Genomic DNA, 56,066 nt, shown 5'->3' with positions numbered 1-56,066 from the left:
CCAGGCCATTGCCCCAACTGTCCTTGTGCAACTGCGCGCTGATGCGCTGGTCTTCCAGCACCTGCAACACGCTGCCGTCTTCCGTCGCCAACTTCTGGGCCAGGCGGTAACCGGGCGGCAGTGTGGCCGACTCAGCCAAGGCAATGCCCGGTAACCCGAGCAAGGCCACGAACAGGGCACATACCCCCCAACGATGGGTCTGTTGCATTGCGCTCATCCCTGATTGCTCCACGTTTATTCGAAAAGTGCATCCAACGCCTGCTCCAGGCGCGTGACCGCAATAACCTGCAAGCCCGGCGGCGATTCTTTCGGCGCATTGCCCTTGGGCACAATTGCGCGCTTGAAACCGTGCTTGGCCGCTTCTTTCAAGCGTTCCTGGCCACTCGGCACCGGGCGCACCTCGCCCGACAGGCCGACTTCACCGAACACCAACAAGTCATGGGGCAGCGGCCGATTGCGCAGGCTGGACATCACCGCCGCCATCAAGGCCAGGTCGGAGGCGGTTTCCAGCACCTTGACCCCGCCAACCACGTTGAGGAATACGTCCTGGTCATGGGTGGGAATGCCGCCGTGACGGTGTAGCACAGCGAGCAACATCGCCAGGCGGTTCTGATCCAGACCCAGCGTGACCCGGCGCGGGTTGGCCAAGTGGCTGTCATCCACCAGCGCCTGCACTTCCACCAGCATTGGCCGAGTGCCTTCCCACGTCGCCATCACCACACTTCCCGGAACTTCTTCCTGAGCACGTGTGAGAAAAATGGCCGACGGGTTAGAGACTTCTTTCAAACCTCGGTCGGTCATGGCGAACACGCCCAACTCATTGACTGCGCCAAAGCGGTTCTTCACCGCCCGCAGCAATCGCAAGCGGCCATCGGATTCGCCTTCGAAATACAGCACCGTGTCGACCATATGCTCAAGCACCCGTGGCCCGGCCAGCGCGCCTTCTTTGGTCACATGGCCGACCAGGAAGATCGCCGTGCCGCTTTGCTTGGCATACCGCACCAGCAGCGCCGCGCTTTCACGCACCTGGGATACGCCGCCAGGTGCCGACTGCAACTGCTCGGTGAAAATCGTCTGGATCGAGTCGATCACCATGACCTTGGGCTTTTCGATGCGGGCCGTGGCGATGATGCTTTCGATGCAGGTTTCGGTCATTACCCGCAGTTGATCCTGGGGCAGGCCCAGGCGACGGGCGCGCATGGCCACTTGCTGCTGGGATTCTTCGCCGGTGACATACAGCGCCGGCATGCGACTGGCGATGCTGCACAGGGTTTGCAACAGGATGGTTGATTTACCGATGCCGGGGTCGCCACCGATCAGCACCACCGAACCGTCCACCAGGCCACCGCCGAGCACGCGGTCCAGCTCACCGGAAGCCGTGGAGAAACGCGGGATCTCTTCAACACTGACTTCGGCCAAGGTCTTGATCTGCGCCTGCTGCCCGGTCCAGCCGGCTCGGCCGGTAGGGGCCGCAGCGCCGCCGCTTTCGATCATGGTTTCAGTCAGGGTGTTCCACGCGCCACACTCGGTGCATTGGCCGGCCCACTTGGGAAAGGTCGCGCCGCACTCCGTGCAGCCGTACATGCGCTTGGCCTTTGCCATTTGAGAACCTCCAACCGAAAAACCGCGATGATAGCTCAGCGCGGCGCCGGGGTCCGGATTTCACCACTGGCTAATCGTGAAGCACTGTTGCCGATCGGGTCCTCGGCGTTGAGGTCGGCGCCCTTGGCTTTTAATTCATCCATCAGCTCGATGCGCTTGAACAGCCCGGCGTACATGGCGGCGGTCTGCCCGGCGCCGTTGCGCTGGTCGGGGTTGCAGTCGGTGGCCAGCAGCCGTTGGGCGATTTTCAACTCGCCTTTGAAGATTGCCCCCATCAACGCCGTATTGCCGCGTTTGTCCTGCACGCAGGCGTCGGCGCCGGCGTTGAGCAGGCGCTCCACGAAAGACCCCTGGCCGTGGTAGGCGGCAAGGATCAGCGCGGTGTAACCCTTGTCGTCTTGGGTATTGAGGCTGTAGCCGGATTCGATGAAGGTGTTGAGCATATCGACATCGCCACGGCGGGCGGCGTCGAAGTAGTAGTCCTGTAACTGCGCCTTGAGCGCGACCGGGTCGGGGGCCTCGGCATGGGCGACGAAGGCGAGCATTGCCATCAGTAAACCGAGAGAGATTCGCATGGGTTTTCTCCTAACAGGGGGTCGACACCCTGATCTGGGCGTCGACCGGAACCAACGTCAGTCAGTCAGTTTTTCTGCCAGCGCTTTAACGCGAGCCAGGTCACCTTTGGCGACCTTGGTCACACCCGTGCCGTACTCCGGGTCAGCTTTATAGAGGAACGACAGGATAATGTGCTTGCTCTCATCATCAGTCGTCGCCAGCGAGCCGCCGAAGTTTTCGATCAGGTCCTGACGCTCTTTCTTGCTGTAGGTGCGGTACAAGTCACCGGCCTGCTTGAAGTTCTGCTCACGCTGGATCTTCGCCTGCTGGGTGCTACCCGACAGCGCCGACTGGCTGTAGCGCGCGGTTTGCGGCTCTTCGCGTGGTAACAGCCGGCTTGGCTGGTAGTTCACGCCGGTGGTGGTTTTGCCGAAGTTCATCGCGCCGTCCTGGTTACCGTTGTTGACGGTGACGCGGGGTGCGTTGATCGGCAGTTGCAGGGCGTTCGGCCCCAGGCGGTACATCTGGGTGTCGGCGTAGGAGAACACCCGGCCTTGCAGCAAGCGGTCTTCCGACGGTTCGATGCCCGGGACCAGGTTGGCCGGGGCCATGGCCACTTGCTCGGTTTCCTGGAAGACATTCGCCGGGTTGCGGTTCAACACCATCTGCCCGACTTTACGCTCCGGCACGTTCGGCCAGATCTTGGTGGCGTCCAGCGGGTCGAAATCAAACTTGGCCAAGTCCTCGGGTTTAAGCACTTGCACATACAGGTCCCACTTGGGGAAGTCGCCCTTATTGATGTGGGTAACCAAGTCATTGGTCATGTGGCTGTAGTCACGCCCTTGCACCTCGGTAACTTGCTTGGGATCGAGGTTCTTGATGCCTTGCAGGCTCTTCCAGTGGAACTTGACGTAGTGCACTTCGCCTTTGGCGTTGATCAACTTGTAGGCATGTACGCCGTTGCCGTCCATTTCCCGATAACTGGCCGGGGTGCCGGAGTCTGAGTACAGCTCGGTCAGCGTACGGGTGGACTCGGGAACATGGGAGAAGAAGTCAAAACGACGGGAGTCGTCGTCCAGGTTAGTGCGTGGGTCGGGTTTGAACGCGTGCACCATGTCCGGGAATTTAATGGCGTCACGAATGAAAAACGTCGGGAAGTTGTTTCCTACCAGGTCCCAGTTGCCTTCGGCGGTGTAGAACTTGGTGGCGAAGCCGCGCGGGTCACGCAGGGTTTCTGGAGAGTGGTTGCCGTGGACCACGGCCGAGAAGCGCACGAATACCGGCGTCGCTTCACCTGCGGCGAAGACCTTGGCTTTGGTCAGGTCGCTGAGGTTGTCGGTGACGGTGAAGGTACCGTGGGCGCCGGTGCCACGCGCGTGCACCACACGTTCCGGGATGCGTTCACGGTCGAAGCGCTGCAGTTTTTGAATAAGCTGCACGTCCTGCAGCAGCACCGGGCCATTGGCCCCGGCCGTTTGGGAGTTCTGGTTGTCCCCGACGGCAGCGCCGTTATCGCGGGTCAGGTTGGCGGCTTGTACAGAGAGGGAAAGCAGGCTGGCGGTCACCAGTGCCAACGCGTATCGCGCTGAAACCGGCCCGCGGCTCATTGGAGTATTCATCGAGGTGTCCTCTGGTTTTTTTGTGCACATTCAGTTGTGCTTGCCAGAGGCTAGTGACCTGCGAGTCAGAAGATAAATAGAAAAACACCACCGGTACGATTAAGAAAAAAGTGTGGTAACCCACTGAAACAGCGAGTATTTCGCGCGCGATTGGTGGCACTTTGCAAACTATTTGCGATTTAATGTGTCGATAAAAATTGACAGTGTTAACGGTTGTGTCGCGCAAGCCGCCTACGACTGAATTACACTGACCTCCACCCTTCTCATCTGTAACAAGGAATAACCTATGGGCGTGATCAGTGAGTTCAAGGCCTTCGCGGTCAAAGGTAATGTGGTCGATATGGCCGTCGGTATCATCATCGGCGCCGCCTTCGGCAAGATTGTTTCCTCGTTTGTAGGCGACGTGGTCATGCCGCCCATCGGTCTGCTGATCGGTGGCGTGGACTTCGCTGACCTGGCCGTGCAACTCAAGGCGGCGCAAGGCAGTGCTCCGGCCGTGGTACTGGCTTACGGCAAATTCATCCAAAGCATTATCGACTTCGTGATCATCGCGTTTGCGATCTTCATGGGCGTAAAAGCGATCAACCGCCTCAAGCGTGAAGAGGCCGTGGCGCCGACCCTGCCGGCAACGCCGAGCAAAGAGGAAGAGTTGCTGACGGAGATCCGTGATCTGCTCAAGGCTCAGAACAACAAGCCGCTTTAAATCGGTGGACCCAGAAAGGCGCCTATTGCAGGCGCCTTTTTTTTACCAATAATTTTCCACCGCCACTTGCCCTGGGCGCCGGCTCAGGCTCAGTTGCATGTCGCGTTGTTTGAGCAGTTGCCGTGTGTCATCGACCATCTGCGGGTTGCCGCAAATCAGCACGCGGGAGAATTCGGGGGTCAGCGCGACGCCAGCAGCGCGTTCCAGTTCGCCATTCTCGATCAGCGTGGTAATGCGCCCGTTCAGCGCCCCGGGATGCTGTTCACGCGTAACGATGGGGATGTAGACGAGTTTATGGGCGTATTCGGCCAGGTACTCTCGCTCACCCAACGCTGCAATCAGGTGCTGATACGCAAGCTCTTTGGCCTCGCGGGCGCTGTACACCAGAACGATACGCTCGAATTTCTCCCAGGCCTCGAAGTCCTGCAGGATCGACAGAAACGGCGCCACCCCGGTACCGGTGCCCAACAACCACAGGTCGCGCCCGTCCACAAAGCGGTTCAGGGTCAGGAAGCCTGTGGCCTGGCGCTCCACCATCAAGGTGTCACCCACCTGTAGCCGGCTCAACTCACTGGTGAACTCGCCCTCCGGAACAACAATAGAGAAGAAGTCCAGGTGCTCGTCAAACGGCGACGACACGATGGAGTAAGCACGCCATACGGTACTCCCATCCGCCTTGCTCACCCCCAGGCGCACAAACTGGCCGGCAGTAAACCGAAAGCCCGGATCGCGTGTGGTGCGCAGGGTAAACAGGCTAGGGGTCAGCGATTGCACGTCGAGCAACGTCTGGCGGGTAAATTTCTCAGCACTGGCCGTCATGGGGGTCTCCGTTCAACAGGTACCCCTAGTGTCCCCCAAAGTCGCACAGGGAAACACCGTTGGTTTGTACTGGCATTACCGTTGACCCGGATGCTTACAGACAGCGGGGAACGTAAAATTATTACATTCCAAAGACATTTAAGCGCAGGACGGGCATTAAATTACCAACTAATCATTTAGCTATTTCCAAACTTCCAATACGCCATTAGATGACACAGTCAATCTAACTGATATCAATCCAATATCGTCAGCAACCTGTTAAAACCAATGAGATTTTCTTACTAACAACTAAACTTACACAAAAAACTCACTGCTGTACAAGTTCATGAAGTGTAAAGACGAAGGCCACATGACATTTTTTTCACCTCTCCATGTAGCCTTTATCCTACACTCCTTTCCGTGCCTCATTGGGAGCCAGGAAGTGCCCGGGCAATAACAACAAGTATGGAGAGTTACCGATGGTCAACTGGCGCAACACGAGGATCCCAAAACTTGAAGGCGAGGATAAGATCACCACTATTTATGAGATGGTCGTGAATCACACCTATCAGCTCGGCTTTGAATATTGCTCATTTACGATGAGTTCCCTACAACCCACCCTTCAAACAAAACAGTTTCACTTAAACAACTATCCAAATGAATGGAACAGCGTTTACAAGCAAGCGAACTTCTTTGATATAGACCCAGTAGTAGCCCACTGCAAATGTAGCGTAATGCCTATCGTGTGGGACGAAAAAACGTTCAGCACCACGCCACACTTATGGTCGTTGGCCCAATCGTTTGGCGTGCATTTTGGTTGGACTCAGGCAGTACACGACTTCCAGGGCGTGTTCAGCATGCTGACCCTGGGCCGAAGTACCGGCGAAGTCAGTCCGCAAGAGCTTTACGAGAAAGCCGGCCAGGCACTGTGGCTTTGCCACGTATTGCACGCGGCGGTGGCACAAAAACATGCCGATAAACCGAGTATTACGCCGCCTTGCAAATTGACCCCACGGGAAACGGAAATCCTCAAATGGTCAGCCATGGGCAAGACGGCGTCGGACATTGCCACGATCCTGTGTCTGTCAGAACGTACCGTGGGTTTTCATATCAGCAGCTGCCTCAAAAAATTGGGCGTCAATAACAAGATCGCTGCCGTGCTCTGTGCCTCCAAAGCGGGCCTGTTTTAACCGGCGTACAAACACCGCATGTAATCCCACCGAAAAAAAAGTAACATTTACGGCCTATTCTGAGTGTTGAAGCCGCGCCTAGGTGCCGCCTCGCCGTTCACTCAGTTGCCGTTCACACGGATAGTTGCGCCGGTTGCCCGCACCCGCCGCCGCCCATCGTTGACCCAGAGCCTCCCCCGCCATGCCCCTGCTTGACAGCCCCTTCGCCCAGCTCGATCTGATCCGCCAGCCAGAGCAACACAATGACCCGCTGCAGGCTTTCGATGCCGCCGACGAGTACCTGCTCAACTACCTGGCCGAACAGCCGCATGGCGCCGCAACCCGCGTATTGGTGCTCAATGACAGCTTCGGTGCCGTGGCGGCCAGCCTGGAAGGCAAGGTTCAGGTGACGTCCAGCGGCGACTCGTATCTGGCAGCCCAGGGCCTGGAGAAAAACCTGGTGCGCAATGGCAAGGCGTTTGATGCAGTACCGTTCGTGCCCGCCAGCCAGGTGCCGACCGGGCCGTTCGACCGCGTACTGATCCGCGTGCCGAAGACCCTGGCCTTGCTGGAAGAGCAACTGATTCGCCTGCAAGGGCAGTTGGCGCCGGGCGCCGAGGTGATCGCGGGCGCTATGATCAAGCACCTGCCACGGGCTGCAGGCGAGCTGCTTGAGCGCTACATCGGGCCCATGCACGCCTCACTTGCGGTCAAAAAAGCCCGGCTGCTGATTGCCACCGTCGAAGATCGCCCGGTTGCCGCCTCGCCCTACCCCACTCGCTACGCCTTGGACGCACCGGCCATCGAGTTGCGTAACCACGCCAACGTGTTCTGCCGTGAAGGCCTGGACATCGGCACCCGCGCCTTCCTCCCGCACCTGCCGAAAAACCTGGGCAGCGCTCGCGTCGCCGACCTGGGCTGCGGTAACGGCGTGCTGGCGATTGCCAGTGCACTGCAAAACCCCGACGCGCAGTACACGCTCGTGGATGAATCCTACATGGCCGTGCAGTCGGCGCTCGAGAATTGGCAGGCGGCACTCGGGGCGCGAGAAGTCATCGTCCGCGCCGCTGATGGCCTCGCCGGCCAGGAACCGCAGTCCCTGGACGTGGTGCTGTGCAACCCGCCGTTCCACCAGCAACAGGTGGTCGGCGACTTCCTTGCCTGGCGCATGTTCCAGCAGGCGCGGGAGGCCCTGGTGGTCGGTGGCGCGCTTTACATCGTGGGTAACCGCCACTTGGGCTATCACAGCAAGTTGGCGCGTTTATTCCGTGGCGTTGAGCAAGTGGCCGCCACGCCTAAGTTCGTGATTCTCAAAGCGCGCAAATAAAAAACCCCGCCTTTCTCGCAAAAGGCGGGGTTGAAAGCCGGGCCGCAAGGCCCGGAACGGGATGTCAGTGAGTCGTCAGGCCGGCCGCGCTCATGAACATACGCATCAGGCTGGCCACGACGAACAGGGCCAGCACACTGCCGGTCCAGATCATCGCCAGCCACCCCAGGCGCCGCCACAACGGCTGTTTCTCGGCCTGTTCGATCTCGTGCAACGTAGGTTTGCCGGGCATGTTACAACCCTCCTAGTGATAACCGTCTTCGTGGGTGACCTTGCCGCGGAACACGTAGTAGCTCCAGAAGGTGTAACCCAGGATAAACGGGATGATGAACAGCGTGCCCACCAGCATGAAGCCCTGGCTTTGCGGCGGCGCGGCGGCGTCCCAGATCGAGACAGACGGTGGAATGATGTTCGGCCACAGGCTGATCCCCAGGCCGCTGTAGCCGAGGAAGATCAGTACCAGTGTCAGCAGGAACGGCGTGTAGTGCGCATTACGCGCCACTGCGCGGATCAAACCGTACATGGTCACCAGCACCAGGATGGGCACCGGCAGGAACCAGAACAGGTTCGGCAGGGTGAACCAGCGCGAAGCGATTTCCGGGTGCGCCAGCGGCGTCCACAGGCTGACGATACCGATCACCGCCAACACCACAAAGGCCAACGGCCGCGCCAGGTTGTGCATCTGCTCCTGCAACTTGCCTTCAGTCTTCATGATCAGCCAGGTGCAACCGAGCAAGGCATACGCGACCACCAGGGCCACGCCGCAGAACATCGTGAACGGCGTGGCCCAGTCGAGTGAGCCGCCGGCAAACTGGCGATTCACCACCGGGATGCCGTCGATAAATGCCCCCAGCGCCACGCCCTGGAAGAACGTCGCCGCGATGGAGCCGCCGATGAACGCCTTATCCCACAGGTGACGCTTATGGTCCTTGGCCTTGAAGCGGAACTCGAAGGCCACGCCCCGGAAGATCAGCCCGATCAGCATCAGGATCAGCGGCAGGTACAACGCCGACAACACCACCGAATAGGCCAGCGGGAACGCGCCGAACAACGCCGCGCCCCCCAGGACCAGCCAGGTTTCGTTGCCGTCCCAAACCGGGGCGACGGTGTTCATCATCACGTCACGGTCGACTTTGCCCGGGATAAACGGGAAGAGAATGCCGATACCCAGGTCGAAACCGTCCATGACCACGTACATCATGATGCCGAAGATGATGATCACGGCCCAGATCAGCGGAAGATCAATACCCATCTCAATTCCCCTTGTGCTGGATGTGAGTGTGGTCGTCATCGCTGCCATCATCGGCCGCAGACAACGGACGGGCCGGTGTGCGTTTCTGCCCAGGGCCACCATGGGTTGGCTCGGAGCCTTCGTGCGTCTGAGGCCCTTTGCGCACCAGACGCATCATGTAGCCCAACCCGGCGCCGAACAGCGCGAAGTACACCACCACGAACAACACCAGGGTAATGGTCATCTGCGCCAGGCTATGCCCGGAGGATGCATCCGCCGTGCGCATCAACCCGTAGACCACCCAGGGCTGACGACCGATTTCGGTGGTGAACCAGCCGGCGAGAATCGCGATCAGGCCGAACGGGCCCATCCACAACGCCAGGTACAGGAACGGCCTGGAGGTATACATCTTGTCGCCCCGGCGCAGCCACAGGCTGAACAAACCGGTGAAGATCATCAGGAAACCCAGGCCGACCATGACCCGGAACGACCAGAACACGATGGTCGAGTTGGGACGGTCTTGCGGCGGGAAATCCTTGAGCGCCGGCACTTGCTTGTCCAGGGAGTGGGTCAGGATCAGGCTGCCCAGGTACGGGATTTCGACGGCGTATTTGGTCTTCTCGGCTTTCATGTCGGGCCAGCCGAACAGGATCAGCGGCGTCGGCTCGTTGCCGATATTTTCCCAGTGACCTTCAATCGCGGCGATTTTCGCCGGCTGATGCTTCAGCGTGTTCAGGCCATGGAAGTCGCCAATCACCGCCTGGATAGGCGCGACGATCAAAGCCATCCACATCGCCATCGACAACATGGTGCGGATCGCCGGGTTGTCCTTGCCGCGCAGCAAGTGCCAGGCCGCCGAGGAACCGACGAAGAACGCCGTGGCCACAAACGCTGCCGTGGCCATGTGCGCCAGGCGATACGGGAATGACGGGTTGAAGACGACGGCGAACCAATCGGTCGGTATCACGCGGCCGTCCACGATTTCGAAGCCCTGGGGTGTCTGCATCCAACTGTTGGACGACAGGATCCAGAAGGTAGAGATCAACGTACCGACGGCCACCATCACCGTGGCAAAGAAGTGCAGTTTGCGCCCGACCTTGTTCCAGCCGAACAGCATCACACCGAGGAAACCGGCCTCGAGGAAGAAGGCTGTCAGCACTTCATAGGTCAGCAACGGCCCGGTAACGGCGCCGGCGAAGTCCGAGAAGCGGCTCCAGTTGGTGCCGAACTGGTAGGCCATGACCAGCCCGGAGACCACACCCATGCCGAAGTTGACGGCAAAGATCTTCGACCAGAAATGGTAGAGGTCACGGTAGGTGTCGTTGTGAGTCTTGAGCCACAAGCCCTCGAGCACCGCAAGGTAACTGGCCAGGCCGATGGTGATCGCCGGGAACAGGATGTGGAACGAGATGGTGAACGCGAATTGAATTCGGGCGAGATCTAGCGCCTCCAAACCGAACATAAGTTTTCCTCTGTCAGGTAATACCGGCTGCTGGCTGGGAGCCTGCACCCACTGCCCCCACGGATATGGAGTGTGGCGAATTTCAATTCGTTTCTTTTTTTACCCATCACGCAGGGATTCTGGCCTTTCGGCCGCCAGAACAATCCCGGGGCCGGTTTTGATCTGGATCAAGCATTGCTGAAAGAGTAGTCCCATTTTGGCTGTAGGAAGGCGTGGTCTTTTGCCGCGTGACAGCTTGTCTCAGCCCGGCGCCCAGCAAACCCTTGCAACTATTTGTTACAGCTTGATGCTAACCTCGGTGCTCCCTCCGCTCCGAACCTGTATTCCCGATGCCTAGTGAACCTGCGTTGCTGTTGCGTCACCACCGCCCTTTCATCGCGTTCTGGCTGGCACGGATCTTCACCGCCAGCGGCTTCCAGATGCTCACCGTGGCCATCGGCTGGAACCTCTACCAATTGACCGGTAACGTGCTGGACCTGGGTTTGGTCGGCCTGGTGGAATTCGTACCGCGCGTACTGTTCATGTTGCATACCGGGCACGTGGCCGATCGCTATGAACGGCGCAAGGTCGCCGCCATCTGCCAAACCGTGCAGGCACTGATTGCGTTGTCCCTGGCCATCGGCGGCCTGACCGGCAACGTCACCCGCGAAATGATCTTTATCCTGGCCTTCCTGCTCGGCGCCGCACGCTCGTTTGAAATGCCCACTACCCAGGCGCTGCTGCCGAGCATCGTGCCCAGCGCACTGTTTCCGCGGGCCGTGGCGTCGTCGCAGTCGGCCCAGCAACTGGCAACCATCGTCGCGCCGGCCCTCGGCGGTTTGCTGTACGCATTCGGCAGCGTGTGGGTGTATGGCCCAACGGTGGCGCTGTACCTGATTGCCTGCGTGCTGACCCTCAACCTGCCCGCCCGCCAGACCCCGCTGAACAAAGCCAAGGCCACCCTGGACTCGCTGTTGGCCGGGGTTCGCTTTATCCGCAGTCGCCCGGACATCCTCGGTGCCATCTCCCTCGACTTGTTCGCCGTGCTGCTGGGCGGCGCCACGGCGTTGCTGCCGGTGTTCGCCAAAGACATCCTGCTGACCGGCGCCTGGGGCCTGGGCCTGCTGCGTTCGGCACCGGCGGTGGGCGCGTTGTTGATGTCGCTGTGGTTGGCGCGGTTCTCGGTGGACCGCCAGGTCGGTCGCGTAATGTTTACCGCCGTAGGTGTGTTCGGCGTGGCAACCATCGCGTTCGGCCTGTCGACTTCGTTCTGGTTTTCCCTGGCCGTGCTGGTGGTGCTCGGCGCGGCGGACATGATCAGTATGGTGATCCGCGCCTCCTTTGTGCAGCTGGAAACCCCCGATGAAATGCGCGGGCGCGTCAGTGCGGTCAACGGGCTGTTTATCGGCGCTTCGAATCAGTTGGGCGAGTTCGAGTCCGGCATCACCGCCCATTGGTTCGGCACCGTGCCCGCCGTGGTCATGGGCGGGATCGGTACGCTGCTGGTGACGGGCGTGTGGATCAAGCTGTTCCCGTCCCTGGCCAACCGCGACCGCATGCATGTGCCGGGGGAAGAGGCCAAAGTCTAAGTCCCACCACCTGATTTGATGCTGGAATGCAGTAAAGGTGGGAGCGGGCTTGCCAGCGAATGCGAAGTGTCAGTCACCTAATGTATTGACTGATGCACCGCATTCGCGAGCAAGCCCGCTCCCACATTTTGATCTTCGGTGGTTTGAAGGTTTGCGCTAAAGCACCTTGTCCAGGGTGATGGGAAAGTCCCGTACCCGCTTCCCGGTGGCGTGATAAATCGCATTCGCGACCGCCGCCGCGACCCCGACAATGCCGATCTCACCCACGCCCTTGGAACCGAGCGCGTTGACGATCTCGTCGTGCTCTTCGACAAAAATCACATCAATGTCGCCGATATCGGCATTTACCGGGATGTGATACTCGGCCAGGCTGTGGTTCATATTGCGCCCCAGTTGGTGGTCGGTCTGGGTTTCTTCGTGCAGCGCCATACCAATGCCCCACACCACACCGCCCAGGATCTGGCTGCGCGCCATCTTCGGGTTGACCACGCGCCCGGCGGCAATGGCGCTGACCACGCGACGCACCTTGATCGTGCCAAGGTCTTCGTCTACCTGAACTTCGACAAACACCGCCGAGTGAGTAGCGCTCGCATAGCCTTGACGCTTTTTGTCCGGCTCGCTGTCGACCTGCACTTCCAACGCATCTTCACCACTGTCCTTGACCAATTGTGCCAACGACACACTCACGTCCCCGGTGTGCAACTGGCCGTCTTCAAAGCGCACGGTTTCTGCATCCTTGAAGACCGGGTAAGTCTGCCGGGCAATGGCCAGCAGTTTGCCAGTCAACGCTTCGCACGCTTGTTGCACGGCGGTGCCGACGGACGACACGGTAAACGAGCCGCCCTGCAACGGCGCGGTGGGCAATGACGAATCCCCCAGCAAAAAGCGGATATCCGCCATCGCCACACCGCTGGCCTGGGCGGCAATCTGGGTCATGACCGTATAAGTGCCGGTGCCGATATCGGTGGTGGCGCTGCTCACCGTCAATTGGCCCTTCGCGTCGATCCGCGCCTTGGCGCTGGCCTTCATCTGCAAGGCTTCCCACACACCACCGGCCATGCCCCAGCCGATCAACTGGTTGCCGTCGCGCATGCTGCGCGGTTCCGGGTTGCGCTGGGCCCAGCCGAAGCGCTCGGCGCCTTCGCTGTAGCACTCGCGCAAGGCTTTGCTCGACCAGGGTTTGTCCTCGTTCTGGTTACGTTCGGCATAGTTGATCAGCCGCAGTTGCACCGGGTCGATGCCCAAGGCGCAGGCCAGTTCATCCATGGCGCACTCCAGGCCGATCACGCCCAGCGCAGCCCCCGGCGCCCGCATGTCCAGCGGGGTAAATACGTCCAGAGGCACCAGTTTGTAAGTCAGCTGCACGTTGTCGCAGTGGTAGAGCATGCCGCTCCACTCCACTACGTGTTCACTGAAGTCTTCGAAACGGGAAGTCTGGCCAATCGCGGTATGCCCCAACGCCAGCAGACGGCCATTGGCAGCGGCGCCCATCTGCAAGCGCTGCAAAGTGCGCGGCCGGTAGCCGAACGTGAACATCTGTTGCCGGGTGAGCGTGACACGCACCGAGCGCTTGAGCGCCAATGCCGCCATTACCGCCAGCGGCAACTGGTATTGCGGGCGCAGGCCCGAACCGAAGGAGCCACCGACAAACGCAGCGAAGATGCGCACCTGGCTTTTATCCAGACCAAAGATTTTTTGCACATACGCCTGGCAGTTCTGCGGGCCTTGGGTCTTGTCGTGGATATGCAGGGTGCCGTCCGGCTGATACAGCACGGTGCTGGCGTGGGGCTCCATCGGGTTGTGGTGTTCGATGGGCGTGCTGTAGTGCACATCGAGGTTGACGGCAGCAGCGGCCCATTCCGCCTGGAAGTTACCGCGTGGCGCGGGCGGCGTTTGCGGTGATGGATGCGCCTGTTCCTGCATGGCCAGCAAGTCGGTTTCAAAGGCTTCGCTTGCGTACTCGATCTGCACCAGCGAACCGGCGTGCCGCGCCAGCTCCAGGTTGTCGGCGATCACCAACGCCAATGGCTGGCCGCTGTAGAGCACACGGTCGTTATACAAAGGCCGAAACGGCGAGCCGTCCGCCGCGTCGGCGTCGGCGAACGCGTCATCGTAGCTGGCGAGTTTCGGCCGGTTGAGGTGATCGAGCACCATGACCACGCCCGGCAGCGCCAGGGCTTTGGAGGCATCGATCCTGACGACCCGGCCTTTGGCGATGGTGCTGGAGACCACGCTGGCATGCAGCAAGCCCTGGTCGGGAAACTCACCGGCATACCGCGCTTGACCTGTGACCTTGAGCAGACCGTCAACGCGATCCATGGGTTTACCGATAGCCGTCATGACCGTTCTCCTGCGATGGCAGCGTCGCTGAGGGCGCGAATAATTGCGCGGCGCGCCAGCTTGACCTTGAAGGCGTTGTGCTCCAACGGCTCGGCGTCTTGCAGCAAAGCGTCGGCGGCGTTGCTGAAGGTTTCGCGGCTGACGGTCTGGCCGATCAGCGTGACTTCCACTGCGCGGTCGCGCCACGGTTTGTGAGCCACACCGCCAAGGGCCAGGCGGGCATCGACGATGGTCTCACCGTCCAGTTCCAGGGCAGCGGCGACGGACACCAAGGCGAATGCGTAAGACGCGCGGTCGCGAATTTTCAGGTAGTGGCTGTGGTTGGCCAGATGGTCGGCTGGCAGCTCGATGGCGGTAATCAGCTCATCATCGGCCAGCAAGTTATCGCGCTGCGGCGTATCGCCGGGCAGCCGATGGAAGTCAGCAAATTCAATGACCCGCGCCCCGCCGCGCCCTTCCACGTGAACCCGCGCCGCCAGTGCCGCCAGGGCCACACACATGTCCGAGGGGTGCGTGGCCACACAGTGCTCGCTGGCGCCGAGAATCGCATGGATGCGGTTCAAGCCGGTGCGCGCCGGGCAACCACTGCCCGGTTCGCGCTTGTTGCAGGGCACGCTGGCGTCATAAAAGTAATAGCAACGGGTGCGCTGCAGCAGGTTGCCACCGGTGCTGGCCATATTGCGCAATTGCGGTGAAGCACCGGCGAGGATGGCCTGGGACAGCAACGGGTAACGCTGTTCGATCAGCGGGTGCCAGGCCAGGTCGGCATTGCTCACCAAGGCACCGATCATCAGGCCGCCCTCAGCGGTCTCTTCAACGCCTTGCAGCGGCAGGCCGGTGATGTCGATCAGGTGTTCGGGGCGGCTGATGTTTTCTTTCATCAGGTCGAGCAGGTTGGTGCCACCGGCAATGAAGCGCGACGCCGCACTGCTCAGGTGCACCGCTTCGTGCACATCGGCCGGCTTGCTGTACTGGAAGGGGTTCATTGCTCACCTCCCTTTGTGCGGCAGGCGGGCAAAGCTTCTTCTATGGCATCGCGGATGTTGCTGTAGGCGCCGCAGCGGCACAGGTTGCCGCTCATCAGTTCCTGAATTTGCGCCGTATCGTGGGCACGGCCCTCATTGGCCAGGCCAACAGCCGAGCAAATCTGGCCGGGGGTGCAGTAGCCGCACTGGAAAGCGTCATGCTTGATAAAGGCCTGCTGCATCGGGTGCAACACGTCGCCGTCGGCCAGGCCTTCTACAGTGGTCAGCTCCGCGCCGTCGCACATCACCGCCAGGGTCAGGCAGGCGTTCACGCGTTTACCGTCGCGCAACACCGTGCAGGCGCCGCATTGGCCGTGGTCGCAGCCTTTTTTACTGCCGACCAGGTCAAGTTGCTCGCGCAGCAGATCCAGCAAGGTGGTCCAGGGCAACACGTCCAGCTGGCGGTCCTGGCCATTGAGGCTCAGGCGTATGGAGTGGGTGGCGAACGGTGGGGCCGCCGCACCATTGGGAATTGCGCTCATAAACACCTCACGGGTTGGTGTACATCCGCGGCGTTCAGGGAAATCGCCGTCTCAGGGGTACGACTTCCCGGGGTATCGAGCGTTCAAGGAGATTGATCAGCGGATGTTGAGCAGGGTCTTCAGCGGGGTTTGCGCGCCATTGATCGAGGAATTGCTGTATTCGAACCAGCCGGGCGCTTCGACATTCACGTCGAATACATAGATGTAGCCCATCACCGTGCCCGCACCATTACAGGTCTGGCTGATATTGCCCACCTGGCATACCGGCGTGCGTTGCCCGTTCAATTCTGCACCATCGAAACGGCCCATCGGGCTTTTGCCCAGGCCGACTTCCATCACTGAAACCTTGGTGGGCCCACGGTGCGTGCACATCTGTGTGCTGCTCGCCCGCTCCGGGATCGTTTCAGCGCAACCGGCAGACTCGACCTTGAACACCCGCACCTCGCTCAAGGCCGGTGCAGTCGCGCCCCAAGCCGGTGCCACCAGCCCAAGGCCGATAACGGCGAACAGAGCTAGACTGCTGGCGTTGGCTTTTTTCATGCTGTTGACGACCCTGTATTAAACGTCGGCGCAGTATGCCTCAAGCCCATGGACCATCAAAACCAAGCCCATACGCCATTGGCCTTCGGCTGCTGGTATGATGCGCCGCTTTTTCCGATCCTCTCTGAAACCACACGCGCTTGGCGCAGTTTGTGCTTTGACTTAGAGGTCAACAAATAACGACGCAAAATAGCGTCACAGGGAGCCGGCATGCTGGAAAAGCTGTTTCAACTCAAAGCACACAACACCAACGTGCGCACCGAGATTCTCGCGGGTATCACCACCTTTTTGGCCATGGCCTACATCCTGTTCGTGAACCCGAGCATCCTCGGCGAAACCGGCATGGACAAGGGCGCGGTGTTTGTCGCAACCTGCCTGGCCGCAGCCATCGGTTCGACCGTGATGGGCCTGATCGCCAACTACCCGATCGCACTGGCGCCGGGCATGGGCCTCAATGCCTTCTTTACCTACACCGTGGTCCTGCACATGGGCCACACCTGGCAAGTGGCGCTGGGCGCGGTATTCATTTCGGCGGTGTTGTTCTTCCTGCTGTCGATCTTCCGCATCCGTGAGTGGATCATCAACAGCATCCCGCTGCCCCTGCGCTCGGCGATTGCAGCCGGTATCGGCCTGTTCCTGGCGCTGATCGCCCTGCACAACGCCGGCATCGTCGTCAGCAACCCGGCTACCATGGTGGGCCTGGGCGACCTGAAACAACCGGCACCGATCCTCGCCACCCTCGGTTTCGCGCTGATCGTGGCGCTGGAAGCCCTGGCCGTGCGCGGCGCTGTACTGATCGGCATCCTCGCGGTGACTATTGTGTCCATCGCCATGGGTTTCACCCCGTTCGGCGGCGTGACGTCGATGCCACCGTCCCTGGCCCCCACCTTCCTGCAGCTGGATATCAAAGGCGCACTGGATATCGGCTTGGTCAGCGTGATTTTCGCTTTCCTGTTCGTGGACCTGTTCGACAACTCCGGCACCCTGATCGGCGTTGCCAAGCGCGCCGGCCTGATGGGCAAAGACGGCCACATGCCGAAAATGGGCCGTGCGCTGATCGCCGACAGCACCGCGGCCATGGCCGGTTCGCTGCTGGGCACCTCGACCACCACCAGCTACATCGAATCCGCTGCGGGCGTGAGTGCCGGTGGCCGCACCGGCCTGACCGCCGTCGTGGTCGCGATCCTGTTCCTGCTGGCGCTGTTCTTCTCGCCATTGGCTGCCAGCGTTCCAGCCTTCGCGACCGCGCCGGCGCTGCTGTTCGTGGCCGTGCTGATGACCTCGGGCCTGGCCGAAATCGACTGGGATGACATTACTGTTGCAGCGCCGGTGGTGATCACCGCCCTGGCGATGCCCTTCACTTACTCCATCGCCAACGGCATTGCCTTCGGTTTCATCGCCTGGACCGCCATCAAGCTGCTTTCGGGCCGCTACCGTGAGCTGAACCCGGCACTGGTGATCCTGTCGATTCTGTTTGTGATCAAGCTGGGCTGGTTCAACGCATGACTTTTGACGCCACAAGCTACACCGCTCAACTGCAAGACAAGGTCACGCGCCTGCGTGACCTGCTGGCACCCTTCGATGCGCCCGAGCCGCAGGTCTTCGATTCGCCGTTGCAGAACTTCCGCCTGCGGGCGGAGTTCCGCCTGTGGCGCGAAGGCGGTGAACGCCACTACGCGATGTTTTCCCAGGACGACAAACGCACGCCGATCCTGATCGAAGAATTCCCCATCGCCAGCCAACGCATCAACCTGTTGATGCCGCAACTCAAGGCTGCCTGGCAGGCCAGCGCCGCCCTGAGCCACAAGCTGTTCCAGGTGGAGTTCCTCACCACCTTGGCCGGCGACGCGATGATCACCCTGTGTTATCACCGCCCGCTGGACGAGCATTGGCACACGGCTGCGAACAAGCTCGCTGCCGACTTGAATGTCAGCATCATCGGCCGCTCCAAGGGCAAGCGCGATGTTATCGGCCACGACTACGTGGTTGAAAAGCTCGAAGTCGGCGGCCGCACATTCAGCTATCGCCAACCCGAAGGTGCGTTTACCCAGCCCAACGGCACGGTGAACCAGAAGATGCTCAACTGGGCTTACGACGCCTTGGGTGATCGCCCGGATGATTTGTTGGAGCTGTATTGCGGCAATGGCAACTTCACGCTGCCTTTGGCTACCCGCGTACGAAAAGTGCTGGCCACCGAAATCAGCAAAACCTCGGTAAACGCGGCCCTGAGCAACCTCGATGAAAACGCGGTGGATAACGTCACCCTGGTGCGCCTCTCCGCCGAAGAACTCACCGAAGCACTTAACGAAGTGCGTCCGTTCCGCCGCCTGCACGGCATCGACCTGAAAAGCTACGAATTCGGAAGTGTCTTCGTCGACCCGCCGCGTGCGGGCATGGACCCGGACACCTGCGAACTGACCCGACGCTTCGACAACATCCTGTACATCTCCTGCAACCCGGAGACCCTGGCTGCGAACATCGCGCAATTGCACGACACGCACCGGATTACCCAGTGTGCGATGTTTGACCAGTTCCCGTGGACGCACCATATGGAATCCGGCGTGTTGTTGACCCGACGTTAAACACGCTCACGTGTCCTTTCGTGGCCGGCCGCCCTTCTTGCCATTGGCTCGGGCGGCTGCGGACTTCGCGGCACTGCTTTTACGCCCGTTACGCGACGCCACCATGCTTGCAGCCAGGTCCATCAAGGGCTGGCTCGTAGCAATCAGGCCACTGATGGAGACGTGCAGGTCACGGGCTTCACAGCACAGCGCCTTGCCACCAAACCCGACCTCCAGTTGCTGAAAGTCCTGCGCAGAAAACCCTTCGAACTCCGCGAGCCCGGCCACCGGCAGCACGATACGGCTGCCATCGCCGAAGCCGATGGAGATGCAGTCGTCTTCGTAACGCACATCACTGGCATTGGCGTACAAGCGCTTCAGCTTGCGCCCACGCACGATGGCCTTGTCGATATCAGCCTCAGTGATCGGTACATCAGGCAAGATTTTGGCTTTTACGATTTTTTTCATAAATCAATCTCCACACAACCTGGCGCCCTCACCAGATTCAAAATGGTTCTCTGCCCAACAACATCGTGTCGGGCATTGGCGATCACATAAACACCACGCCGAATGACTAACCCTGGCACTAACTCATCAGCGTCCCAGTCCCAGGAATGGTTCTCCAGGCAGACCGTTTGCAGCTTTTGCCACCAGATCCTTCGTGCCCGCGCCAAATAATGCGGTTGCATGAGGGCCTGGCGAATACCTTCCAGAATCGCGCCCGCTGGCCGGCATCGTTCGGGGTTCACATCCCACAACGCCACGCCTCCATCCAGAAAGCTGAAACGAAAGCGCGCATCCCATGCCTCTCCCCTGACATGTACGTGAGGCGGGCAATGCTCGTCCCTGAGAAAAACCGCAATTACATATCCTTTGTAAGCCCCTACTTTCATCGTAACCCATCCGTTAGGTTATTTTCTGTCAGGAAACACTTTTCCTCCTGCAGCCCGATAGCCGGCTGCGTGATCAGGGAGGTTTTTCACAGGTTAGTCGCGAAGGAGGAAGCGTCGAATACCGTCTTGTAACCGCGCATGGCGAGGTCTTGAAATCCTCTTTTACTGATTAACAGTTCGATAATCGAACACATCCGCTGCCACTAATTGACCAAATTAACCATCCGGTACATTTTATCCCCACAACCAATAATAACTGTGGAGATCCTCCCCTATGCCGCCCATCGTGCTGGTGCTCAACGGCCCCAACCTCAACCTGCTCGGTACCCGCGAGCCCGCTACCTACGGCCATGAAACCCTGGCCGACGTGGCTGCGCTGTGTGGCCGCAGCGCCGAAAAACTCGGGCTGAAAATCGAATTCCGCCAGACCAACCACGAAGGCGAATTACTTGACTGGATCCACGGTGCCCGCGCCCGCTGCGCCGGGATCGTGATCAATCCGGCGGCCTGGACCCACACCTCGGTGGCGATTCGCGACGCACTGGTCGCCAGTGAAGTGCCAGTGATCGAAGTGCATTTATCCAATGTGCATGCGCGCGAGGCGTTTCGGCATCACTCTTTTGTCTCACCCATCGCCAAGGCGGTACTCGCCGGGTTTGGCAGCCACGGCTATCACCTGGCCCTGGAACACTTCAGCCACACCTTGAAGGGATGATCCCGATGAAACCGCGCATCCTCGCCGGCCTGATCGGCTCGGGCATCCAGGCCTCCCGCACCCCCGCCTTGCATGAGCAGGAAGGTGACGCCCAAGGCTTGCGATATTTGTACCGCCTGATCGATCTGGAACCACTGCAACTGAGCATCAGCGCCCTGCCCGACCTGCTGAACGCGGCCGAGGTGATGCAGTTCACCGGGTTGAACATTACCTACCCGTGCAAGCAGGCGATCCTGCCGCTGCTCGATGAATTGTCCGACGAGGCCCGGGGCATTGGGGCGGTTAACACGGTGGTATTCAAGGCAGGTAAACGCATCGGCCACAACACCGATTGCCTGGGGTTCGCCGAAGGTTTTCGCAGGAACTTGAATGACGTTGCCCGCCACCGTGTCGTCCAGATGGGTGCCGGCGGTGCCGGTGCAGCGGTGGCTCATGCGCTGCTGGCCGAAGGCGTGGAGCACTTGAGCATTTTCGACGTGGACGCCAGCCGTGCCCGAGACCTTGTGGATAACCTTGCGCAGCGTTTCGGGGCCAGTCGCGCCCAGGTCGGCAACCACCTGGAAAGCGCCATGGCCGAGGCGGATGGTTTGGTCAACACCACGCCGATGGGCATGGCCAAGCTGCCCGGCACGCCGGTGCCGCCTGCCCTGTTACGGGCTGAGTTGTGGGTCGCGGAAATCGTGTATTTCCCACTGGAAACCGAGCTGCTACGCAGCGCCCGCGCCTTGGGCTGCCGCACGCTGGATGGCGGCAACATGGCGGTGTTTCAGGCGGTGAAGGCATTTGAGTTGTTCAGTGGCGAAGCGCCGGATGCGCAAAGGATGTTGGCGCATTTTCAGAGCATGAACACCTCGCAGTAGAAACCCAATTCAACTGTGGGAGCGGGCTTGCTCGCGAAAGCGGTGTATCAGTCGCCGGAGGTATGGACTGATACTGCGCATTCGCGAGCAAGCCCGCTCCACATCCGGTTCTGCGGTGTCCTCAAGCCTGCAGGTAACGCATCACCGATTCACAAATCATCTCGCGATGCCGCTGTTTGACGAGCTCATCCGACAGCTCGATCTGAAAGATCTCACTGAACGTATGGCGATTGGACACCCGGTAAAAGCTGAATGAGTTGATCAGCAAGTGCACGTCCAACGGATTCAATCCTTGGCGAAATACGCCCATCTCAGCACCCCGCCGCAACGTAGCCCCCAACCCTTCGAGGATGTTGCTGTTCATTGCCTTGATCGAATCCGAGCGCTTTACGTACTCGGCGTTGTTGATATTTTCGATGCTGACAATGCGCACGAAGTCCACGTTCTGGTCGTGGTGGTCAAAGGTGAACTCCACCAGCCTGCGAATCGCTTCGCGCGGTTCCAGGGCCGTGAGGTTCATGCGGGTTTCCGTGTTGCGAATATCGCCGTAGAGCTTTTCCAGCACCTCGACGTACAACTGCTCCTTGCTGCCGAAGTAGTAATAGATCATGCGTTTTGAGGTGTGGATACGCTCAGCAATCGCATCCACGCGAGCGCCGGACAGGCCCTGTTGAACAAACTCGACGATGGCTTCCTGCAGGATATTTTCGCGGGTCTTTTCCGGATTGTTCTTACGACTCTTGCGCGGTGCGTCTGACACCGCAGGGAGATCGGGACTCGAGGTCATGGTGCGCTCACGGCCATTGTTATGCAGGCCATGATTATGGGCCGCGGCGCCCTCTGAAGGAAGCACCTGTCAGCCGTTACAACCGAGCCTGGCGTGCCGCGCCGCTGCGGGACTTGGCCATCGCTGCCAGGCGCACCGCCACGTTGGCCGCGCCATAACCGGCGTAGCCATTTTTGCGTTGGATGATCTCAAAGAAAAACCGCCCTTCGAACGGCTCGGTGTAGACATGAAACAACTCACCGCCCTGGGCGTCACGGTCGTACAACACGTTGTAGTACGCCAGTTCGCTAAGGAACTCGTCGTCGAAATCAAACCGCGCCGCCAGGTCGTCGTAGTAGTTGAGCGGGATATCCAGCAACGGCACGCCCGCCTCTTTGGCGCGGCTCACCTCGGCGAAAATGTCCGCACAGTCGAAGGCAATGTGATGCACACCCGAGCCGCGATAACTCGACAGCGCGTGGGAAATCGCGGTGTTGCGGTTCTCGGAAATATTCAACGGCAAGCGAATCGAACTGCAGCGGCTGCGTAACGCGCGGCTTTTTACCAAACCGTAGGGGTCGGGGAGCACCACTTCGTCATCGGCTTCAAAGTCCAGCAGGCTCTTGTAGAACAGCACCCAGCTGTCGAGGCTGTCGGCCGGCAGCGCCATGGCCATATGGTCGATACGCAACAGGCCCCCACTTGAGGCGGTGGTCGGTTGCAGGTTGAAGTCGGTGTCGTAAAGCCCGCCTTCACTCGGGTCTACCAGGTAAATCAGGCTGCCGTCCGGCGCACGTACGGCCGCCAATTCAAGCTCGTTGGGGCCGACCAGTCCGCGATAGGGCTGGCCCTTGTAGGCCACCGCCCGCTCCAACGCTTTAGCGCTGTCCTTGACCCGAATCGCCGTGGCGCATAAAGAAGGCCCATGGGCTTCGAAGAAGTTATGGGCGAAGGAATAGGGTTCACAGTTGAGAATCAGGTTGATATCACCCTGGCGCAACAGGCTCACACTCTTGGAACGGTGCTGCCCGGCCTTGACGAACCCCAGGCGTTCCAGCCAGTGGGTCAGCTTGGCGCCGAGGCTTTCATCCACGGCGAACTCGAGGAATTCGATGCCGTCGTATTCGCTGGCGGCCGGGGTTTCAAACAAAATATCCACCGGCGCAGCCGGTTGTTCCTGTGCCAGGCGCTGACGGGTTTTCTCTTCCAGGTACAGCAGCGAACGCAAGCCATCCGCCGCGTTCGCTCGGGTCGGCGCCGCGCGAAAACCATCATTGAAAATTTCCAGGGACAACGGCCCGGTGTAACCCGTCTTGATAATCGGCGCCAGGAACCCTGCCAAATCAAATTCGCCCTGCCCTGGGAAACAGCGGAAATGTCGACTCCACTCCAGCACATCCATGGCCAGGATCGGTGCGTCGGCCATTTGCACAAAAAAGATCTTGTCGCCGGGGATCTCGGCGATGGCGCTTGGGTCGCCCTTCAGCGACAGCGTGTGGAAGCTGTCGAGCAACACGCCGAGGCTTGGGTGATCGACCTGACGCACCAGGTTCCACACCTGCTGCCAGGTGTTCACGTGCTTGCCCCAGGCCAGTGCTTCATAACCAATACGCAGGCCACGGCGGCCGGCGTGCTCCGCCAAAAGGCCAAGGTCATCCAGTAGAATGCGTTCATCGCCCACGCAATCGGCCGAGGCATTGCTGCACACCAGCACCAGGTCGGTGCCCAGCTCCTGCATCAAATCGAACTTGCGCTCGGCGCGCTCCAGGTTGCGTGCCAGGCGATCACGGCGGCAGCCTTCAAAGTCGCGAAACGGCTGGAACAACGTGATGGCGATGCCGAGGTCGGCACACATTTGTTTAACTTCCCGCGGGCTGCCGTCGTAATACAACAGGTCGTTCTCGAAGATCTCAACCCCATCAAACCCGGCGGCGGCAATGGCTTCGAGCTTTTCCGGCAGGGTACCGCTCAAGGAAACGGTGGCAATGGAACGTTGCATGGGGCGACTCCCGGCAGTTGTTATTTGCGGCAAATTATTCGCCCCTAGCCTACACGCAGCAATTAAAATGTACGAACCGGTTAGTTTTTCGTGCGATTACCGAACACTATGCCCGTTTGGCGAATTGACGGTTTTTTAACCGCTGCGCACCATCGACGACGCAACCTTCAAAGAAAAAAAGACCCAGAACACACCATAAAAATTTCAAAAAACGGGTACGACCTCATGCCTCTGCAAAACTCCGCCCTGGCCGCGCGCCCGGGCAACCCGCACGCCGGCATCGGCGACAAAATCCGTGGCGCACTGGCCGTGGGTAAAACTCGCTGGGGCATGCTGGCCCTGGTGTTCTTCGCCACCACCCTCAACTACATCGACCGCGCCGCCCTGGGCGTGATGCAACCGATCCTGGCCAAAGAGATGAGCTGGACGGCGATGGATTACGCCAACATCAACTTCTGGTTCCAGGTCGGCTACGCCATCGGCTTTGTGCTGCAGGGTCGCTTGATCGACCGTGTCGGTGTGAAGCGCGTGTTCTTCTGCGCAGTGCTGTTATGGAGCCTGGCAACCGGCGCCCACGGCCTGGCCACCTCGGCCGTCGGCTTTATGGTGTGCCGCTTTATCCTCGGGCTGACCGAAGCCGCCAACTACCCGGCTTGCGTCAAGACCACACGGTTGTGGTTCCCGGCCGGTGAGCGCGCGGTGGCCACCGGGATCTTCAACGCCGGCACCAACGTGGGCGCAATGATGACGCCTATGCTGCTGCCGCTTATCCTGCATGTATGGGGCTGGCAGGCAGCGTTCCTGTGCATGGCATCGCTGGGCGCAATCTGGCTGGTGTTCTGGGGTTTGAAGTACTACAACCCGGAAGACCATCCAACGGCCAAACAATCCGAATTGGACTACGTGCAACAGGAATCCGAACCGGAACAACCGAGTGTGCCTTTCAGCCGCATCCTGCGTATGCGCGGCACTTGGGCCTTCGCCCTCGCCTATGCGATGACCGCCCCGGTGTTCTGGTTCTACCTGTATTGGCTGCCGCCGTTCTTGAACCAGCAATACAACCTGGGCATCAACGTGACCCAGATGGGTATCCCGCTGATCATCATTTACCTGACAGCCGACTTCGGCAGCGTGGGTGGGGGGATTCTGTCGTCATTCCTGATCGGCCGTGGGATGAATGCGATCAAGGCGCGGCTGTTGTCGATGTTGCTGTTTGCCTGCTGCATCGTCGGCGTGATCATGGCGGCCGGCTCCAGCCAGTTGTGGGTCGCGGTGTTTGCGATCTCCCTGGCCATCGGCGCGCACCAGGCCTGGACCGCCAACATCTGGAGCCTGGTGATGGACTACACGCCCAAGCACATGATGAGCACAGTGTTTGGTTTCGGCGGTATGTGCGCAGCCATCGGCGGCATGTTCATGACCCAGATCGTCGGCCATATCCTTACGGTGACGAACAACAACTACACCGTGCTGTTCACCCTGATCCCGGCGATGTACTTCATCGCGCTGACCTGGATGTACTTCATGGCGCCGCGCAAGATTCCTACTGTCGACGTTTGACTCACCGACGCCGCTGCTGCCAGGCAGCGGCCAACCCACTCATGCAGATCACCCCGATGCCGACCACCGTGGTCAAGTCGGGGGTATGGTTGAACACCAGCCAGCCCAACAACCCCGCAAACACGATCTGGCAATAGCCGAACGGCGCCAGCAAGGCCGGCGCCGCGAAGCGGAAGGCCTGGGTCAACATCAAGTGCGCCGTCATCCCGCAGCTGCCCAGCGCCAGCATCAACACACCGTGCCACAGCGTAGGGAGCTGCCAGAAGAACGGCACCAGCGCGCTCATCACTAAGGTATTGCACAGGCCAGCGAAGAAATTGCTGGTGGTCGGGGTGTCGTATTTGCTCAAGATGCGTGTGAGCAGTTGGTAGAAACAGAAGAACAGCGCCGAACACAGGGGCAGCAACACCGCCGGTGTGAACAACTCGCCGCCCGGGTGGATGATGATCAGCACGCCGATAAACCCGCAGATCACCGCCAGCCATTGGCCACGCGTCACACGTTCACCGAGCAACGGTACCGACAGCGCCGTCACCAGGATAGGCGCCAGGAAGTTCACCGCCGTGGCTTCCGCCAACGGGATGTAATGCAGCGCCGCGGTAAAGAACAGGCTCGTGCCCAACAGGCACAAGGCCCGCACCACCTGCATCCCCGGGCGCTTGCTGCGCAGCACACGCAAGCCCGATTGCGGCAGGAAGATCCCGGCCATCAGCAAGGTGTGCACCAGGTAACGCGCCCACACCACCATCACAATCGGATAGAACCCGGCCAGGTACTTGGACAAGGCGTCGTGGCTGGAAAACAGAAACGTCGCCACCACAATCAGCAGGATGCCTTTGAAAGGATGGTTGACGCCGGAAAGGGGTGTGCTGACAGTCATTTAATTCTCTTGCATGGCGGGCTGAACGCTGAGCACTGAACGCGGTAGCACTCAACCCGGTAATCTAGCAGCCGGGCCGAAGTCTGCCCCAAGAGCATAACCAAACACCGTGCGAACAGCGCACTAAATCACGGGATTTGAGTCCAACGCTGCACGTTAGCCCGCGCGTTGCACACTTTTTAACCAAGGCCTTGCCGCTATGAAAAAGACACTCTTTGTTCTTTCTGCCCTTGCCCTGCTCACCGCCTGTAACAAGGAACCCAAGGAAGCCCCGAAACCTGCGCCCGCCTCCGTGCAAGCCACGCTGGTACCGGCGACCCCGCCCACCGATAAATGGGTCGGCACGTGGATGGGCGTCGAAGGCCTGAACCTGAGCATCGCCAAGGACGACAGCATCGGCCGTGGCCACTACCTTCTCACCATGAAGTACGGCCTCGACGCCGACGACTCAGGCACCTTCAAGGGTGAAGCCAACGAAGAAGGCATCACGTTCACTCGCCCGGACGGCCCGCAACTGCTGCGCGCCGGCGACGGTGAAGCCACCGGCCTGAAATGGCTGGCGGATAAAAAAGACTGCCTGGTGGTCGATACCGGCGAAGGTTATTGCCGCGACTGACCCGGTTTTGCTGACACAACTTTCATCTGGCGCCCGTGCCGACACCGACTGACAGCAGCGATACTACGCAGCTCTCGTTACTTGTCGGACAGCCGGGCTGGCGCCATTCATACGCACCAACAACACTGTTCTGAAAAAAGTGTTCCACAGGTTTATCGAGAGGATTGCCCCATGCTATGGAAAAAAGGCCGACGCAGCGACAACGTGGTGGATGCCCGCGATGACAGTGGAGGCGGTGGTGGCGGCATGCGTTTTGGTGGCGGCAAGGGCCTGAGCCTTACGGCGATTGTGCTGATTGTCGGCATCGGCTGGCTGACCGGCCAGGACCCGATGCAGATCCTCGGCCAATTGACCGGCCAGATGGAACAAGCGCCCTCGGTGAGCACCCAATCGCAACAGGCTCCGCCGGCCAATGATCAGCAGGCTGACTTCGTCCGAGCGATTCTGGGGGACACGGAAGACACCTGGGGCCAGGTGTTCCAGGAAAATGGGTTGGCCTACAAGAACCCGAAACTGATTCTGTTCCGTGGCCGGGTGAATTCCGCCTGCGGTGGCGCCACCTCGGCCAGCGGCCCGTTCTATTGCCCGGCCGACCAGCAAGTGTATCTGGACCTGGATTTCTTCCGGGAAATGTCACAACGCTTCAAGGCCTCCGGCGAGTTCGCCCAGGCCTACGTGATCGCCCACGAAGTCGGGCACCACGTGCAAACGCTGCTGGGCATCTCGGCCAAGATCCAGGCCGCGCGCCAACAGGGCCGGCAGATGCAAGGCGATGGCGGCCTGTTGGTACGCCAGGAGTTACAAGCCGACTGTTTCGCCGGCGTGTGGGCCAACCGCGCGCAAAAACGCCTGAACTGGCTGGAGCCCGGCGATATTGAAGCGGCACTGAATGCGGCCAACGCCATCGGCGACGACCGTTTGCAGCAACAGGGTCAAGGGCGCGTCGTGCCAGACTCGTTTACCCACGGCACCTCGGCACAGCGCGTTCGCTGGTTTAAAACCGGCTTCGCCCAGGGCCAGATCTCTCAATGCGACACTTTTACAGCGAAGAGTCTTTAAATGAATAAACGATTGGGATTGCTGTTCGGCGTGTTAATCACGTGTTCCTCCTTCACCTGGGCCGCCGAGAAAGACCACGGCGTCAAGGTGGTCAGCCCCGATCGTTTTCACTTGGATGCGGGCGATCTCAGTCTCGGCTTGAGCCAGGACTGGGGCAAGCCGCTGCCTCAGGTAACCCGCGCACTGATCATCGTGCACGGTCGCCTGCGTAACGCGCAGACCTACCTGAAAAGTGGCGAAGATGCCGCTGAACACGCAGGGCTGGCCGCCAGCACACTGGTGATCGCGCCGCAGTTTCTGAATGAGTCGGATGTAAAACGCAACCACCTGGACCACCAAGTGCTGCGCTGGAACGGCAATGACTGGATGGCCGGCGCGCCGTCGACCGGCCCGGGCCAGGTCAGCTCCTACGGCGCACTTGACCAGATCATCAAGCACCTGGGCAACCGCAAGCTGTTCCCGGCGCTGAAAGAAATCGTCGTCGCCGGCCACTCCGGCGGTGGCCAAGTGATACAGCGTTTTGCGCTCACCGGGCACGACCACCCGCTGCTGCGAACCGAAGGTATCAGCCTGCGTTATGTGGTGGCCAACCCATCGTCCTACGCCTACTTCAGCCCGCAGCGTCCGGTAAAGTTTGATGCGGCCAGCTGCCCGGGCTTCAACGACTGGAAGTACGGCATGCAAAACCTGCCGGACTACGCCAAGGGCCAGAGTGCGCAGCAGCTTGAGCAGGCTTACGTGTCACGCGACATTACCTACCTGCTGGGCCAGCAGGACACCGACCCGAACCACCCGGCGCTGGATAAAAGCTGCGAAGCCGAAACCCAGGGCGCGTATCGGCTGATTCGTGGGCATAACTACTTTGATTACCTCAAAGCGCGTCATCCGCAGCTGAGTCACAAACTGGTGGAAGTACCGGGAGTCGGGCACGACGGGGACAAGATGTTTACCTCGCCGGAGGGCGAGAAGGTGTTGTTTGCGAAGTAACTGACACGACCGGCTTAAAAATGTGGGAAAGGGCTTTTTGTGGGAGCTGGCTTGCCCGCGATGCGCACACCTCGGTCTGTCAGCCATACCGAGGTGATCCTATCGCGGGCAAGCCCGACTCCCACACAAGCCCCCTCCCGCATTTGATGTGTGATGCCAGGTTTAGATCATCTGGCGCAGGGCGGCGCAATCCTCAGCATGCCAATCTGCCAACTCCGGCCACGGGTTTTCCGGCACGTTCACCAACACCGTCCTGGTCCCGGCCGCCCGGCCGCAGTCCAGGTCAAAGCGGTAATCCCCGACCATCACCATCTCGCTCGGCGCCACCTCCCAAGCCGTCGCCAGTTTCAGCAAACCACCCGGATTCGGCTTGGGCGGCGCATCTTCACGACCGAGCACATCCTCGACAGCAAAGCAGTCCGCCAGACCAATCGCTTCCAGCGTGATATGCGCCAACTCCCGCGCATTGCGGGTCAGGATGCCCAGGCGATAGCCCCGCCCGGCCAATTCACGCACCAGTTCCACTGCGCCGTCTGCGGCAACCGAGCCAACGGCCAGCGCCCGCTCATGCTCCAGCAACCATGCATGCTTGGCCGCCGCCACCTCTGCCGGCAACGCCGCGAGGTGGGTGAGAATGTCATCCTCGGGCGGAATCTCCAGAGCCACGCGAATGGCCGCAAAATCATGCACGGCCACCGTGAGGGTGCCGTCCATATCAAAGACCCAGTGCTTAACGTCCGCCAGGCTCATGCCCAATCCTTGCGATGGCGAATCAAGCCTTCCTGGGTGACCGAAGCCACCAGTTGTCCGGCGCGGTTGTACACGCTGCCCCGCGAGAAACCACGCGAGTTGCCGGCCCACGGGCTGTCCATCGCGTACAGCAACCAGTCATCGGCGCGCAGGTCAGCGTGGAACCACAGCGCATGGTCGAGGCTGGCGACTTGCATGTCTTTTTGCCACACCGTCTTGCCGTGGGGCAGCAGCGAAGTGGTCAGCAGACCGAAGTCCGACGCATAGGCCAACAGGTATTTATGCAGCGCCGGCGAGTCGGCCAAGGCACCGTCGGCCCGGAACCACACGTACTTGACCGGGTCGGACGGTTGCGGGTTGAACGGGTCTTTCTCGGTGACCGGGCGCACTTCGATGGGCTTGGGGCACAGCAACTTTTCGCGCATGTGCTCAGGGATCAGGTGCGCGCGCTGTTTGGTCAGCTCCAGTTCCGACGGCAGGTTCTCCGGGCCAACGACCACCGGCATGGTGGTCTGGTGCTCGAAGCCTTGTTCGTCGTACTGGAACGAAGTGGTGCAGGTAAAAATCGGGTTGCCCTTCTGGATCGCGGTGACGCGGCGGGTGCTGAAGCTACCGCCATCGCGCACACGGTCTACCGAATACACCACCGGCAATGCGGCGTCGCCGGGACGCAGGAAATAACCATGCAAGGAATGCACGTGCCGCGCTTCTTCTACGGTCTGGCTGGCAGCCGACAACGACTGGCCGAGCACCTGGCCGCCGAACAGTTGGCGAAAGCCCAGGTCCTGGCTGCGGCCGCGAAAGAGGTTTTCCTCGATCGGCTCCAGGGTCAGCAAGTCCACCAGATCTTCCAATACTTGGCTCATAGAGCAACTCCTACAACAATCGATAGGGCATTCCGGGCTGCTTATCCGTGCAGCGTGTCCAACCATTGGGCGCGGGTGATGCGGTACAAAACATGATGGCGCAGCGGGTCATCGGCTGCGACCTTGGGGTGTTCAAAATCTGCCTGGGGATCGTAATGCATACCGATGGCCTGCATGACTTTTTGTGATGGCAGATTGGTTTCGGTGGTGAAGGACAGGATTTCATCCAGTTGCAGCCGATCGAAACCACAGCGCAGTGCGGTCCAGGCTGCCTCGCTGGCGTAGCCCAGGCCCCAGTGCTCACGGGCCAGGCGCCAGCCGATCTCGACGGCCGGCACAAAGTCGGCTTCGAAATTGACATTTTGCAGCCCGGTGAGGCCGATAAACTCGCGCGTGTCCTTGCGCTGCAAGGCCCAAAAGCCAAAGCCGTATTCGGCAAAATGGCCGCGAATCCGCCCAATCAGCGCGGCGCTTTCCAGATGGCTCAGCTTGGCCGGGAAATAACGCATCACCTGCGAGTCGGCGCACATGCGCGCAAATTCCGGCAGGTCGCTGTCGCGCCATTGGCGCAGCACCAGACGTGCGCTTTCCAACTCGAGTATCGGCTCCATGGGTCCCCTCCCTTGCCATGTGCGTGAGTGTACAGCGCTGGTAAGATCCTTCGCAGGTTCCCGTCAGAAAATCCCATGCCATTGCCACTGATCTACCACGACGACTACAGCCCCGAGTTCCCAGCGGACCACCGGTTCCCTATGGATAAGTTTCGCCTGTTGCGCGACCACCTGGTGGACAGCGGCCTGACCGAGGACAGCCAACTGCTGCGACCGGAGCTGTGCCCGACAGAGATTCTGGCCCTCGCCCATGAACCTGGGTATATCGAACGCTACATGAGCGGCGAGTTGTCCCGCGAAGACCAACGCCGCCTTGGCCTGCCCTGGAACGAAGCCCTGGCCCGACGCACTGTGCGCGCGGTCGGCGGCTCGATACTGGCCGCCGAACAGGCGCTGGAACACGGCCTGGCCTGCCACCTGGCGGGTGGCACTCATCACGCCCATTACGATTACCCGGCCGGCTTTTGCATCTTCAACGACCTCGCGGTGATCAGCCATTACCTGCTGGCCAGCGGGCGGGTCAACCGCATACTGATCTTCGACTGTGACGTGCACCAGGGCGACGGCACCGCACGCATCCTTCACGACACGCCGGATGCAATCACCGTGTCGCTGCACTGCGAAAAAAACTTCCCCGCCCGCAAGGCCCAGAGCGACTGGGACATCCCGCTGCCCATGGGCATGGGCGATGCCGACTACCTCAAAACCGTGGACGACGCGCTCAACTACCTGCTGCCGCTCTACCAGCCGGACCTGGTGCTCTACGACGCCGGTGTCGATGTGCATAAAGATGACGCACTCGGTTACCTCAAGCTGACAGACGCAGGCGTCGCCGCGCGTGATGAAAGCGTGATGCGCCACTGCCTGGGCCGCGACATCCCGGTCATGGGCGTGATCGGTGGTGGCTACAGCAAGGACCGCCCTGCCCTGGCCCGCCGCCACGGCATCCTGCATCACAGTGCACAGCGGGTGTGGACGTCATCCGGTTGTCATTGAAGTGTGGGCGTTACCCACAATGCCTGTGGAACGGCCTGTGGATAACTTGAGCGTAAGGGCCTGAAAGCGAGTAACCGCATGGCTTGTAGGAAAGTGTACGTTTTTTGATCAGGCAGTGATGCCGGCGTCGGGTAGAATGCTCGGCCTATTCCGCGACCGTAGCCTTGCCCATGCCTCAGACACCGTCTCAACACGTCACTATCATCGGCGGCGGCCCTGCCGGGCTGATGGCCGCTGAAGTCTTGAGCCAGGCGGGCGTGCAGGTTGACCTGTATGACGGCATGCCGTCGGTGGGGCGCAAGTTCCTGCTGGCGGGCGTGGGCGGCATGAACATCACCCACTCCGAGGCGTACCCGGCGTTCCTGTCGCGCTATGCCGAACGCGCGCCGCAGATGGCGCCGTTGCTGCGAGGGTTTGGTGCCGAGGCGTTGTGCGAATGGATTCATGGCCTGGGCATTCAAACCTTTGTCGGCACCTCCGGCCGCGTTTTTCCTACTGACATGAAGGCGGCGCCGCTGCTGCGCGCCTGGCTCAAGCGCCTGCGCGACCAAGGCGTGGTTATCCACACCCGCCATCGTTGGCTGGGCTGGACGGCCGACGGTGGTTTACTTATCCACAGCCCGGAGGGTGAGAAAACTGTCCACAGCGATGCAGTGTTGCTGGCCTTGGGCGGTGGCAGCTGGTCGCGCCTGGGCTCCGATGGCGCCTGGCTCAAATTGCTGGAAGACAAAGGCGTGCCCTACGCGCCTCTGCAACCGAGCAATTGCGGCTTCGAGGTGTCAGCCTGGAGCGAATTGATGGTCAGCAAATTCGCCGGCGCGCCGTTGAAAAACGTCGCCATCGGCCTAGGGGATGACAAGCCTCGGCTGGGGGAATGTGTGGTCACGGCCATGGGTATCGAGGGCAGTTTGATCTATGCGCTGTCGGCACCGATTCGTGAAGCGATCAACCGCACGGGCTCAGCCACCGTGCATATCGATCTGCTGCCAAGCAAGCCGTTGGACAAAGTCCAGGCTGCCTTGGCCAAACCGCGTGGTTCGCGCTCGATGAGCAAGCATTTGCACAGCCAGTTGGGGTTGGATGGGGTCAAAGCGGCGCTGTTGCGTGAGTTGGCACCGGCGGAGCATTTCAATGATCCGGCGCAATTGGGAGTGGATATCAAAGCATTGCCGCTGACCTTGATAAAAACCCCGCCGATGGATGAAGCAATCAGCACGGCCGGTGGCGTGCCATTCGAGGCGTTGGATGAGCGGCTGATGCTCAAGCAATTGCCCGGGGTGTTTTGTGCGGGGGAGATGCTGGATTGGGAAGCGCCGACCGGCGGCTACCTACTGACAGGATGCTTTGCCAGCGGGCGAGCGGCTGGGCGAGGGATGTTGGAGTGGCTTAAGCACTGAGGTCTGTAGCGAACTCAAAGCCGCCTTCGCGAGCAAGCTCCCACACTTGGAATGCATTTCAAATGTGGGAGCGGGCTTGCTCGCGAAGAGGCCCTCAATAACGCCTCAAATCTTATTTTTTCTTACGCGGCCCAGTATTAAACACCGGCACCTTACGCACCGGCTTGATCGACGGCTCAGCCGGCGCTGCATCCCCACTGTCCACCCACTTACCCAAATTGCGCTTACCGCCGCCGCCGCCCGACGCCTTAGGCTTCTTGGGTTTCTTCGGCTTCTTCACCACTTGCCCACTGGCATCGGTATCCGGTACGCGGTGCTCAGGCTCGAAATCCGCCTCCATCTTGCGGGTCAGTGTCTGACGCGTCAGCATCTCGATGGCTGACAGCATGTTCACTTCATCGGCGCACACCAGGGAAATTGCCTCACCGGTGTTGCCCGCGCGGCCGGTACGGCCGATACGGTGGATGTAGTCCTCGGCCACGATCGGCAGGTCAAAGTTGACCACCAGTGGCAAGTCTTCGATATCCAGGCCACGGGCCGCCACGTCGGTGGCCACCAGAATCTGCACGTCGCTGGATTTGAAACGGTCCAGTGCGCGCTGGCGGGTGGCTTGGGGTTTGTCGCCGTGGATGCCGTCGGCATTGATGCCCAGGCCTTGCAACTTATCCACCAGCGCATCCACGCCATTACGGGTCTTGGCGAACACCAGCACCTGCTTCCAGCGGCCTTTGCGCATCAGGTGCACAAACAGCTCTGCCTTGCGCTTCTTGTCCACCGGCACCACCCATTGCTTCACGGTGTTGGCGGCGACGTTGCGCGGGCTGACTTCGACGGTCAGCGGGTCATTGAGCATCTGCCCGGCCAGCAGGCGGATCTCATCGGAGAAGGTCGCGGAGAACAGCAACGTCTGGCGCTTTTTCGGCAGCATGCGGTAGATGTTCGCCAGCTCTTCGGAGAAGCCCAGGTCGAGCATGCGGTCGGCTTCATCCAGCACCAGGGTTTGCAGCTGGTTGAGTTTCAGCGCGTTCTGGCGGAACAGGTCGATCAGGCGGCCAGGCGTGGCCACCAGAATGTCGACGCCCTTGCGCAGCTTCATCATCTGCGGGTTGATGCTCACGCCGCCGTACACCGCATAGGTGGTCAGCGGCAGGTGTTGGGCGTACTCGGCGACACTGGCGTGAACCTGCTCGGCCAGCTCGCGGGTCGGGCACAGGATCAGCGCGCGCGCCGAGTTGGCGGCGACTTTCGGCCCTTCCATGGTCAGCAATTGCAGGAGCGGCAGGGCGAAACCGGCGGTCTTGCCGGTGCCGGTCTGGGCCGCGGCCATCAGGTCTCGACCGGCCAGCACCGCCGGAATGGCTTGCGCCTGCACCGGCGTCGGGGTCTGGTAGCCAAGCGTCTCAAGGGCGCGCAGCAAGGGTTCGATCAGGCCAAGGGTGGCGAAAGTCATGTGTTTACCGTAGGAAAAATTCAGCGCATAGGCGTATGCGCGGCAGTTTACCTTATTTCCGGCTTGGGCTTTCGCCACTGGGGCAGGCTGATCAACAGCACGGCGCTGATGATCACCAACATCGCCAAGGCTTCTTCCATGCCGATGGTCTCGCCGACGAACACAATGCCCAACAACACCGCGACGGCCGGGTTCACATAGGCATAGCTGGTCGCCGCCGCCGGGCGCACGTGCTTGAGCAGGTACATATAGGCATTGAAGGCGATGATCGAGCCGAACACGGCCAGGTACGCCAAGGCCAGCCAGCCCTCAACCGGCGGGATGGAATGCAGTCGCTCACCGGTCAGTGCACTGCCCACCAGCAACAACACACCCGCAATCATCATCTCGGCCGCGCTGGCCATGGCGCCCGGCGGCAGCGGCAAATGCCGGCTCCATACCGAACCGAAGGCCCAGGAGGCGGCGGCAAACAGTAGCAACATGGCACCCGTCGGGCTCGATTGCAGGTTGGAGCCCATGTTAAGCATCGCGATGCCGATAATCCCCAGCACCACCCCGGCCCACTCCAGACGTGTATTGCGCGCGCCCCAGAAATACCCGCACAACAAGGTGAACAACGGCACCGTCGCCACCGCCAGCGCGGCCACACCGGAGGCCACCCCCGTGTGCTCGGCCACCGTCACCGCGCCATTACCAAAGGTCAGCAGCAAAATGCCGATCTTGGCGGCGGCCTTCCACTGCACCCACGTCGGCGCAGGCGCCCCGCGCCAACGCAAATAACCATACATCGCCAACCCCGCCACCAAAAATCGAATCCCGCCCAGCATCAGCGGCGGCCAATATTCCACGCCGATTCGAATCACCAGGTAGGTAGAACCCCAGATCACATACAACGCAAAAAAGGCGGCGATCAACGGTAAGGGAAAGCGACGTGGGCCAGGCATTGGGTAGCTCTGCGGCAGGAAATTGGAGGCTTATTCTAGAAAGGCAGCACGCTAAACATAAGTTACAAAACCTGTTTAAAGCGCCCATACACTTTTCAAAGCATGGTTATGAAGGCTATAACCCGTGGATTCGAAAGCCACGCATGACCGGAGCCTTATCATGGACAAATACGACCGCATGCTCCTCAGCGCCCTGCTTAAAGACGGACGCGCTTCCTACGCCGAACTGGCCCGCACGGTAAACCTCTCCGCGCCGGCCGTGGCCGAGCGCGTGGCCAAGCTGGAAGCCAGCGGCGTGATCACCGGGTATCAGGCCAAGGTGGACCTGTCCAAAATCGGCTTGCCGATCCAGTGCACGATCGAACTGCGCTTGACCAACAACGGCAGCCAGAAAGTGTACGACGCACTGGCTGAAATCCCTGAACTGACCGAATGCCACCGAGTGACGGGCGACCCGTGCGTGATCATGCAGGCGGCGGTGGGGTCGATGCCGGAGCTGGAGAACCTGATCAACCGGGTGGCGAAGTTCGGGTTCAGCAAGACCTCGATTATTTTGTCCAGCGCGATAGAGCGGCGGGTGCCGTTGGGGCAGTTGGAGGCCAATGGGAAAAATGGCGGCTGATACACCGCCATCGCGGCGATGCGGCGACCCGACAAGCCCGCTCCCACAGTAGATTGCATCCAGCCCTGGCGAGCTCGGTCAAATGTGGGAGCTGGCTTGCCTGCGATAGCGTCAGCGGCCTCACTGCAAAATTGAGCGCTGAACGATCAAGTCGACAATCTGCTTGATGCTCGTGATGTGATCCCAATCCTCCTGAGTCGCCTGCAGGTTGAATTGCCACTTGATCTGCATGACGAAGCAGGTCAAATCGTCATCGATGATCTTGAAGTCATGGATGAAATCCGTATTTTCCGTCACTTGGCTTCGGTCAATAAAACCAATGATATCGACGAACAGTTGGATCACTTTTTCTGTGATCTCGGCTCTGGTAGGGCTACCTTCCACTTCTCGCCTCATAGGCACACTTACCAATACTGATTAAGTCAAAAACGGCTAACCCCACAGCAACGAAGGGAATGCCCCGCCCAATAATGCCAAATACCCGGACGGTGCCAAACGTTGCTTTTGCCATCCTAGCCATTGTTGGTTGCCTGATCAGTGTACGAGGGAAAAAGCGCATTCCAATGAGGCTGGCCAGGTTCGTCGTTTTACTGGAGCCAACGTGGACCCAAGTTCCCACGGCGATTTTGCTGATCGGTATGCCCGCCGCGCCAGTAAGAGCCGTTGCCGCCGTCAAACCGTAGTGTTGCTGTGTACATTTCCAGAGGTCGTCAACAGTGGTGTCAGGCACAGTGGAGTCCGCCTGAATGGGCCTGAGTAACGTGTAACTGGCGCCATGAGTCCAACCTGGCGAATGAGGTAAAAGCATGACTGCCGGGCAGCTTGTCATTGTGTTTCCCAAATGAAACGCCATGCTGGAAGTTGAGCCGAAATCGATGCCATTTTGCGCGAGTTCAAATTGGCTTTGCATGATTGCGGTGTGTAGATCGCTTTCCTGCATGACGTAGTTCCTTTACGTAAATGACAGGCGGGATGTTAGGTCGCAGCAAAGGGCGATGGAGGGGCGGAGGGAAAAATCAGAAAGGTCCGACAGTGCAATAGGGACTCCCCTACTGACTATTCAGAAAGAGCGTAAAAGGCCCCACAAACAGCTGATGTTTTAGTGGCCAGCAAGACTGATCCCTTTTATTTGCGGGAGGTTTCCGAGCGCCATTTCACGCCTTGTTCCGGCTGAATTCGGCCGCTAGTCTTCACCACGTCATCGGCCCTTCGGTGACCGGAAGTGCAAGCCGAAATTGGCGGAAGGAGAGCGTCAAAAGTCCCGGAGATTCAACATGGTCAAAGCAACCTCCGCTTCAACTGATACCCAGACAAACTTCCTCAGCGAAGACGCCCTACTCAACCGCCGAGCCATCGACTACTACCTCAAAGCTTCCGCCCCGGACGCGCCCAACTTTTTGCTGAATGACAACCTGAGCTTCGAAGACGCCCTCGCCCATGCGGCCGACTTGCTGCATTGCGCGGTGGAGACGGCGCACGGTTCAGCAGAGGCGATGAATGCGCAGCAGCGGGCGGTGATGCATTTGGTGGGGATGGCGAAGGAGGTGGTGGGTCGGGCGTTGGAGTGTGTGCAGCCTCGATGAACACCGCATAACTCATGTGGGAGGGGGCTTGCTCCCGATTACAGTGTGTCAGCCACTGGATGATTGGCGGACACACCGCTATCGGGAGCAAGCCCCCTCCCACATTGGAAACGTTGGTGTTCTTGGGAGGGTGGCCGGTTTAGAACCCGCGATGCTTCTTCAGGTGTTCAGTGATCTTCGCCGCCGGCACTTTCTGCAAGGTGCACAGCAGGTCGTGGGACAGTTCGCGCAACCCATGCGTACCGCGCAACTGCTCGGCCAGGTGCGCCGTGAGGTTGGCCGCCATCTCCGCATCCGCCATCGCCCGGTGAGCCTTGCCGGTGTGGGGCAGTTGGGCGTAGCTGTTGAGGGTGCCGAGTTTGTGGTTCGGCGCCGCCGGCATCAGGCGACGGGCCAGCAGCAGGGAACAGGCGAATTTTTGCAGGCGGGTGCGGCGGATCAGGCCCAGTTCGAAGTCCCAGAACTTCTGGTCGAACGCGGCGTTGTGCGCCAGCAGTGGCGTGGTGCCGACGAACTCGTTGACTTCGTTCATCACCCGCTCGGCCGGAGGCGCGCTGCGCAACATGGCGTTGCTGATGCCGGTGAGTTGTTCGATAAAGCCCGGCACACGCACGCCGGCATTCATCAGGCTCTGGTAGCGGTCCACGATCTGGCCGCGCTCAAGGATGACCACCGCGATTTCCGTAGCCCGGCAGTGGCTGCTCGGGGTGATGCCGGTGGTTTCAAAGTCGATGACCGCTATACGTTCCAAACCTGTTCCAACTCCGTCTATCAATTTAGTGGGCCGCCGCGCTTATTTGAGCAGCAGCGCGCCTTCGATCGGCACGTAGCGGCTGGCGGCGCGTATCAGCGAGTTGGCCGTCAGGCCCGGCACGCCGTAGGCCACGGCTTCGACGCCATGCTTCTGGATGATGCGGTCGAGCAGCATGTCGAAATCACCGTCGCCGGAGGCTAGCACCACTTCGTCGACGTGGTCGGCGGCGTCCATGATGTCGAGGGTGATGCCCACGTCCCAGTCGCCTTTGGCCGAGCCGTCGGCGCGCTGGATGTACGGCTTGAGTTTTACCGTAAAGCCCAGGTTGCGCAGGATCTGCTGGAATTGCTGCTGCTTGCTGTCGCCACGGTCGATGGCGTACGCATACGCCTCGACGATCTGCCCGCGCGCGCTGATGTCAGCCCACAGGGCGGCGTAGTTGAAGTGGCAGCCATACGCCTGGCGCACGGTGTAATAGAGGTTTTGTACATCGGCGAACACCGCAATTTTCTTCACCGCACTTCCCCATGGCTGCCGCTTGGACCTCGAACGCGAAGGTCCGCAAAGGCGCCAGTATGCCAGCCATGGGAAAGTTTCAGCGAAAAATCAGCCCGGGGCGACGAAGCGCCCCGGTTGAGTGCGGGTCAGACGAAGGAGTCGTCGTCGCCAAAAGAGGAGGAATCGTCGGAGTAGTCGCTGTCAGCGAAGCTGTCGGAGGCGTTGTCACTGCCCCAGTTGTCATTGCCGGCAAACTTCTGGTCGTCGTTGCCCCAGTTGCTGTTGTCGCTGGCAGGCGCCGGCTCTTCGCGGATGATTTCTTCCACCACTTGCGGCTGTTGCGAGTTGTGGTTGAACAGGCTGCTGATGCCTTCGGCCAGCATTACGCCACCCGCCACACCGGCGGCGGTTTTCAGCGCGCCACCGAGGAAGCCACTGCCAATGGGCGCAGCAGGCGCTTGTTGCGGCTGTTGGTAGTTCTGCTGCGGCGCACCGTAGTTCTGCTGTTGCGGCGCGGGCTGGCCGAATGATGGCCGCGCCGGTTCACGCCAGCCGCCACCGGAAGACGTCGGGGCGCTTTGCGCAGGCTGGGCGTCACGGGAACTGCCGCCACCAAAAATGCTCGACAGGAAACCACCACTGCTCTGCGCAGGCTGCGCCGCTTGGGATTTGGCTTGTTGCAACTCGTCCTGCAATTGCTGGATCTGTTGCGCCTGTTGCTTGTTCTGCGCGTCGAGGCTTTTGATCGCGTGCTCTTGCACCAGGATCGACTGGGTCATGTAGTACCCGGCGGCCGGTTGGCGAGTCATGTGCTCCTTGATCCGCGCTTCGGCCAGGGCGTCGCGGGGGGCTGAGTCCGTTTCGGCTTGCTGCAACCGTGAAAACAGTCCATCGATCAGGGTTTGCTCTTCGCTGTTCATGGCGACCTCGTTAGATTGCCGGGAGAAATCATGGGCCTGCCCAGGGTCAGGCAAGCTACGTAACAGTTATGGGGCTGTTACTAGACGTTTCAATGGTCTTTACGAAAGGTTTACGTTTGCTTACCTCTCGTCATGATCGGTTAAAGTGTTGGCCTTGCTTTTAGGCCTGTGATGAACCTGATGAATCCGTTAGACGTATTGCGCGACTCTTTCCGTTTCACCCAACGCAACCTGGGCGCCATCGTCCAGCTGTGCCTGCCGCTGGTGATTCTCGAAGCCCTGCTGCAACAGGTGCTCGACCACACGCTGGGCCCGGATGCCTTCCCCGGCTACAGCGTGGTGGTGGGGTTGTTGGTGTACCCGCTGTACACAGGCGCCTTGATCCTGTTTCTGGACGCGCGCACCCGTGGCGAGTCGCCGAGTACTAAAGACGTGTGGGCCATGGCCCTGACCCTGTGGCCACGCTTCGCCCTGCTCACGGCCATCAGTACGCTGCTGATATTGCTGGGCCTGTCGTTGTATTTCCTGCCGGGCCTGTGGCTGATGGTGGTGCTGGCGTTTGCCGAGTACCTGCTGGTGCTGCGCGGCCTGTCGGCGCTGGAGGCGATGAAGGAAAGTTTTCGCCTGACTCGCGGGCATTTCTGGCGAATTCTGGTGTGCCTGCTGTGCGTGATGACGCCGCTGTGGCTGCTCAAGGGCGCCAGCGTGGCGGCGTATCCCCATCCCGCGCCGCTGCTGGGCGTGCTGATCGACAGCGCCCACAGCTTCCTGCAATTGTTTACCAGCGTGGTGCTGTTCCGTTTATTCATGCTGATCGGTGGCGACGCCGACGCGCGGTGATATGCTCCGTGCCACCTCTGAAACGCTATAAGCCGAGCCAATGACCCGTTTATTGCGCATCACCCTGTTGAGCCTGTTGATCATCGCGGGCCTGCTCACGGCACTGATCTACAGCCTGACCTGGCGCCCCGCCGACAAGCAAACCCTGCCCGTGAGCTGCGTCGCGCCCCGTGCGCCGACCCTGCTGCCCGGGCAAGCGCTCAAGGTCATGACCTGGAACGTACAATACCTGGCCGGCAAGAACTACGTGTTCTGGTACGACACCGCCGACGGCAGCGGCCCGGACGACCGCCCGACCGTGGAAGACATGGCCTCGAGCCTGGACGAAGTGGCCCGGGTAATCCGCGACGAACAACCCGACATCCTGCTGTTGCAGGAACTCGACGAAGGCGCCAAATCGTCCCACTACCAGGACCAGGTGGCCCTGCTTCAGGAACGCCTGGTCGACCTCTACCCGTGCAGCGCCCAGGCCTTCGACTGGAAAGCCGATTTTGTGCCCAACCTGCATATCTTCGGCAGCGTCGGCCGCAAACTGGTGACCCTGAGCCGTTACCAGATCGAACACGCCGAACGCCTGCAACTCCCGGTGTCGCCGGCCAACTTCATCAGCCGCCAGTTCCAACCCAGACCGGCCTTGTTGCTGACCTATTTGCCGCTGAGCGATGGCGGCCAACTGGCGGTGCTCAATACCCGGCTGGATGGCGACATGCCTGGGCGGTCGGCAGTGCAAGCACAAGCGAAAGCCACGGTGAAGTTGCTGGACAAGTTCGAAGGCCGTGGCACGCCATGGCTGATCGGCGGGGACTTCAACTTGCTGCCATTGGGGCAATTCCTGCGCCTGGACGCGGTTAAGCGCGGCCAGTATTCGCCGGACAGTGAGCTGCATTTGCTGTGGGACAAATACCCGATGATCCCGAGTAACAGTGAATCCAGTGGGATTGATCGTGAGAAATGGCTGACAAACTTCCCGAATGATCCGAGCGTGGAGGGTCCGGATCGTACGTTGGATTATCTGTTCTACAGCCCTCGGATCAAGCGGGTGGAGGCTAAAGTGCGCCAGGCGGACACGTTGCGCATCTCCAACCACTTGCCGGTGATTGCCCGCTTCCTGCTGCCGGCTGCGCAATAACCAACACCTCAAACCCTGTGGAAAGCTGGGTCCCACCGTCGTTCTCGGTGGTGGCTATTTGCGCGGTTTGATCCTGGCAGTTGATTCGGCCACCCACGGCCCCTGCGGCCGGTATCACTTACCGATCACCTACGATTGAAGACGCTCGTTCAGGGAGAACCCGTGCCTAGCCGAAGGACGCCGCGCCTTTTCTACAGACCCTCAAAGCCATTCCTTCTAAAAAGCTTTTTTTCACATGGACTTCGGATAAGGAGCGATCAACGCCGATATAGCTGTAGGAAATGTCGACACCCCTTGGAGAAACGTCCTATTTAAAGCCCTAAGTTAAATAAGAGACACTAACAGCCATGGCGTGAATTGAACGGCGAGGAGAGAAAGATGCGCTGGCTGGTTGTGAACTATAAAAGCCTCAATACGTTACCGCAGTGGAAAAGAACAGTAGGCATATCAGCAGATGGAAGCGTCTTTGTTCCAGCCGCCATTGGCGGTGCAGAAAAAACAGTCTCTATCTCCACGCTAAGGGATCAGGTGCCTGTGCGGATCCGCGCTGACCATGTCTATGTGCCTATGGTGTGGCTGGCTGAAAACTTTCCAGTTTCTCTAGAGGGATGCCAGATGATGGGAGATGCCGCATTAAAATGGTTCGGTCGCCGTGGAAAACCAACCCCTGAAACTAAAAACCGTCATCGGACTGCCTGGGTAACACAATCACGCCCGTCTGAGACATTACAGGCATACCCTTTAACTCGCGGCGTTTGACGCTAACCTTTTAGTCGATCTTCGAGTGTTTCTTTAATACGTCACGCTTGACCCTACTCAACTTATTCTATTCCCCAACCCTTCGTTTTGATCAGGGAAACGTCATCACCAGCCTCGCACTGCCGCTGAAAGCACCGGAGGTCACTGTACCTTGCGATTTTAGCGTGGAGTTCAAGCGTATCGGTGTATAGCCGGCCCCCACGGTCAGCGTATAGGGTTTGCCCGGGGCCGCATAGCCGACGTGCAGCTGCGAATAAAGCCCTTCTACCCCGTTTAGCTTTATGCTTTTATCAAGGGTAATCGTTACTTTAGCGCTGCGATTACAGTTCACGAACACGGTGCCGTAGGCGAGGTCAGTGTTAGCTCTCTCAGGTGTAAGTTCATAATGGCGAAGCTGAAGGTCACCGTTAAGACTGCAAGTGACTTGCTTCTGCGCTCCCCCCCCCACAACAACCCCTCCGCTTTGAGTGCCGGTTTTCATACACCAACCGTCCCAGGTACTCCCCGCCAAGGGGAAAGAACAAAAATAAACAACCACGGGACCAATAGCGCCAATATCGGTCGTGCTGAATACCGGCAACCCTTGAGAGCCTAATTGTTGTTTCGCATAGTGCGTAAGCGGACTGTGCGTGCTCGGTGTCCAGCCAGAAATCTGCCCGGGAGGACCCACGCTATGACTTTCGCCGTTTCCAAAAAAAATAAAATAACGCATCCCTGGCAGCTCGTGTGCAGGAAAGGCATTAAGCGGCGAACTGGAATAGCTCTTTTTAAACATATCCGACTCTGACGCTGGCATCTCTCCCTTCAACGTCATATAGCCCGTCGCGTCTTGAGTTAAATACAACGTCGCAAACGTTGGCATCGCAAAAAGCAAAATTAAAAAACCAACATAAAGCCTCATCAACAACCTCCCATAATATACATAATCATTTGCCGACCAGGATATTCGGGAGGTGATCTCTGAACACAAGTGGCTAATGCAGTCATATTGCTTAAAAAACGCCACCTCTAAGCTTTACTTTTTGGGGTAGCAATCAAAACCAAATAGCATTTATCAAGGAAACGTCATCACCAGTCGGGTACTGCCGCTGAAAGCACCGGAAGTCAGTGTACCTTGAGTGTTTAGCATGGAGTTCACCCGTATTGCTGTGTCGCTGGCGTTAATTGTAACCGTATAGGGTTCGCCAGCGGACGCATAGCCGATGTGCAGCTGCGAATAAAGTCCTTCTACACCATTTAGTTTTATGCTTTTATCAATGGCAAGCGTCACTTTAGCGCTGCGATTACAGTTCACGAATGCGGTGGCGAAGGCGCGGTCATTGTTTACTCTTTCGGAAGTGAGTTCATAGTGGCGAATCTGAAGATTACCGTGAAGATTACAGCTCAGAGGTTTCTGCTGGGGCCGATCAATAATAATCCCTCCGGTTTGACTGCCCGCTTTTAGACACCAAATTGCTTCACCGGGAGCATTTTTTAGGGGGCGATAACAAAAAAAAAGGACTATGCTACCAATTGAGCTAATACTGGTCTTAATATATATTGAGAAGCCGAAGCTTCCGTCGTAAAAGCTATGAAAAAATCTCATAAAATACATTCAGCCTAAAAAGTTGCTCGAACCGTTATTAAACCCGACTTATTTACACCTAAAAATATTTAACCGAGATAGTTATACTGCTCGTGAATTCCCCCCCCTTTAGCTTTGCCCCCGGCCGCGCAACCAAGGTGGCAACAATACTATTATCATCTTGAGTCCTTGAAACATGTGAGGTGCCTGGCGTCCAGGGACTATTCACTCTTGGTACGAAAATTTCGATACCCAAACCTTCAACACTCGTATTAATTAGGTTTCCTGCCCAACCTAATGGGGCTGCCATACTCAAATGAATATAGGCATCTTGCCCGCCGCAAGACACTTTAAGGCCAATAGGTATCCGATATTGCCTCGTGGAAATCTTCGTAACATCAACCTCATTAAATTTTACATCCAGAGATTTGCCCTGGTTAAACTTGCAGGTTGGCTGATTTACACTTCCGGAGATTGTCACAGTGACTGTATCCGTTCCCGCCAGGCAGCCATTTGATATCACACCTATTAACAAAGCCCCAAAAGCGACTAGCCAGTTAGTATGGTTTTTTTTGATCATGGGTATGCTGCCGTCACGTTGACCAGTGCAGTAAAGTTGCCACTGACAATACCCTTGCCGTTGAGTCTTAGCAGGTAGGCATTGAAAGACAAGCGCTCCTGCGTTGTACCGCTCAGGGGATACGTCAGTGTGTCGGTGTTTATGGCGATAAGCGTGCTGTCTGCCTGTTCAAGGACGATTACCACGCCAGACGCCGCGCCATTGATTGCCAACGCACCGGCCAGCAGCGGCTCTGGCTGGCCGCTGAAACTGATGCTGAGTGCGGAGGCCGTCTCGCAGGTGTTAACGGTAATATGAAAGGGCGTCGCGCGGCTTTTGCCTGTGCTGATTAATTCGCGCTTATCGAAGGTCCCCATCTGGACGGTCTGCTCCGGGCTGTCGATGCTCAAGTCGCAAGGTGGGACAATCAATTTGCCAGAGAAATTTATACGTATATCGTCGGCGCATACTGAGTGCGCCGCTAATAATAGAGCGCTTGCAGCACTAATGTTGATAAGCGTTTTTTTCATGGCAAAAGCCTGCGCTCTACGGATAAATAAAAGGGCATGATTGTGGTTTTTTACACACAAAGAGGCCGCGAAGGACTACTTCGTAGGCTTAAACGAGCACAGCGTTTGTTCGCAGGTGTAGTTCAGCTTTTGATAACCGCCGTAATCGTTGATATAGCCGATTACCGGGTGTTTGATGTTACGTGCCTCAGGCTCCAGGGTGCTCGATGAGAAGGGCGCGAGCATCACCGGCTCAAAATTGCTTTCGCTTTTTTTGTCCGACGCATCCTGCAGATCAATGATGGTCACGTAATAAGGGGTCGGGTTTTCCACCTGAAAATCACCCGACGCCTTGCTAACGATCAAGCGCTCCTGCCAGACAATATTTCTGCCGGGCGTGATTTCCTGCGGTCGGTAGAAGAGTTTTATCTTGGTCTGCAAAGCGATTTGCATGGTATTCGACGTTTCGGTACGCGGCGGCACTTCCCGAAGGTTGAAGTAAAACAGCGACTCGCGGTCTTTGGGCAGTTGCTCGGCTTCCGGCGTTTTCAGCAACTTCACCTGCCCGCCCGTATCGGGCTCTACTCGCTGCAAGGGCGGTAGCACAATGATCGGTGCGGTGACTTTTTGCTGTTGCTCGTTCTCGATCCAGGACTGAGCCAGGTAGGGCATTTCTTTGTTGTCGTTGCGAATATTCAGACTGACCGATTTCTTGTCGCCATCGAAAATAATCCGGGTGCGGTCCAGGGATATCGCAGCGTGTGGAGCAAGACCCGGCAGCGCGATACAAACAACAGCCGCAAGGGCCTTAAGGTGTGGGGTTTTGATGTTCATTAGGTTACTCGTATTAATATTGAGGCTGGCAGCGCAACGTGTGGCGCTGCTCTGACTGCACGTTCGTCGGCAGGATGACGTCGCAGCTGTTGTTCGCGCCCCACTTCACCTGGAACTTGGACTCGGCCGTGATTCCGGTTAGGTAGGCAAAACCGCTGTCAGCAATGATGGCCACTTCGCGTCCTGAGGCATCCTGCAGGCTGGCGCCAAACGGTGGGTATGAGCCATCCGGCAGCGTTAAGGTGACCAGGGCCTTGGACCCTTGAATGACGGTCAGTCGACGATAGCCGATGGCGCCTTCGGTCAGGGTCGCTTCGGTCACCGATTTGCTGGCTTCCATGTCATCGGCCAACTTGTTCACGTCAATGCTCACGTCGGTGCGCGAGTAGCTGGTGTGGGCAGGTACTACTGCCACACCCATTGCGTTGGTGCGAACTTGGCCGTTTCGCAGGGGCACGCCCTCGACGCCATTGGTGTCGAGCATGATGCGTGTACCGCCATTGAAGGTCGGAGGATGCAGGGCGCCGCCGGCAGCGGTTACCGTCGCGCCGCCCTGCATGCCAAACCCTACGCTCTGGCTGCCATCCGATTGATAGCTGCCGTTCAAGTTGTAGTCGCCATGGGCGGTTCTCTGGCTGTAATACCCCTGCATGCCTTGGCCTTCGGCACCGCTACTGGCCCTGACCTGGTAGTTATTTTCGTTGTTGTACTTGGAGTAGCTGGCGGATTGACGCAAGTCGCCTTTGTTCAGATAGGTGTCGTAGCCCACTCTCTGGCTGGCACCGAAAGGCACAGACACAGACAGGGACACGCTGTTACTGGTTGATTGGGTATTGCGTGTCTGGCTCAGGGACAAGGTCACGGAGACACCTTTGAATGCCCCGACGTTAAAGTAGCGGCTGGCATTCGCACTCAGGTAGTCGGTAGCGCTGTTGTCCCAATAGTCTTCGTGGGTATAGGACAGGAAGGTGCTAAAGCCCAGGTCGGTAAAGTTTTTATTGGCCAGTATGGTGTAGGCCGTCTTGCTGTTTCGACCGTAGACGTCGTGATTGCGGGCGTTGACAAACTCATCCATCGTCATGAAGTTTCGTTCAGAGAACCGGTACCCGGCGAAGGTGATTTCGCTGTCGTATTCGTCGAAGCGCTTGGCGTAGTTCAAACGCCACGAGTGCCCCGTGAGCCGCCCTTGCTCGGGCACAACGGCGCGCGTCTGGGTGACGTCCACCGACACCACGCCGAACTGGCCAAGGTTGTGTCCGATGCCGCCCGCGACCGCGCTATAGCCGTCGGTCAGCAGGCCGCCGCCAAACAGCGACCAATCGCTGTTTAGGCCCAAAGACATTTCGCCCGTGGCAAAGGTTGGCCCTGTTTGCTCTCGGTCCCAACTGCTGGGGCGACCGGCAGTCACGTTGTAACGCACGTAGCCCGGCCGGCTCAGGTAGGGCACGTTGGCTGTTTCCATCTGGTAGTTCTGGGTGCTGCCGTCATCCTCGGTGATTTCAATATCCAGCTTGCCGCTCACCGCGCTGTTGATGTCACGGATGCGAAAAGGGCCGGGCGGCACCGCTGTTTCATAGAGCACGCGCTCACCTTGGCGTACCGTCACCCGGGCATTACCCTGAGCGACACCCACGACTTCAGGTGCATACCCGCGCAGGCTTGGCGGCAGCATTTGGTCGTCGCTGACTAGGTTGACGCCCTGGTAGCGGAAGCCATCGAACAGCTTGGAGTTCAGGTTGATTTCACCCAACGTCAACTTGGCGCCCATTGTCGGTAACGGGCGATAGGCGTAGAGGCTGCTCCAGGAAAAGTTCTGGCCACTATAGGTCTGGCTTTGGTAGCGACGGCCTTGGAAGTCGCCACGCAGGCGCCATGGGCCAGCGTTAAAACCCAGGGTTCCGTTGGTGCCGATTTGCGTGGATTTGCCCATGTCCGAGTATTGGCTAGTCGAGCCGTTAAGGTTGTAATCCAGCATGAACCCGGCAACGCCTTGGTCCCACTCACTGATGGGCGTCCAGTTGGGGTCGCGATATTCCAGCCAGGCTTGGGGCACAACAACGTACAGAACACCTTTGCTCATATCGGGCCTAAGACGCACGCCGGCAAGACTTTCTACGTCCGCGCACGCCTGTGCCGGCCCCCAGGTACCGAGTTGCTGCAGCGCCTCGGGCTTTAAGCCAAAGTTGGCCACCATCTCCATCGGCAGGCAGGCCCGCGTGGTGGTTTCGCTCTCGTCGACGGGGTAGAAATGCAAGCTCCCTTCGGGCAAGGCTCTATCGTTTACTTTCAGACTCATCAGGTACTGACCGGGCGTGACATAGTTGGCCGATTTGAACCGGCTCAGGTCAATGCCGCTGCGATCGGAGATGTCCATGACGTCGAGGTTAAATTCGACGGCCTGAGAGGCCTGTGAGTAGTTCAACGAGCTCACCAATAACACGGTCGATAGAGTTTTCTTCCCAGGGGTCATAGGTTTTCAAACACTGAACTATATTTAGTTTCTGAATGCTCTAGATACGCTAGAAGGCAGATGGGTACTTCAGTGACTCACGTCTGTGTCTGGTAACGCAGGCAGTCTTATGACTTGGACATAACCGGATATAAATATTGATATTCTTTGCCTGGCCCCGAGCGCAATACTCGGCCAAGACTGAAACTAGACGTTTAAAGCGCCGAGACTCAAGAGCCCCGACGCACAAACGGAGATATAACGAAACAGCGTGTCAAGACACGGTTAACGCTTATTCGTAGGCCAACATGAAGTTAGCAGTCGCATTGAACGAACCTGGGGTGACCGCTTCGTCTTTAGCGGTGGTGCCTTTCAGGTAAGCGCCGAAAACCAGGGTGTTGTCGCCTTGCAGCAGTGTACGGGCGGTGGAAGCCTCACCCAGCTTTACCTGTACGCCAGAACCGTTGGTCAGCACAATGCCAGCGCCTTTGGCCGAACCTGCAATACCCAGAAGGCTGCTATCGTTCGCGTCGGCATCACCACCGAAGGTGACTTTAACTTTCTTCAGTGTGCTGATATCACACTGGCGCAGTTCGATATTAAAGTTTTTAACTTCAGAGGTACCGTTGTCAGCCAACGCCTTGTTGGAAACTTGGTCCATGATGACGGTCTGGTCTACGCTTTTAGAGTCCAGCGAGCAAGGCGCATCAATGATCGAACCTTCAAAGTGAACTTTACCGCTGCCGGCAGAAGGCGCAGGTGCAGCATAAACAGTTGCACTGCTAACAATGAGCGCAGTGAAAATTGCCAGGGGAGCCTTGTGAAACTTCATCTTGTCATCCTTAGGGTTCAAGTGAGGGGGTGTATGCGACGCTAAATACCTTACTTCGAAAGCTTGCTGTCGCAGCCGTTGGTATATTAAGGACTTCAAGGGTGCGTTCTAAGAGGCTCGTTCCTGCGTCCATTTAGGACCAGTCCTACAGAACTGTAGGCTGCATCTGATACCCTTTGAAAATCGCCTGATAGCCAGGATTGAAGTGCGCCTCGCCCGGAGGAACCGCTCGAGTTTCTCGCTGGCACAGGCAGGGCTGTCCGACAGCACCGCCAAAGAATCGCAGTAATGGCGTGCCCTGCCCTATACGTATGGCGTGAAGAGGCGGCGGTGAAGGATCACCGCTATAGACGGGGAGGTTCCGAGCGAAGGCTTGCGAGGGCTTGCTCCAGCTCAAAGATGGCTTGCTCAACGGCGTCGCCCGCGTCCATCAAGGTTGAGTAGGGCACTTGTTGCTGGCTACAGACCTGCTCCAAGCGTTCGCAACAGGTAATCAGGCGGTTGGCGGTTACCACGCGCGCTGCGCCTTTGATTCGGTGGCCCAGTTCGAACAACTCACTGGTGTTCTGATCTTCCACCAGCTGGATCAGGTCCTCCAGGTCTTTGCGATTACTCACCATCAATTCGTCGATCAGATGGTTCATCAAGGCCGTGTCGCTTCCGGTCAGTTCCTCAAGCGGCGCGAGGTCGTAGAGCACACCCTGGTCAAAGTGCTGAAGGGGCTCGGTATTAATCACGGGTTTGTAACCCAGATTCTGCCGGACCAGGTGATGGATAGCGCTGATGCGCTCGGCGAGTACATCAAGCCCCACGGGCTTGATCAAACAATCGTTCATGCCCGCCTGGATACTGCGTTCTATCTCTTCGGGTTGTGCATCAGCCGTCAGCCCAACGATGACGCAGGCCTGACGTTGTTGCTCGCGTTCCTCCTGACGGATGGCTTTGGCGAGTTCCGGGCCGCTCATCAATGGCATATGGCAGTCGGTGAGTACGATGTCGAGTCCACCTTTGAGCCACTTTTCCAGCGCAACCGAACCGTTTTCAGCCTCTACGACCTCATGCCCCAGAAAGCTCATTTGCTGGCGCAGAATCTCCCGGTTGATCGCGTGATCATCGACCACCAGCACCTTCCAGGTCTGGACGATTTCCGGCAGGTTTCTCACGCCATCCAGCTGATGCACTTCAACCGATTCCAACGTATTGAGCAGCAGTTCCACCTGCACCTGAGTGCCCTGCCCCCGTGCACTGTTCATCGTGAGCCTGCCACCCATGAGTTCACACAACGAGCGGCTGATCAGCAGCCCCAAACCCGCGCCTTCTTGACCTTTGCCTACGCCTTCTATCGTCTGGCTGAAGGGTTGGAAGAGCTTTTGCTGATCGTCATCGGAGATGCCGATGCCGGAGTCTTCGATCAGCAACTGTACGCTCAAGCGACCCGACTCCATGGCCTCGCCGCGGATTTGTACCTTGACACTCCCTTCGTCGGTAAATTTGATCGCATTGCTCAGCAGGTTGGAGAGCACCTGCTTGAAGCGCTGCGGATCGAGCAACACATCGCAGTTGATACTCGAGTCGATATCCAGCTTCAGATCGAGGCCTTTTTGCAGTGACAGCCCCTCAAAGACCTTTACCACTGACTCCATTAATTCACGCAAGTTGGAGCGTTTGGGCGCCAAGCTCAGGCGCCCAGACTCGATACGCGCGATGTCGAGAATGTCACCGATCAGGCCCAGCAAGCTTTTGGCTGATGAATAGGCAATCTCGATACCGGCTTGATCGAAGGTGCCTCGCTCGCCACGCTTAAGCACCAGTTCAAGGATGCCGATCACAGCGTTCATCGGCGTACGAATTTCATGGCTCATGGACGCGAGAAACGTGGTTTTGGTGCGGCTCGCTTCATCGGCAATGTTCTTGGATTTCTCCAATTCATCGACCAGTTGACGATGCTCTGTCACATCCAGCCAGCCACAAATGACACCGATGACGTTGCCTGCGGCATCATGAAACGGCTGAATCCAATAGTCGATCCACAGCGACTTTGCATTCAGTGTCAGCGCGCACGACTGAGTTACCGCCCGGTCTTCGTCCATGGCCTTCAAATAACTGTTGTGAAAATCGGGGAGCAGCGGGCAATTACTGTCGATGATTTGCTCAACCGTTTTGCCCAGAACCTGTGACCGGGTCAGCCCCACTACTTCCAGATAACTGTCATTGCAGGACAGCATTCGGCCGTCGCGGTCGCGCATATAAACGGGATGCGGCATGCCGTTGCTCAGTGCCTGCATCAGCGCCAGATGGTCGACCAGCGCCTGCTCCGCCGCGACGCGTTTTCTGATCTGCCGGCGCAAGTAAAAGATCCAGCCCAAGGCCGTCAGTAATATAAGCAACGCTGCGCCCACAATGCTGGCGATCACCCCTCGATAGTCGTGCCAGGTCTGCCCGCTCATCGAAGCATTGGCACGCCAACGATTGGAAACGGCGTTCAGTTCTTCAGGCGGAATGCTCAGTAAGGCTTTGTCTAGAATCGACTGCAGTTCGGTATCACTGCGGCGCATGGCAAAGTTGCCGGTGGCTTGGCCGTTATCAATGATGTTGGCCACTTTTAGCTTCTGGTCGTAGAGCCGGGCCACGTAGTAGCGGGCGACACTCAAAGAGACGATGGCGGCATCGGCCTTGTGCGTGTTGACCATGCTCATGGCATCGAGAGTGGTAGAGGCCGTCACCATGCGGATTTGTGGAAAGTCGGTTTTGATCTTGTCGAACACCACGTGGCCTTCGGCGACGGCCAGACGCTTGCCTTGTAGGCTGTCCAGATCGGTAATGTCGTGGCTGGAACTGACGTTGGTCACCAGTGCAAAAGAGGTGGAGCCAAACGGACGACTGAAGCGCAGAAAGGCTTCGCGGTCGGTACTTGCGGTCAAAATCGCCAAGTCGGCTTCGTTGGTTCGTATGGCCTCCATGATGCTTGGAAAACTGCCCTTACGTAGCACCTCGAACTGCAGCCCGCTGCGCAGGGAAATCATACTCAGCAGATCGGCGACGACACCGTTGAAATTACCGTCGGTGTTGTAATAGGCAATAGGTGCAAGGTCGTCATTGATCACTAGACGCACCACCGGATGGCGCTGAATCCAACGACGCTCCTGAGGCGTCAGCAGCAATTTTCGATCCGTCAGCGCAACGTCCCCGCCGCTCCAACGTTTGACGATCGTCATCAATCGCTCCTCACCCAGGGAGTCGATGACCGTATTGATAATATGCTCCAGGCGCGGGTTTCCCTGGTGCATAGCAAAAGCGAATCCGCCGGAATTGATATCCAGAAAACGCTCAAGTCTTATATCGTTGAAAAAATCCCGGTTGATCATGCTGAACGCCGATAGGTGATCGCCCAGGTAGAGATCGGCGGGCCCAAATGCCAAGGAGGCCATGGCTTCCATGTGTGACTTCATTGGAACAAGTTTCGCCGCGGGGAAGCGCGCTTGTAGCTCAGCCAACGGCAAATAGTCCGCAGGTGTGGCAATCGTCAGCCCGCTCAAGTCATCGTCAAAAGTGCGGGAATCACCTTGGCGCCTGAACAGCGCCGGCCGATCCTTTACGTAGGGCTGGCTCAACACCACCGAAGGATTGTTGAGCTCAAAGCTGTTGGAGCTGGACAGCAGATCGACTTGCCCGGACTCCAGGGCGGCTAAGGCACTCGCTCTGTCAGGTAGGGCAACGACCTGGACCTCAACGTTCAACAACTGAGCGATCAACGAGACAATGTCAGCACTGATGCCCTCATAGTCTTGACCGTTAAAGATGGTGTCCAGTGGGGGAAAGCTTGACGCAGACACACCCAGCACCAGACGGTGCTTTTGTCTCAGCCAATGCCAGTCGTCTTCATCCAGCACGATGTCCGTAGACTCTTGGCTTAGCCGACTGCCGAGATTGAGCGGGCTGACCGCGGGGCCTTCGGCAGCCGCTAAAAAACTCATCACTATGAGACAAAAGGCGAGCATGCCGTTCGTTACCCGCGTGGATATATGAAAGTTTTTCAATCGGGTTACCTGCGTGAAACGAAAGGTACTGTTTGAACGCTAGTTCATGCAGTAGAAAAATGTAAAAACCGATAAGCACGGTGGCGGGCAGCCACTACGGTGCCTATTGTCTAATCACTAAGTTGCATCCGGCGTTGCATAGTTTGCACTTTGGTCCTGGCAGTAGGAAATGAAGTGCTTGCCGGGCATTGGCCGTGCGAACAAAAAGCCTTGAGCCAACGTGCACCCAAGCTCCAGTAGCTGCTTGGACTGCTCTTGAGTTTCCACGCCCTCGATCACCAGCGACAGTCCAAGGGATTCGGAGAGGGTCACCGTGCTGCTGATAATCGCTCGGCTACGGGGTTGGAAGTCCAGTTTCCGTACGAACGAGGCATCCAGTTTTATCTGACTGAAAGGGAACTCGCAGAGCCGCTCAAGCGAGGAATAACCGGCGCCGAAGTCATCCATCGCCAACCCGCATCCGAGTAGTCTTAGCCTGACTAGCGTTTCCAGGCTACTGGCCGGCGCCAGCACCAATCCTGTCTCGGTGACTTCAAACATCAACCCACTGGCGGGTAATTGAGACTGCTCCAGCGCTTGGCTGATATGTTCCAGCAGTTCCAAGGAGGCCAGTTGTGATACGTGCAGGTTGAAGGCCAACTCAATAGGCTGTCGTCGCTGCGCTAACAGCTTTTGCAACGCGATGCCTTGGCTGAACAACGAGGTAAACAACTGCTCCACAAGATCGTTAGCTTCCATGACGGGCAGAAAGCGAATAGGCGACAGTATCCCCAGTTGCGGGTGGTTCCAGCGAGCCAGCACCTCCGCCCCATTTAACTGACCTGTGGCCAGACTCACTTTGGGTTGATAGTAGGCCTCGAACTCGCCATTGTTGAGGCCTCGTTGAATATCCGAGGCGCAAATCGCTACAGTGTCCTCGCCATGCGTAGATTGGGTGAGTTGAGGTCGACGGTAACGTTGCAACAGCACCTTAGCCCGGCCGAGATTGAATGGCTTTCCCAAGTCCCCAAGAAACACCAGCCCAAGCGAGTGGACCATCGAAACCGTTGCCTGACGCAGGACCGGATCGAGGTCGCTGCTAAGAATCACTGAGCGTAACAGGCCGAGTTGACTCGCATGGTGCAAGAAGGTCAGGCCGTCCATACCACGCATGCGCAGGTCACATATCGCAATGTCTACGCCGCCGATGGCTTTTAGTGCTGCGAGCGCTTCATTTCCGTCTGACGCCTCACACACGTGCGCGACTCCCGCCTTCTTTAAGGCAGATACGGCGACCAACCTTTGAAAAGGCTGGTCTTCAAGTACCAGTACGCTGAGTTCGGGCATGGCAAACCATCTAGAAATAGATAACAAGCGCAATAATCACCGAATTTTCCTACAAAATCGTTCGTCCGCGTCCTCCTGAGTTGTCAGACCATTCCTACGCGACTGAGGAAAAAACTCAGGCCCTACAAAAGCACTCGCACTTACTAAAAATCGTGATAAATTTTCCTAGAGAGATAGGATTGGTTACTTTACCATTCATCGGCTTTCACAATTTGATGCGGCCCAACTAGGCTTTGAGGTCGACATTATTGAGGTGCGACACATAACTTTCTAGCGGATCTGATGCCAGGATGATCCTGTCAGCTTTTTAAGAGTGAAAAACTTGGACGATGTGAAAAATGAAAAAAGTATTAATTGTAGATGATCATCCAGTTATACGCGCCGCCCTGCGGATCGCACTTGAAAAGCATGACATGCACATTGTGGGTGATGCCGATAACGGTGTGGATGCGGTGAGCCTTATCAAGACTCTACAGCCGCGCATCGTCATTCTCGATATCGGGATGCCAAAACAGGATGT

56 protein-coding genes (1 of these 56 running past the window's edge) are annotated in these 56,066 nt (G+C 58.7%); 20 read left to right on the top strand and 36 right to left on the bottom strand.

All coding sequences use genetic code 11. The annotated features are described in order from the left end of the window. The 4 genes in view from ACI77D_RS16885 to katB are tightly spaced (at most 57 nt apart) and all read right to left on the bottom strand, a layout consistent with a single transcriptional unit that may run on beyond the window. On the bottom strand, positions 1-208 hold the 5' portion of the coding sequence (locus ACI77D_RS16885) for a hypothetical protein (protein ID WP_407017115.1). Its footprint begins 527 nt before the window's first position; 208 of the gene's 735 nt are visible here — the first part of the coding sequence; it begins with the start codon at positions 206-208; the stop codon falls past the left edge of the window. Positions 209-234: 26 nt separating this feature from the next. Continuing rightward, positions 235-1,602: a DNA repair protein RadA gene (gene radA / locus ACI77D_RS16880; protein ID WP_064454219.1), complete on the bottom strand. Its 1,368-nt coding sequence runs from the start codon at positions 1,600-1,602 to the stop codon at positions 235-237. A gap of 35 nt (positions 1,603-1,637) precedes the next feature. After that, a complete protein-coding gene (locus tag ACI77D_RS16875; protein ID WP_064454220.1) occupies positions 1,638-2,177 on the bottom strand; it encodes an ankyrin repeat domain-containing protein in 540 nt (179 codons plus the stop codon). 57 nt (positions 2,178-2,234) lie between these two features. Further along, a complete protein-coding gene (gene katB / locus ACI77D_RS16870) occupies positions 2,235-3,776 on the bottom strand; it encodes a catalase KatB (protein WP_221295679.1) in 1,542 nt (513 codons plus the stop codon). Positions 3,777-4,062: 286 nt separating this feature from the next. Here katB and mscL point away from each other — a divergent pair, with 286 nt between their 5' ends. Beyond that, entirely contained in the window at positions 4,063-4,479 is a 417-nt protein-coding gene (gene mscL / locus ACI77D_RS16865) for a large-conductance mechanosensitive channel protein MscL (protein ID WP_064454222.1), read from the top strand. Between the two features lie 42 nt (positions 4,480-4,521). On the opposite strand, the gene ACI77D_RS16860 is transcribed toward mscL, so the two are convergent. Beyond that, on the bottom strand, positions 4,522-5,298 hold the full coding sequence (locus tag ACI77D_RS16860) for a ferredoxin--NADP reductase (protein WP_407017092.1): 777 nt from the start codon (positions 5,296-5,298) through the stop codon (positions 4,522-4,524). Between the two features lie 458 nt (positions 5,299-5,756). Between ACI77D_RS16860 and ACI77D_RS16855 the strand changes: the two genes are divergently transcribed. Together ACI77D_RS16855 and ACI77D_RS16850 are read left to right on the top strand one after the other, a co-directional pair. Beyond that, positions 5,757-6,467, top strand: coding sequence for an autoinducer binding domain-containing protein (locus ACI77D_RS16855; protein WP_407017091.1), 711 nt, complete (start codon positions 5,757-5,759; stop codon positions 6,465-6,467). Positions 6,468-6,648: 181 nt separating this feature from the next. Continuing rightward, positions 6,649-7,773 (top strand): methyltransferase, encoded by a 1,125-nt coding sequence (locus ACI77D_RS16850; protein ID WP_064454225.1) that lies wholly within the window; start codon positions 6,649-6,651, stop codon positions 7,771-7,773. A 64-nt stretch (positions 7,774-7,837) separates the two neighbouring features. Here ACI77D_RS16850 and ACI77D_RS16845 read toward each other — a convergent pair whose 3' ends face one another. Genes ACI77D_RS16845 through ACI77D_RS16835 form a run of 3 tightly spaced genes read right to left on the bottom strand, consistent with a single transcriptional unit; the run spans position 7,838 to position 10,466 of the window. Then, the gene (locus tag ACI77D_RS16845; RefSeq protein ID WP_064502999.1) at positions 7,838-8,005 is read right to left on the bottom strand and encodes a DUF2474 domain-containing protein; all 168 of its coding nucleotides are present in this window, start codon (positions 8,003-8,005) and stop codon (positions 7,838-7,840) included. Between the two features lie 12 nt (positions 8,006-8,017). Continuing rightward, positions 8,018-9,025 carry a cytochrome d ubiquinol oxidase subunit II gene (cydB, locus tag ACI77D_RS16840; RefSeq protein WP_064454226.1) on the bottom strand — a complete coding sequence of 336 codons (1,008 nt, stop codon included), beginning with the start codon at positions 9,023-9,025 and terminating at the stop codon, positions 8,018-8,020. A gap of 1 nt (position 9,026) precedes the next feature. Then, positions 9,027-10,466: a cytochrome ubiquinol oxidase subunit I gene (locus ACI77D_RS16835; protein ID WP_407017090.1), complete on the bottom strand. Its 1,440-nt coding sequence runs from the start codon at positions 10,464-10,466 to the stop codon at positions 9,027-9,029. A 329-nt stretch (positions 10,467-10,795) separates the two neighbouring features. On the opposite strand from ACI77D_RS16835, the gene ACI77D_RS16830 reads away from it, so the two are divergent. Next, entirely contained in the window at positions 10,796-12,034 is a 1,239-nt protein-coding gene (locus ACI77D_RS16830) for an MFS transporter (protein WP_407017089.1), read from the top strand. 156 nt (positions 12,035-12,190) lie between these two features. Here the strand turns inward: ACI77D_RS16830 and ACI77D_RS16825 are convergent, their stop codons facing one another. The 4 genes from ACI77D_RS16825 to ACI77D_RS16810 form a co-directional block, all read right to left on the bottom strand. Further along, positions 12,191-14,374 carry a xanthine dehydrogenase family protein molybdopterin-binding subunit gene (locus tag ACI77D_RS16825; protein ID WP_407017088.1) on the bottom strand — a complete coding sequence of 728 codons (2,184 nt, stop codon included), beginning with the start codon at positions 14,372-14,374 and terminating at the stop codon, positions 12,191-12,193. Further along, entirely contained in the window at positions 14,371-15,360 is a 990-nt protein-coding gene (locus ACI77D_RS16820) for a xanthine dehydrogenase family protein subunit M (RefSeq protein WP_064454230.1), read from the bottom strand. The genes ACI77D_RS16825 and ACI77D_RS16820 overlap by 4 nt, the downstream gene beginning before the upstream one ends. Beyond that, positions 15,357-15,881, bottom strand: coding sequence for a (2Fe-2S)-binding protein (locus ACI77D_RS16815; RefSeq protein ID WP_407017087.1), 525 nt, complete (start codon positions 15,879-15,881; stop codon positions 15,357-15,359). Before ACI77D_RS16815 ends, ACI77D_RS16820 begins: the two co-directional genes overlap by 4 nt. A 96-nt stretch (positions 15,882-15,977) precedes the next feature. Next, on the bottom strand, positions 15,978-16,421 hold the full coding sequence (locus ACI77D_RS16810) for a DUF4879 domain-containing protein (RefSeq protein ID WP_064454232.1): 444 nt from the start codon (positions 16,419-16,421) through the stop codon (positions 15,978-15,980). A gap of 210 nt (positions 16,422-16,631) precedes the next feature. Between ACI77D_RS16810 and ACI77D_RS16805 the strand changes: the two genes are divergently transcribed. Together ACI77D_RS16805 and trmA are read left to right on the top strand one after the other, a co-directional pair. Then, a complete protein-coding gene (locus ACI77D_RS16805; RefSeq protein ID WP_064454233.1) occupies positions 16,632-17,927 on the top strand; it encodes an NCS2 family permease in 1,296 nt (431 codons plus the stop codon). After that, the gene (gene trmA, locus ACI77D_RS16800; protein ID WP_064454234.1) at positions 17,924-19,003 is read left to right on the top strand and encodes a tRNA (uridine(54)-C5)-methyltransferase TrmA; all 1,080 of its coding nucleotides are present in this window, start codon (positions 17,924-17,926) and stop codon (positions 19,001-19,003) included. Before ACI77D_RS16805 ends, trmA begins: the two co-directional genes overlap by 4 nt. Before the next feature lie 6 nt (positions 19,004-19,009). On the opposite strand, the gene ACI77D_RS16795 is transcribed toward trmA, so the two are convergent. Both ACI77D_RS16795 and ACI77D_RS16790 read right to left on the bottom strand, forming a co-directional pair. Next, positions 19,010-19,450 (bottom strand): DUF2442 domain-containing protein, encoded by a 441-nt coding sequence (locus ACI77D_RS16795; protein ID WP_064454235.1) that lies wholly within the window; start codon positions 19,448-19,450, stop codon positions 19,010-19,012. Then, a complete protein-coding gene (locus ACI77D_RS16790) occupies positions 19,447-19,875 on the bottom strand; it encodes a hypothetical protein (RefSeq protein ID WP_064454236.1) in 429 nt (142 codons plus the stop codon). The genes ACI77D_RS16795 and ACI77D_RS16790 overlap by 4 nt, the downstream gene beginning before the upstream one ends. A gap of 274 nt (positions 19,876-20,149) precedes the next feature. On the opposite strand from ACI77D_RS16790, the gene aroQ reads away from it, so the two are divergent. Next, positions 20,150-20,590: a type II 3-dehydroquinate dehydratase gene (gene aroQ, locus ACI77D_RS16785; RefSeq protein WP_017253796.1), complete on the top strand. Its 441-nt coding sequence runs from the start codon at positions 20,150-20,152 to the stop codon at positions 20,588-20,590. Between the two features lie 5 nt (positions 20,591-20,595). Continuing rightward, positions 20,596-21,450: a shikimate dehydrogenase gene (locus ACI77D_RS16780; protein WP_064455014.1), complete on the top strand. Its 855-nt coding sequence runs from the start codon at positions 20,596-20,598 to the stop codon at positions 21,448-21,450. A 121-nt stretch (positions 21,451-21,571) separates the two neighbouring features. Here the strand turns inward: ACI77D_RS16780 and ACI77D_RS16775 are convergent, their stop codons facing one another. Both ACI77D_RS16775 and quiC read right to left on the bottom strand, forming a co-directional pair. Next, positions 21,572-22,237: a TetR/AcrR family transcriptional regulator gene (locus ACI77D_RS16775; protein WP_064454237.1), complete on the bottom strand. Its 666-nt coding sequence runs from the start codon at positions 22,235-22,237 to the stop codon at positions 21,572-21,574. A gap of 76 nt (positions 22,238-22,313) precedes the next feature. Continuing rightward, on the bottom strand, positions 22,314-24,215 hold the full coding sequence (gene quiC, locus ACI77D_RS16770) for a 3-dehydroshikimate dehydratase QuiC (RefSeq protein ID WP_262666319.1): 1,902 nt from the start codon (positions 24,213-24,215) through the stop codon (positions 22,314-22,316). 225 nt (positions 24,216-24,440) lie between these two features. Between quiC and ACI77D_RS16765 the strand changes: the two genes are divergently transcribed. Further along, positions 24,441-25,775 carry an MFS transporter gene (locus ACI77D_RS16765; protein ID WP_064454239.1) on the top strand — a complete coding sequence of 445 codons (1,335 nt, stop codon included), beginning with the start codon at positions 24,441-24,443 and terminating at the stop codon, positions 25,773-25,775. Between the two features lies 1 nt (position 25,776). Here ACI77D_RS16765 and ACI77D_RS16760 read toward each other — a convergent pair whose 3' ends face one another. Then, positions 25,777-26,655, bottom strand: a complete 879-nt coding sequence (locus ACI77D_RS16760; RefSeq protein WP_407017086.1) for a DMT family transporter — start codon at positions 26,653-26,655, stop codon at positions 25,777-25,779. A 199-nt stretch (positions 26,656-26,854) separates the two neighbouring features. Here ACI77D_RS16760 and ACI77D_RS16755 point away from each other — a divergent pair, with 199 nt between their 5' ends. From ACI77D_RS16755 to ACI77D_RS16745, 3 genes are all read left to right on the top strand, one after another. Beyond that, positions 26,855-27,271 (top strand): membrane lipoprotein lipid attachment site-containing protein, encoded by a 417-nt coding sequence (locus ACI77D_RS16755; protein ID WP_064454241.1) that lies wholly within the window; start codon positions 26,855-26,857, stop codon positions 27,269-27,271. Between the two features lie 171 nt (positions 27,272-27,442). Continuing rightward, the gene (locus tag ACI77D_RS16750; RefSeq protein ID WP_064454242.1) at positions 27,443-28,330 is read left to right on the top strand and encodes a neutral zinc metallopeptidase; all 888 of its coding nucleotides are present in this window, start codon (positions 27,443-27,445) and stop codon (positions 28,328-28,330) included. Beyond that, positions 28,331-29,317 (top strand): alpha/beta hydrolase, encoded by a 987-nt coding sequence (locus tag ACI77D_RS16745; protein ID WP_407017085.1) that lies wholly within the window; start codon positions 28,331-28,333, stop codon positions 29,315-29,317. A 162-nt stretch (positions 29,318-29,479) separates the two neighbouring features. Here the strand turns inward: ACI77D_RS16745 and ACI77D_RS16740 are convergent, their stop codons facing one another. The 3 genes from ACI77D_RS16740 to ACI77D_RS16730 are packed head-to-tail and all read right to left on the bottom strand — an operon-like array spanning position 29,480 to position 31,544. Next, a complete protein-coding gene (locus tag ACI77D_RS16740) occupies positions 29,480-30,067 on the bottom strand; it encodes an HAD family hydrolase (protein ID WP_407017084.1) in 588 nt (195 codons plus the stop codon). After that, complete coding sequence (tesB, locus tag ACI77D_RS16735; protein ID WP_064454245.1) at positions 30,064-30,933, bottom strand: acyl-CoA thioesterase II; 870 nt, start codon at positions 30,931-30,933, stop codon at positions 30,064-30,066. The genes ACI77D_RS16740 and tesB overlap by 4 nt, the downstream gene beginning before the upstream one ends. 41 nt (positions 30,934-30,974) lie before the next feature. Next, complete coding sequence (locus ACI77D_RS16730; protein WP_064454246.1) at positions 30,975-31,544, bottom strand: GNAT family N-acetyltransferase; 570 nt, start codon at positions 31,542-31,544, stop codon at positions 30,975-30,977. A 75-nt stretch (positions 31,545-31,619) separates the two neighbouring features. Here ACI77D_RS16730 and ACI77D_RS16725 point away from each other — a divergent pair, with 75 nt between their 5' ends. Beyond that, complete coding sequence (locus ACI77D_RS16725; RefSeq protein WP_407017083.1) at positions 31,620-32,540, top strand: histone deacetylase; 921 nt, start codon at positions 31,620-31,622, stop codon at positions 32,538-32,540. 170 nt (positions 32,541-32,710) lie between these two features. Next, a complete protein-coding gene (locus tag ACI77D_RS16720; protein ID WP_407017082.1) occupies positions 32,711-33,937 on the top strand; it encodes a TIGR03862 family flavoprotein in 1,227 nt (408 codons plus the stop codon). 112 nt (positions 33,938-34,049) lie between these two features. Here ACI77D_RS16720 and ACI77D_RS16715 read toward each other — a convergent pair whose 3' ends face one another. Both ACI77D_RS16715 and yedA read right to left on the bottom strand, forming a co-directional pair. Next, on the bottom strand, positions 34,050-35,387 hold the full coding sequence (locus ACI77D_RS16715) for a DEAD/DEAH box helicase (RefSeq protein ID WP_262666323.1): 1,338 nt from the start codon (positions 35,385-35,387) through the stop codon (positions 34,050-34,052). A 47-nt stretch (positions 35,388-35,434) separates the two neighbouring features. Continuing rightward, the gene (yedA, locus tag ACI77D_RS16710) at positions 35,435-36,331 is read right to left on the bottom strand and encodes a drug/metabolite exporter YedA (protein WP_221295690.1); all 897 of its coding nucleotides are present in this window, start codon (positions 36,329-36,331) and stop codon (positions 35,435-35,437) included. A 160-nt stretch (positions 36,332-36,491) separates the two neighbouring features. Here yedA and ACI77D_RS16705 point away from each other — a divergent pair, with 160 nt between their 5' ends. Next, complete coding sequence (locus tag ACI77D_RS16705; protein ID WP_053258144.1) at positions 36,492-36,953, top strand: Lrp/AsnC family transcriptional regulator; 462 nt, start codon at positions 36,492-36,494, stop codon at positions 36,951-36,953. Between the two features lie 120 nt (positions 36,954-37,073). Here ACI77D_RS16705 and ACI77D_RS16700 read toward each other — a convergent pair whose 3' ends face one another. Together ACI77D_RS16700 and ACI77D_RS16695 are read right to left on the bottom strand one after the other, a co-directional pair. Continuing rightward, positions 37,074-37,337, bottom strand: coding sequence for a hypothetical protein (locus tag ACI77D_RS16700; RefSeq protein ID WP_064454251.1), 264 nt, complete (start codon positions 37,335-37,337; stop codon positions 37,074-37,076). After that, positions 37,327-37,893 (bottom strand): hypothetical protein, encoded by a 567-nt coding sequence (locus ACI77D_RS16695; RefSeq protein ID WP_221295691.1) that lies wholly within the window; start codon positions 37,891-37,893, stop codon positions 37,327-37,329. Before ACI77D_RS16695 ends, ACI77D_RS16700 begins: the two co-directional genes overlap by 11 nt. Positions 37,894-38,227: 334 nt before the next feature. Between ACI77D_RS16695 and ACI77D_RS16690 the strand changes: the two genes are divergently transcribed. Then, positions 38,228-38,536 (top strand): DUF6124 family protein, encoded by a 309-nt coding sequence (locus ACI77D_RS16690; RefSeq protein ID WP_407017081.1) that lies wholly within the window; start codon positions 38,228-38,230, stop codon positions 38,534-38,536. A gap of 139 nt (positions 38,537-38,675) precedes the next feature. Here the strand turns inward: ACI77D_RS16690 and ACI77D_RS16685 are convergent, their stop codons facing one another. The 3 genes from ACI77D_RS16685 to ACI77D_RS16675 all read right to left on the bottom strand — a co-directional run bounded on the left by ACI77D_RS16685 (position 38,676) and on the right by ACI77D_RS16675 (position 40,708). Continuing rightward, positions 38,676-39,287 carry a PolC-type DNA polymerase III gene (locus ACI77D_RS16685; RefSeq protein ID WP_064454253.1) on the bottom strand — a complete coding sequence of 204 codons (612 nt, stop codon included), beginning with the start codon at positions 39,285-39,287 and terminating at the stop codon, positions 38,676-38,678. A gap of 42 nt (positions 39,288-39,329) precedes the next feature. Beyond that, on the bottom strand, positions 39,330-39,806 hold the full coding sequence (locus tag ACI77D_RS16680) for an NYN domain-containing protein (RefSeq protein ID WP_053258147.1): 477 nt from the start codon (positions 39,804-39,806) through the stop codon (positions 39,330-39,332). A gap of 128 nt (positions 39,807-39,934) precedes the next feature. Next, positions 39,935-40,708 carry a DUF2076 domain-containing protein gene (locus tag ACI77D_RS16675; RefSeq protein ID WP_407017080.1) on the bottom strand — a complete coding sequence of 258 codons (774 nt, stop codon included), beginning with the start codon at positions 40,706-40,708 and terminating at the stop codon, positions 39,935-39,937. A 180-nt stretch (positions 40,709-40,888) separates the two neighbouring features. On the opposite strand from ACI77D_RS16675, the gene ACI77D_RS16670 reads away from it, so the two are divergent. The 3 genes from ACI77D_RS16670 to ACI77D_RS16660 all read left to right on the top strand — a co-directional run bounded on the left by ACI77D_RS16670 (position 40,889) and on the right by ACI77D_RS16660 (position 43,436). Beyond that, positions 40,889-41,548: a YciC family protein gene (locus ACI77D_RS16670; RefSeq protein WP_064455015.1), complete on the top strand. Its 660-nt coding sequence runs from the start codon at positions 40,889-40,891 to the stop codon at positions 41,546-41,548. A gap of 40 nt (positions 41,549-41,588) precedes the next feature. After that, on the top strand, positions 41,589-42,677 hold the full coding sequence (locus ACI77D_RS16665) for an endonuclease/exonuclease/phosphatase family protein (protein WP_064454255.1): 1,089 nt from the start codon (positions 41,589-41,591) through the stop codon (positions 42,675-42,677). Positions 42,678-43,055: 378 nt separating this feature from the next. Continuing rightward, the gene (locus ACI77D_RS16660) at positions 43,056-43,436 is read left to right on the top strand and encodes a hypothetical protein (protein ID WP_407017079.1); all 381 of its coding nucleotides are present in this window, start codon (positions 43,056-43,058) and stop codon (positions 43,434-43,436) included. A 91-nt stretch (positions 43,437-43,527) separates the two neighbouring features. Here ACI77D_RS16660 and ACI77D_RS16655 read toward each other — a convergent pair whose 3' ends face one another. From ACI77D_RS16655 to ACI77D_RS16615, 9 genes are all read right to left on the bottom strand, one after another. Further along, a complete protein-coding gene (locus ACI77D_RS16655) occupies positions 43,528-44,337 on the bottom strand; it encodes a hypothetical protein (RefSeq protein WP_407017078.1) in 810 nt (269 codons plus the stop codon). A 153-nt stretch (positions 44,338-44,490) separates the two neighbouring features. Continuing rightward, positions 44,491-45,021, bottom strand: a complete 531-nt coding sequence (locus tag ACI77D_RS16650; RefSeq protein ID WP_407017077.1) for a hypothetical protein — start codon at positions 45,019-45,021, stop codon at positions 44,491-44,493. A gap of 58 nt (positions 45,022-45,079) precedes the next feature. Next, positions 45,080-45,580, bottom strand: coding sequence for a fimbrial protein (locus ACI77D_RS16645; RefSeq protein WP_407017076.1), 501 nt, complete (start codon positions 45,578-45,580; stop codon positions 45,080-45,082). Next, a complete protein-coding gene (locus ACI77D_RS16640; protein WP_407017075.1) occupies positions 45,577-46,089 on the bottom strand; it encodes a fimbrial protein in 513 nt (170 codons plus the stop codon). The genes ACI77D_RS16645 and ACI77D_RS16640 overlap by 4 nt, the downstream gene beginning before the upstream one ends. 75 nt (positions 46,090-46,164) lie before the next feature. Then, the gene (locus ACI77D_RS16635; RefSeq protein ID WP_221295697.1) at positions 46,165-46,902 is read right to left on the bottom strand and encodes a molecular chaperone; all 738 of its coding nucleotides are present in this window, start codon (positions 46,900-46,902) and stop codon (positions 46,165-46,167) included. A gap of 13 nt (positions 46,903-46,915) precedes the next feature. Continuing rightward, complete coding sequence (locus ACI77D_RS16630; protein WP_407017074.1) at positions 46,916-49,324, bottom strand: fimbria/pilus outer membrane usher protein; 2,409 nt, start codon at positions 49,322-49,324, stop codon at positions 46,916-46,918. A 319-nt stretch (positions 49,325-49,643) separates the two neighbouring features. After that, positions 49,644-50,183 (bottom strand): fimbrial protein, encoded by a 540-nt coding sequence (locus ACI77D_RS16625; RefSeq protein ID WP_169998335.1) that lies wholly within the window; start codon positions 50,181-50,183, stop codon positions 49,644-49,646. Between the two features lie 344 nt (positions 50,184-50,527). Then, on the bottom strand, positions 50,528-54,220 hold the full coding sequence (locus ACI77D_RS16620) for a transporter substrate-binding domain-containing protein (protein ID WP_407017073.1): 3,693 nt from the start codon (positions 54,218-54,220) through the stop codon (positions 50,528-50,530). A gap of 117 nt (positions 54,221-54,337) precedes the next feature. Next, positions 54,338-55,546 (bottom strand): EAL domain-containing protein, encoded by a 1,209-nt coding sequence (locus ACI77D_RS16615; protein ID WP_221295700.1) that lies wholly within the window; start codon positions 55,544-55,546, stop codon positions 54,338-54,340. Between the two features lie 338 nt (positions 55,547-55,884). Here ACI77D_RS16615 and ACI77D_RS16610 point away from each other — a divergent pair. Next, positions 55,885-56,066 (top strand): response regulator (locus ACI77D_RS16610; protein ID WP_407017072.1); only part of this gene is annotated, 182 nt, incomplete at its 3' end.

It is taken from the genome of Pseudomonas sp. O39, from assembly GCF_045447295.1.
Taxonomy (GTDB): domain Bacteria; phylum Pseudomonadota; class Gammaproteobacteria; order Pseudomonadales; family Pseudomonadaceae; genus Aquipseudomonas; species Aquipseudomonas antarctica_A.
This window is presented reverse-complemented; position numbering and strand designations above follow the sequence as displayed.

Bases quoted from the DNA above. Each gene is read 5' to 3' on its own strand.
- radA (WP_064454219.1), bottom strand. From the start codon at position 1,602: ATGGCAAAGGCCAAGCGCATGTACGGCTGCACGGAGTGCGGCGCGACC.
- ACI77D_RS16875 (WP_064454220.1), bottom strand. From the start codon at position 2,177: ATGCGAATCTCTCTCGGTTTACTGATGGCAATGCTCGCCTTCGTCGCC.
- katB (WP_221295679.1), bottom strand. From the start codon at position 3,776: ATGAATACTCCAATGAGCCGCGGGCCGGTTTCAGCGCGATACGCGTTG.
- mscL (WP_064454222.1), top strand. From the start codon at position 4,063: ATGGGCGTGATCAGTGAGTTCAAGGCCTTCGCGGTCAAAGGTAATGTG.
- ACI77D_RS16860 (WP_407017092.1), bottom strand. From the start codon at position 5,298: ATGACGGCCAGTGCTGAGAAATTTACCCGCCAGACGTTGCTCGACGTG.
- ACI77D_RS16855 (WP_407017091.1), top strand. From the start codon at position 5,757: ATGGTCAACTGGCGCAACACGAGGATCCCAAAACTTGAAGGCGAGGAT.
- ACI77D_RS16850 (WP_064454225.1), top strand. From the start codon at position 6,649: ATGCCCCTGCTTGACAGCCCCTTCGCCCAGCTCGATCTGATCCGCCAG.
- ACI77D_RS16845 (WP_064502999.1), bottom strand. From the start codon at position 8,005: ATGCCCGGCAAACCTACGTTGCACGAGATCGAACAGGCCGAGAAACAG.
- cydB (WP_064454226.1), bottom strand. From the start codon at position 9,025: ATGGGTATTGATCTTCCGCTGATCTGGGCCGTGATCATCATCTTCGGC.
- ACI77D_RS16835 (WP_407017090.1), bottom strand. From the start codon at position 10,466: ATGTTCGGTTTGGAGGCGCTAGATCTCGCCCGAATTCAATTCGCGTTC.
- ACI77D_RS16830 (WP_407017089.1), top strand. From the start codon at position 10,796: ATGCCTAGTGAACCTGCGTTGCTGTTGCGTCACCACCGCCCTTTCATC.
- ACI77D_RS16825 (WP_407017088.1), bottom strand. From the start codon at position 14,374: ATGACGGCTATCGGTAAACCCATGGATCGCGTTGACGGTCTGCTCAAG.
- ACI77D_RS16820 (WP_064454230.1), bottom strand. From the start codon at position 15,360: ATGAACCCCTTCCAGTACAGCAAGCCGGCCGATGTGCACGAAGCGGTG.
- ACI77D_RS16815 (WP_407017087.1), bottom strand. From the start codon at position 15,881: ATGAGCGCAATTCCCAATGGTGCGGCGGCCCCACCGTTCGCCACCCAC.
- ACI77D_RS16810 (WP_064454232.1), bottom strand. From the start codon at position 16,421: ATGAAAAAAGCCAACGCCAGCAGTCTAGCTCTGTTCGCCGTTATCGGC.
- ACI77D_RS16805 (WP_064454233.1), top strand. From the start codon at position 16,632: ATGCTGGAAAAGCTGTTTCAACTCAAAGCACACAACACCAACGTGCGC.
- trmA (WP_064454234.1), top strand. From the start codon at position 17,924: ATGACTTTTGACGCCACAAGCTACACCGCTCAACTGCAAGACAAGGTC.
- ACI77D_RS16795 (WP_064454235.1), bottom strand. From the start codon at position 19,450: ATGAAAAAAATCGTAAAAGCCAAAATCTTGCCTGATGTACCGATCACT.
- ACI77D_RS16790 (WP_064454236.1), bottom strand. From the start codon at position 19,875: ATGAAAGTAGGGGCTTACAAAGGATATGTAATTGCGGTTTTTCTCAGG.
- aroQ (WP_017253796.1), top strand. From the start codon at position 20,150: ATGCCGCCCATCGTGCTGGTGCTCAACGGCCCCAACCTCAACCTGCTC.
- ACI77D_RS16780 (WP_064455014.1), top strand. From the start codon at position 20,596: ATGAAACCGCGCATCCTCGCCGGCCTGATCGGCTCGGGCATCCAGGCC.
- ACI77D_RS16775 (WP_064454237.1), bottom strand. From the start codon at position 22,237: ATGACCTCGAGTCCCGATCTCCCTGCGGTGTCAGACGCACCGCGCAAG.
- quiC (WP_262666319.1), bottom strand. From the start codon at position 24,215: ATGCAACGTTCCATTGCCACCGTTTCCTTGAGCGGTACCCTGCCGGAA.
- ACI77D_RS16765 (WP_064454239.1), top strand. From the start codon at position 24,441: ATGCCTCTGCAAAACTCCGCCCTGGCCGCGCGCCCGGGCAACCCGCAC.
- ACI77D_RS16760 (WP_407017086.1), bottom strand. From the start codon at position 26,655: ATGACTGTCAGCACACCCCTTTCCGGCGTCAACCATCCTTTCAAAGGC.
- ACI77D_RS16755 (WP_064454241.1), top strand. From the start codon at position 26,855: ATGAAAAAGACACTCTTTGTTCTTTCTGCCCTTGCCCTGCTCACCGCC.
- ACI77D_RS16750 (WP_064454242.1), top strand. From the start codon at position 27,443: ATGCTATGGAAAAAAGGCCGACGCAGCGACAACGTGGTGGATGCCCGC.
- ACI77D_RS16745 (WP_407017085.1), top strand. From the start codon at position 28,331: ATGAATAAACGATTGGGATTGCTGTTCGGCGTGTTAATCACGTGTTCC.
- ACI77D_RS16740 (WP_407017084.1), bottom strand. From the start codon at position 30,067: ATGAGCCTGGCGGACGTTAAGCACTGGGTCTTTGATATGGACGGCACC.
- tesB (WP_064454245.1), bottom strand. From the start codon at position 30,933: ATGAGCCAAGTATTGGAAGATCTGGTGGACTTGCTGACCCTGGAGCCG.
- ACI77D_RS16730 (WP_064454246.1), bottom strand. From the start codon at position 31,544: ATGGAGCCGATACTCGAGTTGGAAAGCGCACGTCTGGTGCTGCGCCAA.
- ACI77D_RS16725 (WP_407017083.1), top strand. From the start codon at position 31,620: ATGCCATTGCCACTGATCTACCACGACGACTACAGCCCCGAGTTCCCA.
- ACI77D_RS16720 (WP_407017082.1), top strand. From the start codon at position 32,711: ATGCCTCAGACACCGTCTCAACACGTCACTATCATCGGCGGCGGCCCT.
- ACI77D_RS16715 (WP_262666323.1), bottom strand. From the start codon at position 35,387: ATGACTTTCGCCACCCTTGGCCTGATCGAACCCTTGCTGCGCGCCCTT.
- yedA (WP_221295690.1), bottom strand. From the start codon at position 36,331: ATGCCTGGCCCACGTCGCTTTCCCTTACCGTTGATCGCCGCCTTTTTT.
- ACI77D_RS16705 (WP_053258144.1), top strand. From the start codon at position 36,492: ATGGACAAATACGACCGCATGCTCCTCAGCGCCCTGCTTAAAGACGGA.
- ACI77D_RS16695 (WP_221295691.1), bottom strand. From the start codon at position 37,893: ATGCAGGAAAGCGATCTACACACCGCAATCATGCAAAGCCAATTTGAA.
- ACI77D_RS16690 (WP_407017081.1), top strand. From the start codon at position 38,228: ATGGTCAAAGCAACCTCCGCTTCAACTGATACCCAGACAAACTTCCTC.
- ACI77D_RS16675 (WP_407017080.1), bottom strand. From the start codon at position 40,708: ATGAACAGCGAAGAGCAAACCCTGATCGATGGACTGTTTTCACGGTTG.
- ACI77D_RS16670 (WP_064455015.1), top strand. From the start codon at position 40,889: ATGAATCCGTTAGACGTATTGCGCGACTCTTTCCGTTTCACCCAACGC.
- ACI77D_RS16665 (WP_064454255.1), top strand. From the start codon at position 41,589: ATGACCCGTTTATTGCGCATCACCCTGTTGAGCCTGTTGATCATCGCG.
- ACI77D_RS16660 (WP_407017079.1), top strand. From the start codon at position 43,056: ATGCGCTGGCTGGTTGTGAACTATAAAAGCCTCAATACGTTACCGCAG.
- ACI77D_RS16655 (WP_407017078.1), bottom strand. From the start codon at position 44,337: ATGAGGCTTTATGTTGGTTTTTTAATTTTGCTTTTTGCGATGCCAACG.
- ACI77D_RS16650 (WP_407017077.1), bottom strand. From the start codon at position 45,021: ATGAGATTTTTTCATAGCTTTTACGACGGAAGCTTCGGCTTCTCAATA.
- ACI77D_RS16645 (WP_407017076.1), bottom strand. From the start codon at position 45,580: ATGATCAAAAAAAACCATACTAACTGGCTAGTCGCTTTTGGGGCTTTG.
- ACI77D_RS16640 (WP_407017075.1), bottom strand. From the start codon at position 46,089: ATGAAAAAAACGCTTATCAACATTAGTGCTGCAAGCGCTCTATTATTA.
- ACI77D_RS16635 (WP_221295697.1), bottom strand. From the start codon at position 46,902: ATGAACATCAAAACCCCACACCTTAAGGCCCTTGCGGCTGTTGTTTGT.
- ACI77D_RS16625 (WP_169998335.1), bottom strand. From the start codon at position 50,183: ATGAAGTTTCACAAGGCTCCCCTGGCAATTTTCACTGCGCTCATTGTT.
- ACI77D_RS16615 (WP_221295700.1), bottom strand. From the start codon at position 55,546: ATGCCCGAACTCAGCGTACTGGTACTTGAAGACCAGCCTTTTCAAAGG.